The organism is Streptomyces sp. NPDC059009, from assembly GCF_042740175.1.
Classification (GTDB): Bacteria; Actinomycetota; Actinomycetes; order Streptomycetales; family Streptomycetaceae; genus Streptomyces.
Window position 1 is genome coordinate 18226 of sequence record NZ_JBHYJB010000003.1, and the last position, 55283, is coordinate 73508.

At 70.3% G+C, this 55283-nt stretch carries 53 protein-coding genes and 2 pseudogenes (1 of these 55 running past the window's edge); 34 read left to right on the forward strand and 21 right to left on the reverse strand.

Annotation, left to right across the window (positions count from 1 at the left end):
* The first annotated feature begins 156 nt into the window (after nt 1-156).
* Together hemB and ACFWYM_RS03595 are read left to right on the forward strand one after the other, a co-directional pair.
* The gene (gene hemB, locus ACFWYM_RS03590) at nt 157-1146 is read left to right on the forward strand and encodes a porphobilinogen synthase (RefSeq protein ID WP_384829464.1); all 990 of its coding nucleotides are present in this window, start codon (nt 157-159) and stop codon (nt 1144-1146) included.
* A gap of 172 nt (nt 1147-1318) precedes the next feature.
* Nucleotides 1319-2296, forward strand: a complete 978-nt coding sequence (locus ACFWYM_RS03595) for a zinc-binding dehydrogenase (RefSeq protein ID WP_384829466.1) — start codon at nt 1319-1321, stop codon at nt 2294-2296.
* A gap of 88 nt (nt 2297-2384) precedes the next feature.
* Here the strand turns inward: ACFWYM_RS03595 and ACFWYM_RS03600 are convergent, their stop codons facing one another.
* On the reverse strand, nt 2385-3305 hold the full coding sequence (locus tag ACFWYM_RS03600; protein ID WP_384829468.1) for an NAD(P)-dependent oxidoreductase: 921 nt from the start codon (nt 3303-3305) through the stop codon (nt 2385-2387).
* A gap of 394 nt (nt 3306-3699) precedes the next feature.
* Here ACFWYM_RS03600 and ACFWYM_RS03605 point away from each other — a divergent pair, with 394 nt between their 5' ends.
* A complete protein-coding gene (locus ACFWYM_RS03605; protein WP_384829470.1) occupies nt 3700-4419 on the forward strand; it encodes a DUF4232 domain-containing protein in 720 nt (239 codons plus the stop codon).
* 315 nt (nt 4420-4734) lie between these two features.
* Here ACFWYM_RS03605 and ACFWYM_RS03610 read toward each other — a convergent pair whose 3' ends face one another.
* Nucleotides 4735-5274, reverse strand: coding sequence for a DUF4232 domain-containing protein (locus ACFWYM_RS03610; protein WP_384829472.1), 540 nt, complete (start codon nt 5272-5274; stop codon nt 4735-4737).
* Nucleotides 5275-5466: 192 nt separating this feature from the next.
* Between ACFWYM_RS03610 and ACFWYM_RS03615 the strand changes: the two are divergent.
* From ACFWYM_RS03615 to ACFWYM_RS03625, 3 genes and pseudogenes are all read left to right on the forward strand, one after another.
* Nucleotides 5467-5616, forward strand: a pseudogene (locus ACFWYM_RS03615) (helix-turn-helix domain-containing protein); the annotation flags it as partial.
* Between the two features lie 384 nt (nt 5617-6000).
* Nucleotides 6001-7089, forward strand: a complete 1089-nt coding sequence (locus ACFWYM_RS03620) for a hypothetical protein (protein WP_384830168.1) — start codon at nt 6001-6003, stop codon at nt 7087-7089.
* Between the two features lie 134 nt (nt 7090-7223).
* Nucleotides 7224-8456, forward strand: coding sequence for a PLP-dependent aminotransferase family protein (locus tag ACFWYM_RS03625; RefSeq protein WP_384829474.1), 1233 nt, complete (start codon nt 7224-7226; stop codon nt 8454-8456).
* A 22-nt stretch (nt 8457-8478) separates the two neighbouring features.
* Here ACFWYM_RS03625 and argS read toward each other — a convergent pair whose 3' ends face one another.
* Nucleotides 8479-10239 (reverse strand): arginine--tRNA ligase, encoded by a 1761-nt coding sequence (gene argS / locus ACFWYM_RS03630; RefSeq protein WP_384829476.1) that lies wholly within the window; start codon nt 10237-10239, stop codon nt 8479-8481.
* Between the two features lie 188 nt (nt 10240-10427).
* On the opposite strand from argS, the gene lysS reads away from it, so the two are divergent.
* Nucleotides 10428-12176: a lysine--tRNA ligase gene (gene lysS / locus ACFWYM_RS03635; protein WP_384829478.1), complete on the forward strand. Its 1749-nt coding sequence runs from the start codon at nt 10428-10430 to the stop codon at nt 12174-12176.
* Nucleotides 12177-12346: 170 nt separating this feature from the next.
* Complete coding sequence (locus ACFWYM_RS03640) at nt 12347-12556, forward strand: hypothetical protein (RefSeq protein WP_384829480.1); 210 nt, start codon at nt 12347-12349, stop codon at nt 12554-12556.
* A 4-nt stretch (nt 12557-12560) separates the two neighbouring features.
* On the opposite strand, the gene ACFWYM_RS03645 is transcribed toward ACFWYM_RS03640, so the two are convergent.
* The 3 genes from ACFWYM_RS03645 to ACFWYM_RS03655 all read right to left on the reverse strand — a co-directional run bounded on the left by ACFWYM_RS03645 (nt 12561) and on the right by ACFWYM_RS03655 (nt 15910).
* Entirely contained in the window at nt 12561-13832 is a 1272-nt protein-coding gene (locus ACFWYM_RS03645; RefSeq protein WP_384829482.1) for a DUF2637 domain-containing protein, read from the reverse strand.
* Between the two features lie 125 nt (nt 13833-13957).
* Nucleotides 13958-14836: a DUF3558 domain-containing protein gene (locus ACFWYM_RS03650; RefSeq protein WP_384829484.1), complete on the reverse strand. Its 879-nt coding sequence runs from the start codon at nt 14834-14836 to the stop codon at nt 13958-13960.
* A gap of 147 nt (nt 14837-14983) precedes the next feature.
* Entirely contained in the window at nt 14984-15910 is a 927-nt protein-coding gene (locus ACFWYM_RS03655) for a DUF3558 domain-containing protein (protein WP_384829486.1), read from the reverse strand.
* A gap of 200 nt (nt 15911-16110) precedes the next feature.
* Here ACFWYM_RS03655 and ACFWYM_RS03660 point away from each other — a divergent pair, with 200 nt between their 5' ends.
* On the forward strand, nt 16111-17304 hold the full coding sequence (locus tag ACFWYM_RS03660) for an RtcB family protein (RefSeq protein WP_384829488.1): 1194 nt from the start codon (nt 16111-16113) through the stop codon (nt 17302-17304).
* A gap of 51 nt (nt 17305-17355) precedes the next feature.
* On the opposite strand, the gene ACFWYM_RS03665 is transcribed toward ACFWYM_RS03660, so the two are convergent.
* The 4 genes from ACFWYM_RS03665 to ACFWYM_RS03680 all read right to left on the reverse strand — a co-directional run bounded on the left by ACFWYM_RS03665 (nt 17356) and on the right by ACFWYM_RS03680 (nt 19793).
* Nucleotides 17356-18186 (reverse strand): hypothetical protein, encoded by an 831-nt coding sequence (locus tag ACFWYM_RS03665; protein WP_384829490.1) that lies wholly within the window; start codon nt 18184-18186, stop codon nt 17356-17358.
* Between the two features lie 180 nt (nt 18187-18366).
* The gene (locus ACFWYM_RS03670) at nt 18367-18576 is read right to left on the reverse strand and encodes a hypothetical protein (RefSeq protein ID WP_384829492.1); all 210 of its coding nucleotides are present in this window, start codon (nt 18574-18576) and stop codon (nt 18367-18369) included.
* A 10-nt stretch (nt 18577-18586) separates the two neighbouring features.
* On the reverse strand, nt 18587-19357 hold the full coding sequence (locus ACFWYM_RS03675) for an SDR family NAD(P)-dependent oxidoreductase (protein ID WP_384829494.1): 771 nt from the start codon (nt 19355-19357) through the stop codon (nt 18587-18589).
* A gap of 100 nt (nt 19358-19457) precedes the next feature.
* Nucleotides 19458-19793, reverse strand: coding sequence for a YnfA family protein (locus tag ACFWYM_RS03680; protein WP_384829496.1), 336 nt, complete (start codon nt 19791-19793; stop codon nt 19458-19460).
* A gap of 117 nt (nt 19794-19910) precedes the next feature.
* Between ACFWYM_RS03680 and ACFWYM_RS03685 the strand changes: the two genes are divergently transcribed.
* Together ACFWYM_RS03685 and ACFWYM_RS03690 are read left to right on the forward strand one after the other, a co-directional pair.
* A complete protein-coding gene (locus ACFWYM_RS03685) occupies nt 19911-20492 on the forward strand; it encodes a hypothetical protein (protein ID WP_384829498.1) in 582 nt (193 codons plus the stop codon).
* Nucleotides 20493-20749: 257 nt separating this feature from the next.
* Nucleotides 20750-21256: a MarR family winged helix-turn-helix transcriptional regulator gene (locus tag ACFWYM_RS03690; protein WP_384829500.1), complete on the forward strand. Its 507-nt coding sequence runs from the start codon at nt 20750-20752 to the stop codon at nt 21254-21256.
* Between the two features lie 13 nt (nt 21257-21269).
* Here the strand turns inward: ACFWYM_RS03690 and ACFWYM_RS03695 are convergent, their stop codons facing one another.
* The 3 genes from ACFWYM_RS03695 to ACFWYM_RS03705 form a co-directional block, all read right to left on the reverse strand.
* Nucleotides 21270-22751, reverse strand: coding sequence for an MFS transporter (locus ACFWYM_RS03695; protein ID WP_384829502.1), 1482 nt, complete (start codon nt 22749-22751; stop codon nt 21270-21272).
* A gap of 174 nt (nt 22752-22925) precedes the next feature.
* The gene (locus ACFWYM_RS03700; RefSeq protein WP_384829504.1) at nt 22926-23444 is read right to left on the reverse strand and encodes a GNAT family N-acetyltransferase; all 519 of its coding nucleotides are present in this window, start codon (nt 23442-23444) and stop codon (nt 22926-22928) included.
* Between the two features lie 81 nt (nt 23445-23525).
* The gene (locus tag ACFWYM_RS03705; RefSeq protein WP_384829506.1) at nt 23526-23966 is read right to left on the reverse strand and encodes a hypothetical protein; all 441 of its coding nucleotides are present in this window, start codon (nt 23964-23966) and stop codon (nt 23526-23528) included.
* Between the two features lie 386 nt (nt 23967-24352).
* Between ACFWYM_RS03705 and hemL the strand changes: the two genes are divergently transcribed.
* The 10 genes from hemL to ACFWYM_RS03755 all read left to right on the forward strand — a co-directional run bounded on the left by hemL (nt 24353) and on the right by ACFWYM_RS03755 (nt 34465).
* Complete coding sequence (gene hemL / locus ACFWYM_RS03710; protein WP_384829508.1) at nt 24353-25681, forward strand: glutamate-1-semialdehyde 2,1-aminomutase; 1329 nt, start codon at nt 24353-24355, stop codon at nt 25679-25681.
* Nucleotides 25678-26367, forward strand: coding sequence for a histidine phosphatase family protein (locus ACFWYM_RS03715; RefSeq protein WP_384829510.1), 690 nt, complete (start codon nt 25678-25680; stop codon nt 26365-26367). The genes hemL and ACFWYM_RS03715 overlap by 4 nt, the downstream gene beginning before the upstream one ends.
* 268 nt (nt 26368-26635) lie before the next feature.
* Nucleotides 26636-27859, forward strand: coding sequence for a hypothetical protein (locus ACFWYM_RS03720; protein ID WP_384829512.1), 1224 nt, complete (start codon nt 26636-26638; stop codon nt 27857-27859).
* Between the two features lie 92 nt (nt 27860-27951).
* The gene (locus ACFWYM_RS03725; RefSeq protein ID WP_384829514.1) at nt 27952-28599 is read left to right on the forward strand and encodes a TlpA family protein disulfide reductase; all 648 of its coding nucleotides are present in this window, start codon (nt 27952-27954) and stop codon (nt 28597-28599) included.
* Nucleotides 28596-29381, forward strand: a complete 786-nt coding sequence (locus tag ACFWYM_RS03730) for a cytochrome c biogenesis CcdA family protein (protein ID WP_384829516.1) — start codon at nt 28596-28598, stop codon at nt 29379-29381. The genes ACFWYM_RS03725 and ACFWYM_RS03730 overlap by 4 nt, the downstream gene beginning before the upstream one ends.
* 3 nt (nt 29382-29384) lie before the next feature.
* Complete coding sequence (locus tag ACFWYM_RS03735) at nt 29385-31169, forward strand: cytochrome c biogenesis protein ResB (RefSeq protein ID WP_384829518.1); 1785 nt, start codon at nt 29385-29387, stop codon at nt 31167-31169.
* The gene (ccsB, locus tag ACFWYM_RS03740; protein WP_384829520.1) at nt 31166-32260 is read left to right on the forward strand and encodes a c-type cytochrome biogenesis protein CcsB; all 1095 of its coding nucleotides are present in this window, start codon (nt 31166-31168) and stop codon (nt 32258-32260) included. The genes ACFWYM_RS03735 and ccsB overlap by 4 nt, the downstream gene beginning before the upstream one ends.
* 88 nt (nt 32261-32348) lie before the next feature.
* Nucleotides 32349-32999 (forward strand): RNA polymerase sigma factor, encoded by a 651-nt coding sequence (locus ACFWYM_RS03745; protein WP_384829523.1) that lies wholly within the window; start codon nt 32349-32351, stop codon nt 32997-32999.
* A complete protein-coding gene (locus ACFWYM_RS03750; RefSeq protein WP_384829525.1) occupies nt 32996-33916 on the forward strand; it encodes a CU044_5270 family protein in 921 nt (306 codons plus the stop codon). The genes ACFWYM_RS03745 and ACFWYM_RS03750 overlap by 4 nt, the downstream gene beginning before the upstream one ends.
* 30 nt (nt 33917-33946) lie before the next feature.
* Nucleotides 33947-34465 (forward strand): SRPBCC domain-containing protein, encoded by a 519-nt coding sequence (locus ACFWYM_RS03755; RefSeq protein ID WP_384829526.1) that lies wholly within the window; start codon nt 33947-33949, stop codon nt 34463-34465.
* Here the strand turns inward: ACFWYM_RS03755 and ACFWYM_RS03760 are convergent.
* On the reverse strand, nt 34462-35418 hold the full coding sequence (locus ACFWYM_RS03760; protein ID WP_384829528.1) for an isopenicillin N synthase family dioxygenase: 957 nt from the start codon (nt 35416-35418) through the stop codon (nt 34462-34464). The genes ACFWYM_RS03755 and ACFWYM_RS03760 overlap by 4 nt on opposite strands.
* Nucleotides 35419-35594: 176 nt before the next feature.
* On the opposite strand from ACFWYM_RS03760, the gene ACFWYM_RS03765 reads away from it, so the two are divergent.
* On the forward strand, nt 35595-36575 hold the full coding sequence (locus tag ACFWYM_RS03765; protein ID WP_384829530.1) for a DMT family transporter: 981 nt from the start codon (nt 35595-35597) through the stop codon (nt 36573-36575).
* Here the strand turns inward: ACFWYM_RS03765 and ACFWYM_RS03770 are convergent.
* From ACFWYM_RS03770 to ACFWYM_RS03780, 3 genes and pseudogenes are all read right to left on the reverse strand, one after another.
* A pseudogene (locus tag ACFWYM_RS03770) lies at nt 36475-37362 on the reverse strand (LysR family transcriptional regulator); the annotation flags it as partial. The gene ACFWYM_RS03765 and the pseudogene ACFWYM_RS03770 sit on opposite strands and share 101 nt — an antisense overlap.
* Nucleotides 37362-37661, reverse strand: coding sequence for a PLD nuclease N-terminal domain-containing protein (locus ACFWYM_RS03775; RefSeq protein ID WP_384829532.1), 300 nt, complete (start codon nt 37659-37661; stop codon nt 37362-37364). The pseudogene ACFWYM_RS03770 and the gene ACFWYM_RS03775, both read right to left, overlap by 1 nt.
* Before the next feature lie 99 nt (nt 37662-37760).
* A complete protein-coding gene (locus ACFWYM_RS03780; protein ID WP_384829534.1) occupies nt 37761-38393 on the reverse strand; it encodes an AAA family ATPase in 633 nt (210 codons plus the stop codon).
* Nucleotides 38394-38678: 285 nt separating this feature from the next.
* On the opposite strand from ACFWYM_RS03780, the gene ACFWYM_RS03785 reads away from it, so the two are divergent.
* The 3 genes from ACFWYM_RS03785 to ACFWYM_RS03795 all read left to right on the forward strand — a co-directional run bounded on the left by ACFWYM_RS03785 (nt 38679) and on the right by ACFWYM_RS03795 (nt 41820).
* Nucleotides 38679-40136, forward strand: coding sequence for a menaquinone biosynthesis decarboxylase (locus ACFWYM_RS03785; RefSeq protein ID WP_384829536.1), 1458 nt, complete (start codon nt 38679-38681; stop codon nt 40134-40136).
* Between the two features lie 85 nt (nt 40137-40221).
* Nucleotides 40222-41136 (forward strand): menaquinone biosynthesis prenyltransferase MqnP, encoded by a 915-nt coding sequence (gene mqnP / locus ACFWYM_RS03790; protein ID WP_384829538.1) that lies wholly within the window; start codon nt 40222-40224, stop codon nt 41134-41136.
* A 45-nt stretch (nt 41137-41181) separates the two neighbouring features.
* Complete coding sequence (locus ACFWYM_RS03795; protein WP_384829540.1) at nt 41182-41820, forward strand: UbiX family flavin prenyltransferase; 639 nt, start codon at nt 41182-41184, stop codon at nt 41818-41820.
* Nucleotides 41821-41858: 38 nt separating this feature from the next.
* Here ACFWYM_RS03795 and ACFWYM_RS03800 read toward each other — a convergent pair whose 3' ends face one another.
* Nucleotides 41859-42002: a hypothetical protein gene (locus ACFWYM_RS03800; protein ID WP_384829541.1), complete on the reverse strand. Its 144-nt coding sequence runs from the start codon at nt 42000-42002 to the stop codon at nt 41859-41861.
* Nucleotides 42003-42124: 122 nt separating this feature from the next.
* Here ACFWYM_RS03800 and ACFWYM_RS03805 point away from each other — a divergent pair, with 122 nt between their 5' ends.
* The 6 genes from ACFWYM_RS03805 (at nt 42125) to ACFWYM_RS03830 (ending at nt 47510) form a co-directional block, all read left to right on the forward strand.
* The gene (locus ACFWYM_RS03805) at nt 42125-42580 is read left to right on the forward strand and encodes an Lrp/AsnC family transcriptional regulator (RefSeq protein WP_384829543.1); all 456 of its coding nucleotides are present in this window, start codon (nt 42125-42127) and stop codon (nt 42578-42580) included.
* A gap of 70 nt (nt 42581-42650) precedes the next feature.
* The gene (mqnE, locus tag ACFWYM_RS03810; protein ID WP_384829545.1) at nt 42651-43814 is read left to right on the forward strand and encodes an aminofutalosine synthase MqnE; all 1164 of its coding nucleotides are present in this window, start codon (nt 42651-42653) and stop codon (nt 43812-43814) included.
* 97 nt (nt 43815-43911) lie between these two features.
* Nucleotides 43912-44436 (forward strand): GNAT family N-acetyltransferase, encoded by a 525-nt coding sequence (locus tag ACFWYM_RS03815; RefSeq protein WP_384829547.1) that lies wholly within the window; start codon nt 43912-43914, stop codon nt 44434-44436.
* Nucleotides 44437-44561: 125 nt separating this feature from the next.
* On the forward strand, nt 44562-44855 hold the full coding sequence (locus tag ACFWYM_RS03820; RefSeq protein WP_384829549.1) for a DUF4229 domain-containing protein: 294 nt from the start codon (nt 44562-44564) through the stop codon (nt 44853-44855).
* 398 nt (nt 44856-45253) lie between these two features.
* On the forward strand, nt 45254-46603 hold the full coding sequence (locus tag ACFWYM_RS03825) for a dicarboxylate/amino acid:cation symporter (RefSeq protein ID WP_384829551.1): 1350 nt from the start codon (nt 45254-45256) through the stop codon (nt 46601-46603).
* A gap of 265 nt (nt 46604-46868) precedes the next feature.
* On the forward strand, nt 46869-47510 hold the full coding sequence (locus tag ACFWYM_RS03830; RefSeq protein WP_384830131.1) for a TetR/AcrR family transcriptional regulator: 642 nt from the start codon (nt 46869-46871) through the stop codon (nt 47508-47510).
* Here ACFWYM_RS03830 and ACFWYM_RS03835 read toward each other — a convergent pair.
* Entirely contained in the window at nt 47472-48407 is a 936-nt protein-coding gene (locus ACFWYM_RS03835) for a MaoC family dehydratase (protein WP_384829553.1), read from the reverse strand. The genes ACFWYM_RS03830 and ACFWYM_RS03835 overlap by 39 nt on opposite strands.
* A 106-nt stretch (nt 48408-48513) precedes the next feature.
* Nucleotides 48514-49863: a 3-oxoacyl-ACP reductase gene (locus tag ACFWYM_RS03840; protein ID WP_384829555.1), complete on the reverse strand. Its 1350-nt coding sequence runs from the start codon at nt 49861-49863 to the stop codon at nt 48514-48516.
* 70 nt (nt 49864-49933) lie between these two features.
* Here ACFWYM_RS03840 and ACFWYM_RS03845 point away from each other — a divergent pair, with 70 nt between their 5' ends.
* Complete coding sequence (locus tag ACFWYM_RS03845; protein ID WP_384829557.1) at nt 49934-51220, forward strand: acetyl-CoA C-acetyltransferase; 1287 nt, start codon at nt 49934-49936, stop codon at nt 51218-51220.
* A gap of 131 nt (nt 51221-51351) precedes the next feature.
* A complete protein-coding gene (locus ACFWYM_RS03850; RefSeq protein ID WP_384829559.1) occupies nt 51352-53247 on the forward strand; it encodes an AMP-dependent synthetase/ligase in 1896 nt (631 codons plus the stop codon).
* 34 nt (nt 53248-53281) lie between these two features.
* Here ACFWYM_RS03850 and ACFWYM_RS03855 read toward each other — a convergent pair whose 3' ends face one another.
* Nucleotides 53282-54133, reverse strand: coding sequence for a helix-turn-helix transcriptional regulator (locus tag ACFWYM_RS03855; RefSeq protein ID WP_384829561.1), 852 nt, complete (start codon nt 54131-54133; stop codon nt 53282-53284).
* 286 nt (nt 54134-54419) lie between these two features.
* Between ACFWYM_RS03855 and ACFWYM_RS03860 the strand changes: the two genes are divergently transcribed.
* Nucleotides 54420-55283: the 5' portion of an MFS transporter gene (locus ACFWYM_RS03860; protein WP_384829563.1), read on the forward strand. It continues 591 nt past the right edge of the window; only the first 864 of its 1455 coding nucleotides appear in the window; it begins with the start codon at nt 54420-54422; its stop codon lies off the right edge, out of view.

Below are 55283 nucleotides of genomic sequence, written 5' to 3' on the forward strand. Positions count from 1 at the left end.
CCGCGGGCCCCGGGGGGCGGGGGGTGGTGGGGGGGGCGCGCGGGGCGCCGGGGGGCGTGTCGGCGCCCCGGTCCTTCGCGTGCGGGCGGCTCCACCACCCCCCCCCGGGCCCGGGGGCATGAAGTGCCGTACGAAGTGAGAGGGCAGGATCAGTCGATGACCAGCTACGGATCGTTCCCCGGCGCGCGCCCGCGCCGTCTGCGGACCAGCCCCGCCATGCGCCGCATGGTCGCCGAGAACCGGCTGCACCCGGCCGATCTGATCCTTCCCGCCTTTGTGCGGGAAGGGGCCAGTGAGCCCGTCGAGATCGGGTCCATGCCCGGGGTCTACCAGCACACCCGCGACAGCCTGAAGAAGGCCGCCGTCGAGGCGCTGGAGGCCGGGGTCGCCGGGATCATGCTCTTCGGGGTGCCGGAGGAGAGCAAGAAGGACGCCCAGGGGACGCCGGGCACCGACCCGGACGGGATTCTTCAGGTCGCCCTTCGCGATGTGCGGGCCGAGGTCGGGGACGACCTGCTCGTCATGTCCGACCTGTGTCTCGACGAAACCACCGACCACGGGCACTGCGGTGTGCTCGACGGGCAGGGGCGCGTCGACAATGACGCGACGCTCGAGCGGTACGCCGAGATGGCTCAGGTCCAGGCCGACGCCGGTGCCCACATCGTGGGGCCCAGCGGCATGATGGACGGTCAAGTCGGCGTCATCCGCGATGCGTTGGACCAGGTCGGGCACGAGGACGTCGCCATCCTCGCCTACACCGTGAAGTACTCCTCCGCCTTCTACGGGCCCTTCCGGGAGGCCGTCGGGTCGTCGCTGAAGGGGGATCGCAAGACCTATCAGCAGGACCCGGCCAACACCCGTGAGTCCATGCGGGAGTTGGCGCTCGACCTGGCGGAGGGGGCCGACATGGTGATGGTCAAGCCGGCCGGGCCCTACCTCGACGTCCTCGCGCGGGTCGCCGACTCGGTGGATGTTCCGGTCGCCGCGTACCAGATCAGCGGCGAGTACGCGATGATCACCGCTGCCGCCGAGCGCGGCTGGATCGACCGGGACAAGGCGATCATGGAGTCGCTGCTCGGCATCAAGCGGGCCGGGGCCAACATGATCCTGACCTATTGGGCGACCGAGGTTGCCCGGCAGCTCTGATTTCCCGGTAGCTCTGATTTCCCGGTAGCCCTGATCTCTGGCAGCTCTGATCCCGGGTAGCTCTGATCCCGGATAGGTCTGATCAGCTGGGCGGCTTGACCTCAAGTCCGGTTCAGGTCCGAGTGTGGTGTGTGGCGGCGGGCGGATGTTCCGCCGCCGGGAGGAGCACGCCATGCGCGCCGTTGTCCTGCACGAGTTCGGGCCCGCCGAGAATCTGCGGTACGAGTCCCTGCCCGACCCCGTTCCCGGGCCGGGGCAGGTGCGGATCGCTGTCCGTGCCGCCGGGGCCCACTTCGTGGAGACCGTCGTACGGGCCGGGGAGGCGGGTGACATGGCCCCGCCTCCGCCCGAACTGCCCGCCGTTTTCGGGGGAGAGGCCGCCGGAGTCGTCGATCTGGTCGGGGCCGGGGTCGATGCGGACTGGGTGGGGCGGAGGGTCGTCACCGCTCGCAGCACTCCCGGTGGGTACGCCGAGTTGACCGTGGCCGATGTGAGTGGGGTGCATCCGCTGCCGGAGGGGGTCTCGTTCGAGGACGCCGCCTCCATGGTGGTCACCGGGGCCACCACCATGGGGCTGCTGGACATCGCTCGACTCACGCCTGCCGACGTGGTGTTGGTGACGTCGGCGGCCGGGGGCGTCGGGCGTCTGGTGGTGCAGTACGCGAAGGCGCTGGGCGCGACCGTCGTGGGTGCGGCCGGTGGGCCGGAGAAGGTCCGCGCCGTGCGGGAGCTCGGGGCCGATCTCGCCGTCGACTACAACGACTCCGGCTGGGGCAGTGTCGTGCGTGAGCATCTTGGGGGACGGAAGGTCACCGCCGTACTCGATGGAGTGGGTGGGGAAAAGGCCGCCGCCGCCTTCGAGTTGATCGCCGACGGCGGGCGGTACGTCGTCATCGGGTGGGCCTCGCAGAAGGCGTTCGAGCCGGGCGATGACGTGTTGGCGGGGCGGGGGATCTCGTACGTCAATGCCCTGCTGGAGCTGCTCGGGCGGCCGGAGGACGGGCCCGGGCAGCAGAAGCAGGCCCTGGAGGCGCTGGCCCGGGGGGAGTTGACGCCCAGCCACCAGACCTTCCCGCTGGCGGAGGCCGCGCGGGCCCATGCGGCGATGGAGCGGCGGGAGACCACCGGGAAGGTGCTGCTGATCCCGTGATCCGTGATCCCGTGATGGCGTAATCCCGTGATGCCGTGATGCCGTAATTCCCTGATTCCGCAGGGTGCCCTGTCCCGGCTCGTGCCGCTCAGTCCTTCTTGAGCAGCGTGACCAGACGGGAGAAGCCGTCCGCGCCGTATCCCTGCTCGACCGCGCGGTCCAGGAGCTCCTGGAGGGACTCGAACAGGCCCGCCCGCAGGCCCTGTTCGGCGAAGGTGTCCGTGAAGTTGGGGAGCGCCTCCCTGTTCATGGCGAGGTTGGAGACGTCCGTGAGGTGCCGGTCGGTGTCGAGTGCCTCGGCGGTCCCGGGGACGACTCCGTGCGTCATCGCGACGATCCAGTCGGTGAGCAGCGGCGCGAGCTCGCGGGCCGGGATGCCCTCGCTGCCGGTCAGCGCGAACGCCTGGGCGACGCCCGCCGCCATGCCGTACATGCCGGTGAGCAGGGCCAGGTCGTAGAGCGCGGCCAGGCCCGGGTCGGTGCCGGCCCACTTGATGTCGGCGAGTGCGGCGAGCGTCGGGCGGTGGGTGGCGAAGGCCGCCTCGTCGCTGCCGCTGTAGAAGATGTACGCGCCGGGCGTCGCGATCATCTGCGGTACGGCCATGATGCCGCCGTCGAAGTACGTGATGCCGTGCGCCTCGGCCCAGGCCGCCAACTCCCTGGCCTGCGACGGCGTTCCGTTGGTGAGGTTCACGAGGGTGCGGCCCTTGAGGGCGTCGGCCTCCGGCTCCAGGAGGGAGCGGACGCTGTCGTTGGTCGTGAGGCAGACGATGGTCAGCGGGCTCGCCGTGATCGCCTCGGTGGCCGTGTCCGCGGGCTGTGCGCCCTGGGCGGCGAGCGGGCCGGTCTTGGCGGCCGTGCGGTTCCACACCGTGGTGGGGTGGCCCGCCTTGAGGAGTGCGGCGGCGAGCGCGCTGCCCATGAGGCCGAGGCCGAGGACGGTGACCGGCGCGGGGGAGGGGGTGGGCGAGGGGGAGAGGGACGGGGACAGGGGCTGCTGTGCGGGCATGGCTGGGTGGCTCCGATCGGAGGCGTTGTGGGGTGGGAACGCCTTCGATCCTTGACGGCCGGGGGGTGTCGGACAAGTACTGACTTTTTTGTGAGTGCTTACCGGGAGGTGGGTGTGAGGAGGGTGGGAGGCCGCTGCGGGGTGGGGGGAGGCAACGGTTCCGGTGTCCCAGGAAGGCGTTCCAGGGGGAACCGTCTGCGCAGGTCAGGTGGGTGAAATCGTTCCAGCGTGCCAGATCGGCCGAGATTTCTTGTGCCCGTCGGAGCGGGGCTGTTTCGCTCTTGGCCGTGCCACAGCGGCACGCCTTACGAAGCCCGGCCTTCCCTTACGAAGCCCGGTCTTCTCCTCTCCGGCTCACCTTCTCTCTTCCCTACTTCCTTACTCGGGGGCACTCATGAAGTTCACGCGCACCACAACCCGTACCGTCCTCGCCGGTATCTCCCTCGTCGCCGCGCTCACGCTCACCGCGTGCAACGGTGACGACGGCACGGGCGTCGACACGAGCGGTGACTCCTCCTCGTCGGCTTCGTCGTCCGGCGGGAACGGGTCCTCGGGCGGGAACGGGTCCTCGGGCGGCGGCTCGTCCGACAACGGCTCGTCCAGCGGGGGCTCTTCCGGGAGCGGGAAGGGGAACTCGGGCGGGGGCGGTCAGGGCACGTCCGGCGGGTCCGGTTCCGACGCGAGCGGCAAGGTCGAGAAGTGCCGCACGGACGACCTGGACATCACGGCGCACGACAACACGATCACGGGCGACCCCGAGGGCGTCGTCACGGTGCAGATGCAGAACGGCAGCGGCCGGGACTGCGCGATCTCCGGGTATGCGGGTGCCGACCTGAAGACCAACTCGGGGACGCTGTCCGCGAAGCGCTCGGGTGAGCAGATCCACCCGGACATCCTGAAGGACGGGGAGTCTGCGGCCTTCAACATCACCTTCCCGCTCAACAAGTCGGGCGGCTCCGGCGTCCGCATCACGGGACTTGTGGTGACCCCGCCGGACGAGACGAAGTCGTTCAGCACGGAGTGGCCGGCCGCCGACTCGCTGCCGGTCACGGAAGGCGGCGGCTCCCCGGTGAAGGTCGGCCCCGTCGGAAAGGTCAGCGGCAACCACAACTGAGCCGCCCCTGACCCTGACCCGACCCCCCTCCAGCTGCCCCTGGCCTCGTTGTGCCCCCACGCGAGGCCGGGGGCGTTTTTCGTGCGGCGGGCCGCCGCTCCCCGTGCGCTCGCGCCCCTCTCGCATACCGGCGCATCAATGACCACATGGACGACATCGTCCTCTGTGTCATCGAAACTGCAACCAACTCCCTCCTCCACGGCGTCCCTCCCGGACGTGGGTTCCAGCTCTTCCTCCGTTACGGCGAACTCGTGTGTCCTGACGGGGAGTCGGGGCGAGGTCACGTACGCGTGGCCTCGCCCGGCCCTCGCACCGTCACCACATCAGCGCGTCCGACGCCGACGTCTGCCAGTACGTGACGAACGCCGAACTGTCCACGTACACACCTCCCTTGGGGAGCCTGGCCGGTGCGGGGGCACCCACGCTGCCGTTCATCGTGCGGTTGGAGAAGTGGACCCCCAGCCTGTGGGCCCGGTAGCCCTCCACGCCCTCGGGCGACGACGTGCCGATCGCCGCGTACGCCGTCTCGCCCGGCTCGAGGGTGACCACCGCCTGGGGGATGTTCTCCTCCAGCCATGCCGTGGCCGCCTGGGCCTCGTCGAAGCGGAGGAACGGGGCGCCGTACGCGTAACACGTCTTCGTTCCCGTGTTCTTGGCGGAAAGAAGCAAGTGGTTGAGCGGGCGGCCGACCTCCTTCACGGTCATCTTCGTCGTGGCGGCGGTGCAGCTCTTGGCCGCCGCCGACGGGCCCGACGTGGCGGCGGGTGCCGCCGACGCGGCGCCGCCGAGTGCGGTGAGCGACAGGGCGGTGGTGAGGGCCGCTGCTGCGGTGGCGGCCTTGGTGATCAGTCGCATGGCTGGTCTCTTTCGGTGTGACGTGGCCTACGCGCGCCGCGCCGAGAGGCTTCCGGAGGCGGCGTGCTTGTATGGGTTGCAGCATGTACAGCGATGTAATTCGGGGCCAGCGTGACGGGGGAGTCGGGGACGCTGGGACACCCATAAGGGTGTGGCCTGGGGAAACGCTGTTCCATGGAACGAACGAATGGGATGGAGGGGAACGTGGGGGCGGGAGATCTCGCGGAGCTGCTGCGGGAGCTGAAAGAGAGGTCGGGGCTCAGTTACGGGGCGCTGGCCAAGCGATTGCATGTGTCGACCTCGACACTGCACCGGTATGTGAACGGGACTGCCGTGCCTACGGAGTTCGCTCCCCTGGAGCGGCTTGCCCGGGTGTGCGGGGCGTCTCGGGAGGAGATGGTCGAGGCGCATCGGCGGTGGATACTCGCCGATGCGAGTCGGGGGGAGCGGAGGGAGGGGGCGCCCTCTTCTTCTGCGGTGCCCGGCGAGTCGGTTGCTCCGGCTTCTACTGCGGTGCCCGGCGAGTCGGTTGCTCCGGCCTCCGGCTCTGCCGGGCCCGGCGAGTCCGTTGAACCGGCGCGCGCCGAGCGGGACTTCGAGGCAGGGGCGCCCGGCGACGGAGCCCGTGTCCACCCGTCCCGCCGTGCGGGACGGCTGTCCACGGAGGGGAGGCGCCGCCCGGCCTGGGCGGATGGTGACGAGGGGGCCGGGCAGGATGCGCCCGGCGTGGTGATCGGGCCCGTCAGTGACTCGGTGAAGCAGCGTGACGGTGGGCGGATGTCGCGGGTGCGGGTGCTTGTCGCCGCTGGTGTCGTGCTTGCGCTCGGGGCCACCGTCTTCGCCGTACAGGCCGCCTCCTCCGACGACGGTGGGCGCAACCACGACCGTGCCTCCGCCAACTCCCCCAGTGCTGACGGCGGGACGCGGCAGCGGAACCCGGACGTCAACGGTTCCGCTTCGCCCTCCGGAAAGGGGCCTGGGAAGGGCAAGGGCAAGGGCAAGGGCGACGGGGACGCTGCCGGGCCCGGGAAGTCCGAGGGGGACGGGGAAGGCGAGGAGGCCGGGGGCACGGACTCGGCGCCCGCAACCGGAGGCGGTGGCAAGGGCGGTGGCGGCGCGGGCACCGGCAAGGGGTCCGACCCCGTGACCGTTTCCGTCCAGCCCCAGTACTGGGACAACCCCTGTACCCCCGCCTACCTCGTCGACAAGAACCCCGGCGAGCTCTCGCCGCCCCCCGGCGAACAGGACGCCACCAGCTGGGTGTCGGCGAACCGAGGGGTCGCCTCGCGGAACCAGACCGTGAAGGTGACGGTCCAGGGGACGGGGAAGAACACCGTCGTCCTGGAGTCGATGAACGTCCGCGTGGTCAAGCGGGCCGCCCCGCTCGACTGGACCACCTACAAGATGGGGTACTTCGGCTACGGCTGTGGCGGCAATGTGCCCACGCACTCCTTCAACGTCGACCTGGATGCCGCGGCGCCACGGATGACTCCCGACCCCGACGCCGAGCCCAAGGAGAGCGGCTTCCCCTACAAGGTGAGCGAGAGCGACCCGGAGACGTTCTTCATCAACGGGACCGCCAACTCCAGTTATGTGGACTGGTACTTGGAGCTGGAGTGGTCGAGCGGGGGTGAGCACGGGACGATCCGCATCGACGACGAAAAGAACAAGCCGTTCGCCACGAGCGGTGACAAGAGCCGTCCCGTGTACGCGTATTCGCCCGAGAAGAAGAAGTGGCTGAGGACGAACCGCGACAACGATCAAGTGTCGGCGGACTCCGCGGACTCGGCGGAGACGGGGGAGGCGGGGGAGTAGAGGGAGGAGGGCGGTAAGGAGGGGAGCAGTAGGGAGGGGAGCAGTAGGGAGGGGCGTCCGCATCTCGGAATGGTGCTTGTGGGGGGCACGCGGGTCCTTACGCTGCGGGGAACACAGGAGCCAAGGAGCCGCAGATGACCGTGACCGACACCCCCGTCCCCACCGGCCAGGGCCGCGCCCCCGCCCCCGCCCTCGCGGCCCGGGCCACCGCCGTGGGCGGCTCGCCCATCCGGGACATCCTCGCGGTCACCGCCCGCCCTGAGGTCATCAACTTCGCGGGCGGGCTCCCGGCGCCCGAGTTCTTCGACGGCGCCGGGGTGGCCGCCGCCTTCCAGCAGGTGCTGACCGGGACGCCCGGGACGGCGCTGCAGTACTCGACGACGGAGGGCGAGCCCACCCTCCGTACCGCGATAGCCGGGCGGACGGCGGCGCGCGGACTCCCCACCGACGCCGACGACGTGCTCGTCACCACCGGTTCGCAGCAGGCGCTCTCACTGCTCGCCACCGCGCTCATCGAGCCCGGCGACACGGTCCTCGTCGAAGAGCCCTGTTATCTGGCGGCACTTCAGGTCTTCTCCTTCGCCGGGGCGAACATCGTCGCCGTGCCGGGCGACGACGAGGGCATCGACCCGGCCGCGCTCGACGCGCTCGTCGGCCTGCACCGGCCGAAGCTGCTCTACACCGTCCCCACCTTCCAGAACCCGACGGGCCGCACCCTGCCCGCCGAGCGCCGGGCCGCCGTCGCGGAGGTCGCCGGGCGGCACGGCCTGTGGATCGTCGAGGACGACCCGTACGGGGAGCTGCGGTTCGAGGGCGAGCGGGTGCCGTGGATCGCGACGTACCCCGGGGCCGAGGACCGGACCGTCCTGCTCGGCAGCTTCTCCAAGGTGATGGCGCCTGGGCTGCGGCTCGGCTGGCTGCGCGCCCCGGCGGCGCTGCGGCGGGCCTGCGCCGTCGCCAAGCAGGCCGCCGATCTGCACACCCCGACCGTCAACCAGCTCGCCGCCGCACGGTACTTGGCGGACAACGACCTGGACGCGCACGTCGCGCGGGTCGCGGGTGCCTACCGGGAGCGGCGGGACGCGCTGCTCGCGGGGCTCGGGGACGCGCTGCCCGCCGGGTCGCGCTGGATCCGGCCCGAGGGCGGCATGTTCGTGTGGGCGTCGCTGCCGGCGGGGCACGACACCACGGAGCTGCTGCGGAAGGTCATCACGTACGACGTCGCCTACGTGCCGGGCGCGCCGTTCTACGCGGGGGCGCCGGACTCCGCGACCCTGCGCCTGTGCTTCGTCACACAGACGCCCGAGGAGATCGGTGAAGGGCTGCGGAGGCTCGGCACCGCGTTCACCGGCGCCGTGCTGAGCTGACCGGCGGGGCCCCGGGCTACGGCTACAGGCGCTCCGGGGTGCGGATGCCCAGGAGCGCCATCCCCTGGTGCAGGGTGCGGGCCGTGAGGTCGCACAGGAACAGGCGGTTCTCCACCTGCGCCGGGGTGTCCGCCTTGAGGACCGGGCACTGGTCGTAGAACGTCGTGTACAGCGAGGCCAGTTGGTAGAGGTACGCGGCCAGCTTGTGCGGGGCGTACTCCGCCGTGGCCTCCGCGAGGAGCTCGCCGAAGGTGTCCAGGTGCAGGCCGAGCGCCCGCTCCGCCGGGGCCAGTTCGAGCTCGGGGTGGGCGGCGGGGGCCGCTCCCTCGGCCTTGCGGAGGATCGACTTGATACGGGCGTACGCGTACTGCAGGTACACGCTCGTGTCGCCGTTGAGCGAGACCATCTGGTCCAGGTCGAACTTGTAGTCGCGGTTCGCCGACGTCGACAGGTCCGCGTACTTCACGGCGCCGATGCCCACGTACCGGCCGTTCTCGACGATCTCCTCTTCCGTCAGGCCGATCTTCTCGGCCTTCTCGCGGACGACCGCGGTCGCGCGCTCGACGGCCTCGTCCAGGAGGTCCTCCAGCTTCACCGTCTCGCCCTCACGGGTCTTGAACGGCTTGCCGTCCGCGCCGAGCACCGTGCCGTAGCCCATGTTGTGGGCCGTGACCTCGTCGCTCAGCCAGCCCATCCGCCGGGCCGCCTCGAAGACCATCTTGAAGTGGAGGGACTGGCGCACGTCCACCACGTACAGGAGCGTCGTCGCGTCCAGGTCGACGACCCTGTCGCGGATCGCCGAGAGGTCGGAGGCCGCGTAGCCGAAGCCGCCGTCCGCCTTCTGCACGATCAGCGGCACGGGCTCGCCGTCCTTGCCGCGGATCTCGTCGAAGAAGACCACGAGCGCGCCGTCCGAGCGGACGGCGACGCCGGACTCCTCCAGGAGCCGCGCCGTCTCCGGCATCATCGCGTTGTACGCGGACTCGCCGACGATCTCGTCGTCCCGGATCTCCATGTCGAGCTTCTCGAAGACCGAGTAGAAGTAGACCTTCGACTCGTCCACGAACCGCTGCCACAGGTCCCGGGTCTCCTTGTCGCCGGACTGCAGGGCGACGACCCGCTTCCTGGCCCGCTCCTTGAAGCTCTCGTCCGCGTCGAAGACGGCGCGCGACGCCTTGTACACCCGGTTCAGGTTCGACATGGCCTGCTCGCCGTCGACGTTCTCGGCCGGGGCCAGCTCGCCGGGGTTCTCGATCAGGTACTGGATGAGCATGCCGAACTGGGTGCCCCAGTCGCCGATGTGGTGGCGGCCGATGGTCTTCTCGCCGGTGAAGTCGAGCATGCCGCGCAGGGCGTCGCCGATGACCGCCGAGCGCAGGTGGCCGACGTGCATCTCCTTCGCCACGTTCGGCTGGGCGTAGTCGATGACCGTGACGCCCGGCTGCTCCTTCAGCGGCACGCCGAGCCGGTCGTCGGCCGCGCGGGCGGCGAGGGTCTCGACGATCGCCTTGTCGGTGACCGTGATGTTCAGGAAGCCGGGGCCCGAGACCTCGACGTCCTGCAGCACGTCGGTGCCGTCGAGGGCGTCGGTGACCTTGGTCGCCAGCTCCCTCGGGTTGCCCTTCAGCTTCTTGGCGAGCGCCAGGATCCCGTTGGCCTGGAAGTCCGCCCGGTCGCTACGTCGCAGCAGCGGGTCGGCGGACCCGGCCTCCGGCAGGGCTGCCGAGAGGGCGTCCGCGAGGCGCTGCTGGACGGTAGAGGCGAGGGACGGGACCGAGGCCATGAGCTTCCGTTCTGGTAATGGGGATGCACCGTGCTGGGTGCCAAGTGTCCCATGAGGAGAGAGGCCGTCGCTTCTGGATAAGCGCAACCCCGGAGGGGCCGCTTCCGTCTGGGAGAATGGCAGTGGCACGGAGAGCGACCGTGCCCCCTGAAGACCTGAAGACCTGAAGCGAAAGGGACCGACTGACCGTGGCCCAGAGCACGAGCACGGAGCCCGCCGAGAATGCGGACTGGGTTTCCCGTTACGCGGACGACGTCATCGCCGAGTCGGAGCGTCGTGCCCCGGGCAAACCGGTCGTCGTCGCCTCCGGCCTGTCCCCCTCCGGCCCGATCCACCTCGGCAACCTCCGCGAGGTCATGACCCCGCACCTGGTCGCCGACGAGATCCGGCGGCGCGGGTACGAGGTCCGGCACCTGATCTCCTGGGACGACTACGACCGGTACCGCAAGGTCCCGGCGGGCGTCCCCGGCGTCGACGCGTCGTGGGCCGAGCACATCGGCAAGCCGCTGACGTCGGTGCCCGCCCCGGCCGGTTCCGCGCACCCGAGCTGGGCGGAGCACTTCAAGGCCGCGATGGTCGCCTCCCTCGGTGAGCTGGGCGTCGAGTTCGACGGCATCAGCCAGACCGAGCAGTACCAGGCGGGCGTCTACCGCGAGCAGGTCCTGCACGCGATGAAGCACCGCGGCGACATCGACGCGATCCTCGCGCAGTACCGCACGAAGAAGGCCCCGCCGAAGAAGCAGGGCCAGAAGCCGGTCGACGAGGCCGAGCTGGAGGCCGCCGAGGGCTCGGGCGCGGCGAACGAGGACGACGGCTCGGGCTCCGGCGCGGGCTACTTCCCGTACAAGCCGTACTGCGGCGGCTGCGGCAAGGACCTGACGACGGTCACGTCGTACGACGACGAGACCACCGAGCTCACGTATGTGTGCAGCGAGTGCGCCTTCACCGAGACGGTCCGGCTGAGCGAGTTCAACCGCGGCAAGCTGGTCTGGAAGGTCGACTGGCCGATGCGCTGGGCGTACGAGGGCGTGATCTTCGAGCCGAGCGGTGTGGACCACTCTTCGCCCGGCTCGTCCTTCCAGGTCGGCGGGCAGATCGTCGGGATCTTCGGCGGCAAGCAGCCGATCGGCCCGATGTACGCGTTCGTCGGCATCAGCGGCATGGCCAAGATGTCGTCGTCGCGGGGCGGTGTCCCGACCCCCGCCGACGCCCTCGCGATCATGGAGCCGCAGCTGCTGCGCTGGCTCTACGCCCGCCGCAGGCCGAACCAGTCGTTCAAGATCGCCTTCGACCAGGAGATCCAGCGGCTCTACGACGAGTGGGACAAGCTGGAGGCCAAGGTCGCCGACGGCTCGGTGCTGCCCGCCGACGCGGCCGCGCACTCCCGGGCCGCCCGTACCGCCGCCGGTGAACTGCCGCGCACCCCGCGCCCGTTGCCGTACCGCACGCTCGCGTCGGTCGCGGACATCACGGCCGGGGCGGAGGACCAGACGCTCCGCATCCTCAGCGAGCTCGACCCGTCGAGCCCGCTGGCCTCGCTGGACGAGGTGCGGCCGCGCCTCGACCGCGCCGAGAACTGGATCAGCACGCAGGTCCCGGCCGACGCCCGCACCATCGTGCGCGCCGAGCCGGACACCGAGCTGCTCTCGTCCCTGGACGACGAGGCCCGCGAGTCGCTCCGCCTCCTCCTGGAGGGCCTGGACTCGCACTGGTCCCTGGACGGCCTGACCCACCTGGTCTACGGCGTCCCGAAGGTCCGGGCGGGCTTCTCGGCGGACGCGACGGCGAAGGAGCTGCCGCCGGAGATCAAGGTGGCGCAGCGGACGTTCTTCGCGCTGATCTACCGGCTCCTGGTGACCCGTGAGACCGGGCCGCGGCTGCCTACGCTGCTGCTCGCGGTGGGGGCGGACCGGGTGCGGAAGCTGCTGTCGGTCTAGCTGTCGGCTTACGTGTGAGGGGGCGCCGTTCGCGAGGACGGCGCCCCCTCACCCGTACGTACCGCGTCTTTCCCACACGCACGTACTGCATCTTTCGGACTACCGGCGACGGCGGCGATCTCGCTCAGCCGCACGAGGCGTGCGGGCCGGGCGCCGCCGACCATGGACGCATGAAGGAAATCATCGCCGTCATCGGCTGGGTCGTCGGCATCCAGGGCGCCCTCGGCGTCCTCGGTCGCCTCTTCACCGGGGACTCCTGGGGCCTGCTCCAGAAGTGGTGGGACATCCCGACCCCCGGCTACATCGTCTTGTTCGTCCTCGGCGCCGCGCTGGCGGTCTGGGGCGAGACGTCCAAGCAGAAGGCCAGGAGCAGGGGCTGAGGTATCAGGCGATGTGGTCCTCCATCAGCTCGCTGTCCAGGCGAGCCGTGAACTGGTCCATGTAGTGGTTGAGTTCGCGGGACTGGAGGCGGAGCCCGAAGGCGGCCTCGACGTTCGCCGCGAACGCGCCGGGGGTCGGCATGCCCTCACCCTCTATCGAGTGCCGGAACACCTGGTAGAGGTCCTCGTCGGAGGGGACGGGGGCGGGTTCGGGCGCTGATTCGGGCGCCGATTCGGGGAGCGCCTCCGCCACCGCTTCGGGGAGCGGTTCGGGCTCGGGTTCGGTCTGGGGGGCGCCGTCGCCGAGGGGGCGGGTGCCGCCGGCGCCGTTGGGGACGGGGAACTCGGGCTGCCCCTGGGGCTGGGGCTGGCCCTGCTCCTGTTCCGCGTACCACTCGTCGTACGGAGCCACGGGGGCGTACGAGGCGCTGTGCGCGGCGAACCAGGGGCTCTCGTGCCGGCCGACCGGGAGGGTCTCCTCCGGGGGGTGGGGAGCGGGCTCCTCGGTGGTGGCGGGTGCGGGTGCGGGCGTGGCGGTGAGCTCGGGCTGCTGCTCCTTCGCGGTGACCACCGCGGGGGCGGGCGGCAGCAGCACCGGCTCGATGCCCGCGGCCGCGAGCCCCGCGGGGGCGGTCTCGGCGAGCGGGACGCCGTAGCGGGCGAGGCGCAGCGGCATCAGCGACTCGACGGGGGCCTTGCGGCGCCAGCCGCGGCCGAAGCGGGAGCGCAGCCGGGCCTGGTAGACGAGACGTTCCTGTTCGAGCTTGATGACCTGCTCGTAACTGCGCAGCTCCCACAGCTTCATGCGGCGCCAGAGGAGGAAGGTGGGGAGGGGGGAGAGCAGCCAGCGCATCATCCGCACCCCCTCCATGTGCTTGTCGGCGGTGATGTCCGCGATGCGCCCGATCGCGTGCCGGGCGGCCTCGACGGAGACGACGAAGAGGATCGGGATGACGGCGTGCATGCCCACGCCCAGCGGGTCGGGCCAGGCCGCCGCACCGTTGAAGGCGATGGTGGCGGCCGTCAGGAGCCAGGCCGTCTGGCGCAGCAGCGGGAAGGGGATGCGGATCCAGGTCAGCAGGAGGTCGAGCGCGAGCAGCACACAGATGCCCGCGTCGATGCCGATCGGGAAGACGTAACTGAAGTTGCCGAAGCCCTTCTTGAGGGCCAGTTCGCGTACGGCGGCGTACGAACCGGCGAAGCCGATCCCGGCGATGACCACCGCACCGGCGACGACCACCCCGATGAGTATCCGGTGTGTGCGTGTCAGCTGCATCGCGGCCACCCGCGAACCCCTCCCTGTTCGGTCTGTTGCGAGCGACAGCCTGGCACATGAGCCCGCCGGGAACGACAGGAGCCCGGCCCCCAGGGGGCCGGGCTCCGTCGACTGCCGTGCTGCGGCTACGACTTGGACTTGTCGTCGCTCTTCTCGTCGCTCTTTTTGTCGTCGCTGCTCTTCTTGTCGTCCTTGGACTTCTCCGAGGACTTGTCCGAGGGCTTCTCCGACGGCTTGTCGGACGACTTGTCGCCCGAGCCCGCCTTGTTCGCGTCGGTGACCGACGCCGCGGCCTCCTTCGCCGCCTTCTCCGCGGCCTTCGACAGGTCCTCCGCCTTCGGGGACTTGTCGCCCGCCAGGCCCGCGCCGTTGTAGTCGATCGTCACGACCGCGTTCTCCACGCGCGCCACGACCGTCTGCTGCTTGAAGGTGTCCTTGTCCTTCTTCAGGTCGTACGTCACGAGCGTCGCCTGGTCGCCCACGCCGGAGACCGGCTGGGTCTTCACGGACTTGGCGTCCTTGGTGGCCTGCGCGTCCGTGACCTGCTTGGTGAAGCTCTGCTGGGCGCGCTTCTCGCCGCTGCCCAGCGACGCCTCGGAGTCGAAGCGCAGCAGGGAGACCCGCAGCCAGCGGAACTGGGAGCCGTCGACGCCGTTGTTGTCGAGGCTGTCCCAGGAGCAGGTGCCGCGCGCCGAGGTGTCGTCGGACGTGCCGGCCTTGCCGGTCTTGTCCTTCGCCTTCGGCACCAGGTCGCCGAGCGTCTTCTTCGACAGGGCGTCGCACGGCTCGGGCAGCTTCGCGTACGCCGCCTTCTGCACCTCGGCGGCCTTGTCGCCGCCGCCCTTGGAGGCCGAGGCGGACGCCTTCGAGCCGGAGTCCTTCTTCGCGCCGTCCGAGTCGCCGGAGTCGGAGGAGCAGCCGGAGGCGACGAGGATCACCGGTACGGCGGCCGCGCAGGCGAGAAGGCGGCGGGTCAGTCGCTGTCGCTGTGCAGGTCGGTGCATGGTTCCTTCACTCATGTTCACTCATGTGTTCATTCATGACGTCGTCGGTCCGAGGGGCCACGGTACGCGCTGAGGAACCTGAGCGGTCCCGCTTCGGGTGAGCCGCACATCACCCCGGCCACCCGGCGGACCGCCTTCACAGGGCCCTTACGAGTCGAACTTCCCGGCGAGCGACTCGGCCAGTTCCTGTGCCTTGTCCTGCATTTCCTTGCTGTCGGGGATGTCGCTGCCGCGCCCCGGCTGCTCGTCGTACTCGACGGTCACCAGGACGTTGGACGTGCGGAACACCACAGTCACGGTCCGGTGCCGGGCCGCCGAACCGGAGGCCGCGAGGGCGTCGTCGAGGTACGCCTCGTCGCCGAGGTCGTCGAGGACGCGGGGCAGGAGGCTGGCGGGCGGCGCGGCGTTCCCGGAGGGCGACCCGGAGGGGCTCGCCTTGTCCCCCTTGCCTCCCTTGCCCCCCTTTTCTCCCTTGTCGCCCTGCTTGCCCTTGTCTCCCGACTTGTCCTTGTCCTTGCCAGAGGCGGAGCCGGAGCCGGAGCCGGGGTCGTCGGAGGCGCCGTCGCCGGACGTGCTCTCCTTCGAGGTGTTGTCCCCGCTCGACGCCGACGGCGCGGGCAGGTCCGCGGCCGTGACCCGCCGCTGGTAGAGCTCCTGGGCGCGGGCGTCGTCGCTGACGTCGCCGTCGTACGAGACGACCCGCTCGTAGTCGACGAGGAGGTGGTGCGTGGCGTCCGGGGAGTCGACCTTCCAGCGGCAGCCCACCCGGCGGTCGGTGTCGAAGGTGTTCGTCGCCGTGCCCGCGTACGCCTTCTCCTGCTGGTCCTCGTCCTCGATCTGCTGGATCCCGGGCAGCAGCTCGTCGAGGGTGCTGTGGTCGACCGCGCCACAGGGCTCGGGCAGCGTGCGGAACTTGCCGGGCTCGGCGGCGCGCGTGGTGGAGCCCGGGTCGCCGGGCTTGGAGTCGTCGGAGTCGTCCCCGAGGCCCGAGCCGCCCGAGCAGCCGGCGAGCACGACCGACAGGAGCGCGGCGACGCCTGACACGTAGACCCTGGACCTGGCCTTCCGCTGCACGCTGGGGCTCCTCTCGACGGATGCTCGACGGGTTAATCGGTTGCCGGTGATGGTCAGCCGGTGGACACAATGTCTATCGCACGCGCTGCTCCGGCTGCCGGTCCCTCATCCCTTTCGTAGACCTTGGCACCGGTATTTGCGCTTCAAGGCCATTTGTTGCGTTACCAGTTGTTTCAGTAGTACGGGGGAAAGAGGACGCCATGAGTTACGTAGAGGTTCCGGGGGCGAAGGTACCGATCCGGATGTGGACCGACCCGTCCACGGTCGAGGGCGCCGCCATGCAGCAGCTGCAGAACGTGTCGACGCTGCCCTGGATCAAGGGCCTCGCCGTCATGCCGGACGTCCACTTCGGCAAGGGTGCGACGGTCGGGTCCGTGATCGCCATGAAGGGCGCGGTGTGCCCGGCGGCGGTCGGGGTCGACATCGGATGCGGGATGAGCGCCGTCAAGACGTCGCTGACCGCCAACGACCTGCCGGGGGATCTGTCGCGGCTGCGGTCGAAGATCGAGGCGGCGATTCCTGTGGGGCGGGGGATGCATGAGGAGGCTGTGGATCCGGGGCGGCTGTATGGGTTCCCGACGGCGGGGTGGGGTGACTTCTGGTCGCGCTTTGACGGGGTTGCCGATGCGGTGAAGTTCCGGGAGGAGCGGGCCGGTAAGCAGATGGGAACGCTCGGGTCGGGCAACCACTTTGCGGAAGTTTGTGTTGACATGTCCGATTCGGTGTGGCTCATGCTGCACTCGGGTTCCCGCAACATCGGCAAGGAGCTGGCCGACCACCACATCGGTGTGGCTCAGAGCCTCCCGCACAACCAGGGCCTGGTCGACCGCGACTTGGCGGTCTTCGTCGCCGACACCCCGCAGATGGCGGCGTACCGGAACGACCTCTACTGGGCGCAGGAGTACGCGAAGTACAACCGCGCAATCATGATGGCGCTCTTCAAGGATGTGATCCGAAAGGAGTTCAAGAAGGCGAAGCCGACTTTCGAGCCGGAGATCAGCTGCCATCACAACTACGTGAGCGAAGAGCGCTACGAGGGCATGGATCTGCTGGTCACCCGTAAGGGCGCGATCCGCGCGGGCTCCGGTGACTACGGGATCATCCCGGGCTCGATGGGCACCGGCTCGTACATCGTGAAGGGCCTCGGCAACGCGAAGTCCTTCAACTCGGCGTCGCACGGCGCCGGCCGGAAGATGAGCCGGAACGCGGCGAAGAAGCGGTTCACGGCGCGCGACTTGGAGGAGCAGACGCGGGGCGTCGAGTGCCGCAAGGATTCGGGTGTCGTCGACGAGATTCCGGGCGCGTACAAGCCGATCGAGCAGGTGATGGAGAACCAGCGCGACCTCGTCGAAGTCGTGGCGAAGCTGAAGCAGGTTGTGTGCGTGAAGGGCTGAACTAGCCGTGGGGCCCAGGCTGTTGTCAGCCTGGGCCCCACATTCATTGCCTCAGTTGCTCGATGGCATGGGCACCTGACCAGTACGGAGCCGCCAGAGGCGAAGGTTGCAGCTCTGGATGGTTCGGCCCAGTGTCTCGGCGGCAGACGCGGGGTTGTCGCACCCCAGCAAGATTTCGTCCTCCCATAGTCTCCAACGACGCTTGGGTGAGACCTTCATGTCGGCTGGGCGGACCCAGGCGGCCAGCGAGTCGGCCTTTGTTTGCTTCCGCTCCAGAGACAGGCAGCCGGGGTAGTAGAGATCTGCGGCCAGCCGCGCCGCCTGTTCCTTGTCGTAGTTGATGTTATAGATCCCGTCGCGTGCGTTGCGTTTGATCAGCCGCTCCGCCCCCATGAGCATCCGCGCGTAACGGCAGAAGTAGATCCCGACAGCCGTGCTCGCGGTGGTGAGGGAGATGAAGGGGAGCTGTTGGCCGGTGTAGCCGATCGAGCCGTCTGCATCGACGAGGCCCCGCAGATAGTCACGACGAGAGAACTCCACCCTGGGCGGGGTGATCTTCTTGGACTTCCGGCCGTAGGGCAGGCCGAGTTGGTTGATCGTCGTCCTGGCTTCGAGGGACCACATGCTCCAGACAGCCGTGATGCTGCTCTCGGCGAAGTTCGTCGAGCGGGTCCGTCCGCTGATGGTGCTGTTGTACGGGGTCAGGCGCTGGAACTCGTGCAGGATCTCGATGTCCCGGGCGTTGATCTCGACGGTCAGCCGCCCTCGGTCTCGTGATTGTTGTGAGAGATGTCCGTCGGCCTGCAAGAACCCGAACATGTACGCATACTCGGGCACGCGAAGGTCCATGAACGGCCGGGCGCTAGGCTCGTGTTCAGCCATGAGGAAGCTGTTCCTTCCTGCGTGGTCAGGCCCTCGTCCGGGGTTGCAGCCCGGCCGGGGGCCGTCGCATCTGATGTTGTGGCCCCGAGCCTAGGCAGGCCGTACATCAACTCTCATGGCGATAGGACGCGTTCACCGATGTGGGTGACTCGCGTTCGGTGAACTCCCCGATGGATGCGCCTACTTCGCGTTCTTGATCGCGAAGATCATGACGAAGGCCACCAGATGGATCCCGAACAGGAAGTACGCGAGGTACCACCACACCAGCCGCTCGTTCTTCTTCTCCTGGGCGAGACGGCGGGACTCGACCTCGTGGGTGAGGCGTTCGGCCGGGTCGGCGGAGTCGGGTGACCCGGCCGGTGCGCCGGGGTCGTCGGAGGCGTAGGTCATCGGGGGCGGCTCACGCGTCCCGGTGGACCTTGGTGTTGGACGCCTGCGCGCGCGGGCGCACCACGAGCAGGTCGATGTTGACGTGCGGCGGGCGGGTCACCGCCCACGTGATGGTGTCCGCGACGTCGTCCGCCGTGAGCGGCTCGGCCACGCCCGCGTAGACCTTGGCGGCCTTCTCCTGGTCACCGCCGAAGCGGGTCAGGGCGAACTCGTCGGTCTTGACCATGCCGGGCGCGATCTCGATGACGCGCACCGGCGTACCGACGATCTCCAGGCGCAGCGTCTCGGCGAGCACGTGCTCGGCGTGCTTCGCGGCCACATAGCCGCCGCCTCCCTCGTACGTGCCGTGCCCGGCCGTGGAGGAGAGGACGACCACGGTGCCGTCGCCGCTCGCGGTGAGGGCGGGCAGCAGCGCCTGCGTGACGTTCAGGGTGCCGATGACGTTCGTCTCGTACATCTGGCGCCAGTCCTCGGGGGAGCTGCTGGCGACGGGGTCCGCGCCGAGCGCGCCGCCCGCGTTGTTGACCAGGACAGCGACCTCGCGGAAGGCGGTCGCGAAGGCGTCGACGGCCGCGCGGTCGGTGACGTCCAGGGCGTACGCGACGGCGTCGTGCCCGGCGTCGGCGAGCTCGGCGGCGAGGGCCTCGATGCGGTCCTTGCGGCGGGCGGTGAGGACGACCCGGTAGCCGGCCGCCGCGAGTCCGCGCGCGGTGGCGGCACCGATGCCGCTGCTCGCGCCGGTGACGATGGCGATGCGGCGGGCGGACGTGGCGGCGCTCATGGTGCTCCCTGGCCTGGAGTGCGGGTCCTGCGGGTTCTGAGGGTTCTGCAGCCAGGATAAGTGGCGCCCTGGCGCGGGCGGCGACCCCTCGGGGGATACGTCAGCGGCCCCTCGGCGCGTACATGATGACCGCCATCCCGGCGAGGCAGATCAGCGCCCCGGCGACGTCCCAGCGGTCCGGCCGGTAGCCGTCGGCGACCATGCCCCACGCGATCGAACCGGCCACGAAGATCCCGCCGTACGCGGCGAGGATCCGGCCGAACTCGGCGTCCGGCTGGAGCGTCGCGACGAAGCCGTAGACCCCGAGCGCGAGCACCCCGACGCCGATCCACGCCCACCCGCGGTGCTCCCGCACCCCCTGCCAGACGAGCCACGCACCGCCGATCTCGAAGAGCGCGGCGAGGACGAAGAGAGCGGCGGAGCGGGCGACGAGCATGGGCTCAGGGTGGCATGAGGGTGGCTTGAGGCGCGGGAGTGCTGTGCGCGGGGCGGGCGAGTGGCATGTATCGGGGCGACGTTCCGGGCCGAGTGCTGTGTGGAGGCTGTTGTGCGCATGCTGCTGCTTCGCTGGGGTGTGGTGGCGGGGATGGCTGTGGTGGGGGTGGTGGGCGTGATGGGGGTGGTGCTCGGCGGGGGTGGAGCCGCGGCGGCCGGTGCTGCGGGCGAGTCGAGTCCGGTGGCGGGTGCTGTGGGGGAGCCAAGTCCGGTGGCGGGTACTGCGGGCGAGCCCGTCCCGCTGCCCGCTGCCCCTCCGGAGGCCGACCTCGCCTACCACGGGGAGGTCTCCCTGTCCGGTGAGCGGGTCCGGGTGCGGTTCGCCCCGCAGAACCACGGCCCCGCCGACGTCTTTGACGCCACGGTCCGGCTGCGCTGGTCGGTGCCGCTCGCGGACGGCCAGCGGCTGCCGCGGGGATGTGTGCGCGGGGGCGAGCGGGAGGTGCTGTGCGACACGGGGGAGCTGGCGGCGGGGAGCAGGGGGGAGCCGGTGGAGCTGGGGGTGCGGCTCGCGGGGCGGGTGCCGGAGGTGCGGGTCCGCGTCGACACGGTCTGGAACGGCGGGGCCTCGGACGTGAACCCGGCGAACCAGGAGCATGAGGTGCTGGTCCTGGACTCCGGGGACGCGTACTACTTCTAGGACCTGTCCGGCGGATCTTGCCGCGGTCGCGGGCTGTGGCACGCCGATCTGCGGCGTTGTCGTCGGTTGCCAACGCTCCGCGTTGTCGCCCTCCTCCGCCTTGCATCTCGACGCACCACAGCCCGCTCACCAGCGACGGACGGCACAGCTCGGAATCATGCGGCCTGATCCGCCGGACAGGCCCTAGGGCACCCGGCTTCTCTGCGTCGTACGCTTTCTGTCTGACGCAGAGACCGGCTTCTCCGAAGGGGGCGTCCATGACCGGGAGCAAGAAGGCCGGGAGCAAGAAGGCCGAGCGCGAGCGGGCGACGCTGCTCGACGAGCTGTCCGTCGCCTCGCGCCGCTACATGGCCTCGTACGCCCTCTTCAACCAGGCCGTCGCCGACCACCTGCAGCTGCACCCGACCGACCTGCAGTGCCTCAACCTGCTCAGCCTGGAGGCGAAGCCGGTCACGACAGGGCGGATCGCGGAGCTGACCGGGCTCACGACGGGGTCGGCGACGCGGCTCGTGGACCGTCTGGAGCGGGCCGGTTATGTCGTACGGGAGCGGGACGCCGCCGACCGCAGGCGGGTCCTGGTGGCGACGGTGCCGGAGAAGATCGCGGAGTTCGGGCGGCTCTGGGACCGGATGGCGGCGGGCTGGAACGGGATCTTCGAGGAGCTCGGGAACGACGAGCTCGCCGTCCTGGTCGGCCATATGAGGCGCACCGTGGAGTTCAGCGCGCAGCAGGTGACGCGGCTGCGGGGCGGCGAGTTCGGCTAGTGGCCCGGGGAGCTCAGTGGTGGTCGTCCTGCGGGGCCTCGCGGGGCAGGAGCCGGACGAGGCTCAGGCAGACGAGCGTGACGGCACCGACAACGGCGAGGCTGACGGCGGTCGCGTGGGCGGACCCCGACGCGATGGTCTTGAAGTAGGCGGTGGTGACGGTGGCGGCGCCGATCGCGTTGGCGAGCTGCTGCACCGCGGTGAGTGATCCGCTGGCGCTGCCCGCCTCGGCGGGGGCGATGTCGCCGATGGTGACGTTGTAGATGGTGCCGAAGCACGTGCCCATGCCGAGTCCGATGATGACCAGGGGCGGGACGAGGGCCCAAGTCCCCGTGTCCGTACCGGTGTCGGTGACGAGGGCGAGGAGGTAGCCGGTGCCGGCGAGGGTGATGAGGAGACCGGCGACGACGAGGGTGCGGCCGAACCGGCCGATGAGGCGGTAGCAGGCGATGGACGCGACGACGATGCCCGCGGACAGCGGCATCAGGCCGAGCGCGGTGCCGGTCGGGGAGCGGCCGAGGCCCTGCTGGAGGAAGAGCGAGATCACGTAGAGCAGGCCGGAGACCGCGGCGGAGAAGAAGACGCCGAGGAGCAGGCCCGAGGTGAAGCCGCGGTTGTGCAGCAACGACGGCTGGATCAGCGGGTTCCGGGCGGTGCGCTGGCGGTGGCAGAAGGCCGCGAAGAGGGCGAGGCCCGCGGCGATGAGGAGGGCGGGGGCCGCGCTCCAGCCGTTGGACGTGCCTTCGATGAGGCCGCCGAGCAGGCCGAGCATGGCGCCGCCGAGGAGGGCGGAGCCGGGGCCGTCGATGGCGGTGGCGCGGTCACCGGTGTCGCGGGGGAGGAGCCGGGCGGCGGCGAGGACGGCGGCGGCGCCGAGCACGAGGTTGATCAGGAACATCGGGCGCCAGCCGAGTCCGCCGAGGTCGGCGTCGACGAGGAACCCGGCGAGGACGGGCCCACCGACGGCCGAGAGCCCCATGACGGGCCCGAAGAAGCTGAACGCCTTGCCGAGCTGGTCGCGGGGCCAGACCGCGCCGAGGATGCCGAAGCCCTGCGGGATGACGAGCGCGCCGAACGCGCCCTGCACGAGCCGGGCGCCGACGAGGAGTTCGGGGTTCGGCGCGAGCCCGCAGACCACGGAGGCGAGCGTGAATCCGCCAAGACCGGCGAGGAAGAGCCGCCGCCTGCCGTACTTGTCGCCGAGCCGCCCGCCGAGGACGAGCAGCACACCGAGGGCGAGGGCGTACGAGGCGCCGAGCCACTGCACGAGGGCGGGGCCGCCGCCGAGGTCCCTGGCGATGGTGGGGGCGGCGATGTTGGTGATGGTGGCGTCGACGAGGTCGAGCACGTCGGCGGCGAGGACGACGGCGAGGACGGCCCAGCGTTTTCGGGGGGTGAAGGGGGGTTCGGGGGCGGCCCTGGGTTCGGCGGGAGCGGGAGTGGGAGTGGGAGCGGGGGTGGAGGCGGGAGTGGAGGCGGGAGTGGACGTGCTCATGGGAGGTGCCTTTCGGGTGGGGCGCAGCCACAGCGGGAGGAATTATCTGGCGCTGTGCAGAAACTGCGTGACGCAGATAAATGTGCGGGAGAGGCCCCGGGACTGTCAAGGCGAATGACGGGAGTCGCGGCTCGGTGCGGGTCGGCATGGGCCGACGCGGGCCCGCGAACTCGGCTAGGCGGGCTCCGGCTCCAGCTCCAGCCGCCAGTCGTTGCACCGCATCCAGTGCCCCTTCGGATACTCGAAGGCGCACTCTCCCAGGAGCGTGAACCCGGCCTTCCTGCACACCCCGTTCGACGCGGGGTGGTCGACGGACGGGAACGCGTGCAGATGGCGGTGGCGGCCCGCTTCCCGGGCCCGCTCGACGACCAGGCGCGCGGCCGCCGCCGCGATGCCCCGCCCCTGGAACTCCGGCAGCACCCCCCACCCGGTCTCCCAGGCGGGCTGCCCCTGCCACGTCGTCTCCCAGTACCCGATCGACCCCACCGCGGGGGCGTCGGGCCCCGCCGAGATCCGGAACATCTGGCCGCGCCCCTCGCTCTCCCGCAGCGCGAGATAGCGGCGGTGCCGGTCGGCGAGCTTCCCGTCGCTCTCGGGGCCGCCGAGGTGGTCGGTCATCTCCGGTGCGTTGTTCCTGACCAGCAACTCGAAGTCGCCCTCGGACCAAGGCTCCAGACGCAGCTCGATGCTCATGCCCTCACGGTAGGCGGGGGGTCTGACATCGCGTACGAGCTCTGTCGTCACGTGCGCCCACGCGCGCGTAGGAGCGCCCGCTCACGGCCACACCAGGCAGTACGCCTGATGCCCCGCATCATGCAGGCGATGGCTGAAGTCCTGCCATTCATGCAGGAGTTGATACACGTTGAACGCGTCGCGCGGGCCGCCGCGGTCGGGGACCGTCGACCAGATGAAGGCCGCGGCGCCCACCGACTCCTCGCCGATGCCGCGCAGCGGGTCGACGACCGTCATGGGGAGCTTGACCACCGCGTAGTCGGGGTGGAGCACGACCAGCTCCAGTGGGGGGACCTTGTGCAGGGGTATGCCCTCGATGCCGGTGAGGACCATCGCGGCCATCGTCTCCGGCTTGATCTTCGTGAACATGCCGCCCATGCCGAGCTCGTCGCCGCCGAGCTCCTCGGGACGCATGGAGATGGGCACCCGGGCGGCGGTGGCGCCGTCCGGGGCTCCGAAGTACTTGTACGTCACCCCGCCCACCCGGCCACTCCCGCTGTCCGCACGGTGACGGCGTCCTCGCCGGTCCCGCTCCTGCTCGCGCTCCCCGTCCCGGGTCCGCCTGGTCTCGCCGCGATCCTGTGCCGACGGCTGGGCCGGCGGGGCCTGGGCCGCCTCGGCGTCGCGTCGGTGCTTTCCCCGCCGGGCACGCCGCGGTTCCAGGTCGTCGGTCCCCTCGCCCAGTCCGCCGCCACCGCGATGCATATCTCCACCCGACTGCTTTTCCAGGGCGCGCGGCCCCTGCATTTTCTAGGCCGCGAGGCCCCCGCCGTGCAACCCGATCATCGTGTCAGTGACCTCCCCCACCGTCACCCGCTAAAACGTGGGGTGAAACACCTGTCCGCAGGAAGCCCGGACCCTCTGAGACCATGGCTCGTGTGAGCTTCCCGTATAGCGCCCCAGTTTCGCAGACTCTTTTCGACCGTGCGGCGGCCGTGACGCCCGGCGGTGTGAACTCTCCCGTGCGCGCGTTCCGCGCGGTGGGCGGTACGCCCCGTTTCATGGTGTCCGGTACCGGTCCGTATCTGACGGATGCCGACGGCCGTGAGTACGTCGACCTCGTGTGTTCGTGGGGGCCGATGATTCTCGGCCATTCCCACCCCGAGGTCATCGCCGCCGTGCAGGAGGCCGTCGCGCGCGGCACCTCCTTCGGTACGCCTGGTGAGGGCGAGGTCGCGCTCGCCGAGGAGATCGTCGCGCGGATCGCGCCGGTCGAGCAGGTGCGGCTGGTTTCCAGCGGTACCGAGGCGACGATGTCGGCGATCCGGCTCGCCCGCGGCTTTACCGGCCGCGCCAAGGTCATCAAGTTCGCCGGCTGCTACCACGGCCACGTGGACGCGCTGCTCGCCGCGGCGGGGTCGGGCGTCGCCACCCTCGGCCTGCCCGACACCCCCGGTGTCACGGGCGCCCAGGCGGGCGACACGATCGTGCTTCCGTACAACGATCTGGAGGCCGTGCACGCCGCCTTCCACGCCAACCCCGGCGAGATCGCGTGCGTCATCACGGAGGCGTCGCCGGGCAACATGGGCGTCGTGCCGCCGGGGCCCGGTTTCAACGAGGGGCTCAAGCAGGCGTGCGCGAAGAACGGCGCGCTGTACATCTCGGACGAGGTGATGACCGGCTTCCGCACCTCGAAGGCCGGCTGGTTCGGTGTCGACGGGGTCACGCCCGACCTCATGACGTTCGGCAAGGTCATGGGCGGCGGCTTCCCGGCCGCGGCCTTCGGCGGTCGGGCCGACGTGATGGCGTACCTCGCGCCCGCGGGCCCCGTCTACCAGGCGGGCACGCTCTCCGGTAACCCCGTCGCGACCGCCGCCGGCCTCGCCCAGCTGCGGCTGCTCGACGACGCCGCGTACGAGAAGGTGGACGCGGTCAGCCTGCGGATCCGCACGCTCGTGACGGAGGCGCTCGCCAAGGAGGGCGTCGCGCACCGGCTGCAGAACGCCTCCAACATGTTCTCGGTCTTCTTCACCGACCAGGACGTGCGCAGCTACGAGGACGCCAAGAAGCAGGAGTCGTTCCGCTTCACCGCCTTCTTCCACTCGATGCTGTCGCAGGGCGTCTATCTGCCGCCGTCGTCCTTCGAGTCCTGGTTCGTGTCCACCGCCCATGACGAGCGGGCGATCGAGCGCATCGCCGCCGCCCTGCCCGCCGCCGCCCGCGCGGCAGCCGAAGCCACCGAGGAGGCCACCGCATGAGCGGGGCGAAGAGTGACGACCTGACCGTCGTCCATCTGATGCGCCACGGCGAGGTGCACAACCCGGAGGGGATCCTCTACGGGCGCCTGCCGGACTATCACCTCTCCGAGCTGGGGCGGCAGATGGCCGACCGGGTCGCCGAGCACCTCGCGCAGCGCGACGTCACGCACGTCGTGGCCTCGCCCCTGGACCGGGCGCAGGAGACGGCGACGCCGATCGCCAAGGTGCACGGGCTCGACCTCGCCACGGACGGGCGGCTCATCGAGGCCGCCAACGTCTTCGAGGGCAAGACCTTCGGGGTGGGCGACGGCGCCCTGAAGAACCCGGAGAACTGGAAGCACCTCGTCAACCCCTTCAAGCCCTCCTGGGGCGAGCCGTACATCGAGCAGGTCGTGCGGATGATGGGCGCCCTGGACGCGGCGAAGGACGCGGCGCGCGGCCACGAGGCGGTGTGCGTGAGCCATCAGCTGCCGATCTGGATCGTGCGCAGCTTCGTCGAGAAGCGGCGGCTGTGGCACGACCCGCGCAAGCGGCAGTGCACCCTGGCCTCGCTGACCACCTTCACGTACCGCGGCGACAAAATCGTCTCCGTCGGATACACGGAACCGGCACGTGATCTCGTGCCGTCTCATCTCCTGGCGGGTGCCAAGCCGGTGAAGGGGAAGAGCAAGGCGTTCGGCGCGTGACGGCCGTGGTGCGATCACGGTGAGATACGTGTGACACATGCCTAGCTGTGTGAACCCTGTGTAGCCAAAAGGCGACTCAACGTCCCATACCGCCAATTACCGCTAAATATGTGCGACTTGTCGGAACCCCCGTGTTCGTCGCGCCCTCTAACTGGTTGTCCGGCTTGCATGGCCTGAAAAGGCCGGTCGGCCAGGACCCAGGGGCGCGACGAATGGGGATGGAATGCGCGACAACCACGGGGACAACCACACGGCAAGGCGCGGGGTGATGAGCCGCCGGGGAGCGATCGGGCTCGGCGTGGGAGCGGCAGCCGCTCTCGGCCTCGCCGGCTGCGGCTCCGGCGGCGACTCGGCGTCCCCCGCGGGCAAGGCCAACGGCGGCAAGGAGGGCGCGGGCGGCCAGGAGCGCTCGGGCAAGCCCATCGGGGACGGCTCGACGTCGTACACCGGGAAGCAGCCGAATCAGCCCGACAAGCCGGAGCGCCTCGAACTCGGCCAGCAGCCGCCGCAGTTCGTGATCTTTTCCTGGGACGGTGCCGGCGAGGTCGGCAATGGCCTGTTCCCGCGCTTTCTGAAGCTCGCCGAGGATCACGGCGCGCGGATGACCTTCTTCCTTTCCGGGCTCTATCTGCTGCCCGAGTCCAAGAAGCGCCTCTACCGTCCGCCGAACAACGCGGTCGGCGCCTCCGACATCGGTTATCTCACCGACGGTCACATCAAGGAGACGCTGAAGTACGTGCGTCAGGCATGGCTCGAGGGCCATGAGATCGGCACGCATTTCAACGGGCACTTCTGCGCGGGCACCGGATCCGTCGCCAACTGGACGTCCGCGCAATGGCAGTCGGAGATCGACCAGGCGAAGTCCTTCGTCAAGAAGTGGCGCACGAACACGGGCTGGAGCGATCTGCCCTCGCTGCCCTTCGACTACGACAAGGAGCTCGTCGGCGGCCGCACCCCCTGTCTGCTCGGCCAGAACAACCTGCTGCCGACCGCCAAGAAGCTCGGCTGGCGCTACGACGCGTCCTCGCCGGGCGGCCGTCAGCGCTGGCCCGAGAAGAAGATGGGCGTCTGGGACCTGCCGCTGCAGGCGGTGCCCTTCCCGGGCCACTCCTTCGAGGTCCTGTCGATGGACTACAACATCCTCGCCAACCAGTCGAAGAACTCGACGAAGGCCCCGCCGGCCAACTACCCGGGCTGGCGCAAGCAGGCCACCGAGGCGTACCTCAAGGGATTCGAGCGGGCCTACACGACGAACCGCGCGCCCTTCTTCATCGGCAACCACTTCGAGGAGTGGAACGGCGGCATCTACATGGATGCGGTCGAGGAGGCGCTGAAGGGCATGGCCGGCAAGAAGGACGTCCGCATGGTCTCCTTCAAGCAGTTCGTGGACTGGCTCGACGCCCAGGACCCCGCGGTGCTCGCGGCCTGGCAGAAGCTCGAGGTCGGCACCGCTCCCACGGGTGGCTGGAACGGGCTGAAGAACGCGGCCTGAAAACGTGGCCTCAAAACACGGTCTGAAATGGGACTTTCCGCTAGTGCGGGGGGCGTCGAAGATCCCCGAAACGGGCATGCGAAACTTTTCACATGAGTGCCGCCTGCCGCGCCCCCCACAGCTCGCATCGCAGTAGCAGCCGCAGCAATAACAGTCGCCGCGGCCGCGCAGTCCTGCTGACCGCCGGGGCCGCGGTCGCCGCCCTGACCCTGTCCGCCTGCGGTTCGGGCGGCACGTCGGGCGGCTCCGGGAACACCAACTTCGTGACCGGCACGGACGGCCTGTCCACCGTCAAGAAGAGCGCGCGCACCCCGGGCCCGAAGATCGAGGGCACCACCCTCGAGGGCAAGCACCTCGACATCGCCGACTACAAGGGCAAGGTCGTCGTGCTGAACGTCTGGGGTTCGTGGTGCCCGCCCTGCAGGGCCGAGGCGCCGAACTTCGCGAAGGTGGCGAACGAGACCAAGGCCAAGGGCGTCGAGTTCGTCGGCATCAACACCCGCGACAACGACAAGGGCCCGGCGCTCGCCTTCGAGAAGGCGAAGGACATCCCGTACCCGAGCCTGCACGACCCCATGGGCAAGCTGATGCTGCGCTTCCCCCGGGGCACGCTCAACCCGAACTTCATCCCGTCGACGATCGTCCTCGACCGGGACGGCCGGGTCGCGGCGCGCTCGCAGCAGCCGCTCGACGCGGAGAAGCTGCACAAGATGATCGACCCGCTGATCGCGGAGAAGTGAGCGGCGTGGCCGGCGCACTGACGCTCGCCGCCGCGGTGGGCGAACCGAACCAGACCATCCTCAGCGGCGCACTGCTGCTCGCGATCCCGGTCGCCGTCCTCGGCGGCCTCGTCTCCTTCTTCTCGCCCTGCGTCCTCCCGCTGGTGCCCGGCTACCTGTCGTATGTGACGGGGGTCAGCGGCACCGACCTGGCGGAGGCCAAGCGGGGCCGGATGGCCGCAGGGGCCGGGCTCTTCGTGCTCGGCTTCACCGCGGTCTTCGTGCCGACGGGCGTCTTCTTCGGCGCCCTCGGGCAGTCCGTGAAGGAGAACCAGAGCACCATCATGCGGGTGCTCGGCGTCGTGATGATCCTGCTCGGCGTCTTCTTCATGGGGCTCATGCCCTGGCTGAGCCAGCGTGAGTTCCGCTTCCACAAGAAGCCCGCCGCGGGGCTCGCGGGCGCCCCCATACTGGGTGCGCTGTTCGCCGTCGGCTGGACGCCGTGCATCGGCCCGACGCTCGCCTCGGTCAACGTGCTCGCCCTGGACGGCGCCAACCCGACGCGCGGGGCCATCCTCGGCGTCGCGTACTGCCTGGGGCTCGGCATCCCGTTCGTGCTCGCGGCGGTCGCCTTCCGCAAGGCGCTCGGCGCGTTCGGCTGGATCAAGCGGCACTACGTCTGGGTGATGCGGATCGGCGGCATCATGATGATCGCGACCGGCCTGCTCCTCGTCACCGGGGTGTGGGACAGCATCGTGCAGCAGATGCAAGTCTGGTCCAACGGCTACACGGTGGGGATCTGATCCATGAGCAAGACCGACACCACGCCCCAGACGGACGCGGCAGGCGCCCCGAGCGAGAGCGCCGACGACCTCGGCGCCGCCGGTGCCCAGCTCTCCACCGCCCCCCAGGAAGAGGTCAAGCTGCCCTCGCTCGGGGTGGTCGGCTGGGTCCGCTGGTTCTGGCGGCAGCTCACCTCGATGCGGGTCGCCCTGATCCTGCTCTTCCTGCTCTCGCTCGGCGCGATCCCCGGCTCGCTGATCCCGCAGAACAGCGTCGACGAGCTCAAGGTCCAGGACTTCAAGGCCGCGCACTCCACGCTCGCGCCGCTCTACGACAAGCTGCAGCTCTTCGACGTCTACAGCTCGGTGTGGTTCTCGGCGATCTACATCCTGCTGTTCGTCTCGCTCATCGGCTGCATCGTGCCGCGCACCTGGCAGTTCGTCGGCCAGCTGCGCAGCCGCCCGCCGGGCGCCCCCAAGCGGCTCACGCGCCTGCCCGCGTACGCGACGTGGCGCACCGAGGCCGAGCCCGAGCAGGTCCGCGAGGCCGCCCTCACGATGCTCAAGGAGCGCCGCTTCCGCACCCACGCCGAGGGCGACGCCGTCGCCGCCGAGAAGGGCTATCTGCGCGAGGCCGGGAACCTGGCCTTCCACGTCGCCCTGATCGTGCTGCTGATCGCCTTCGCGGCCGGGCAGCTGTTCAAGTCCGAGGGCCAGAAGCTGGTCGTGGAGGGCGACGGGTTCTCCAACACCCTCACCCAGTACGACAACTTCAAGTCCGGCAGCCTCTTCGACACCCAGAACCTCGCGCCCTTCAGCTTCAAGCTCGACAAGTTCGAGGGCACGTACGAGGAGACGGGCCCCCAGCGCGGCACGCCCCGCACCTACCGGGCCAACGTCTCCTACAGCGAGGGCGCGGACGGCGCCGAGAAGAAGAAGGGCATCGAGTCCAACAAGCCCCTTGAGGTCGACGGCTCGAAGGTCTATCTCATCGGGCACGGTTACGCACCCACGGTCACCGTCCGGGACGGGCGCGGCAAGGTCGTCTACAAGGCGTCGGTGCCGCTGCTCCCGATCGACTCGAACGTGACGTCCACCGGCGCCATCAAGGTCCTCGACGGCTACAAGGACAAGAACGGCAAGGACGAGCAGCTCGGCTTCAACGCCTTCTTCGTGCCGACGTTCGCGGGTACGGGCAAGGGCCAGATGTTCTCGCAGTTCCCGGCCCTGAAGTACCCGGTGCTCGCCCTGTCCGCGTACCACGGCAGCCTGGGCGTGGACTCGGGCCTGCCGCAGAACGTGTACCAGCTGGACACGAAGAAGATGGAGAAGTTCAAGGACTCCAAGGGCCAGCTGCTCAAGGATCGGCTGCGGCCCGGGGAGACCCTGAAGCTCCCGAACGGCGCCGGCTCGATCACCTTCGAGAAGGACATCAAGCAGTGGGCGACCTTCCAGATCTCCCAGCAGCCCGGCACCGGCTGGGCGCTGTCCGGCGCGGTCGCCGCGATCCTGGGCCTTGCCGGGTCGCTCTTCATCCAGCGCCGCCGCGTCTGGGTGCGGGCCCGTACCGGCGATGACGGCGTGACCGTCGTCGAGATGGCCGGGCTCGGCCGCAGCGAGTCGGCGAAGCTCCCCGAGGAGCTGTCCGAGCTCGCCGCACACCTCCACGAGCGGGCGCCGAGCGCACCCGAGCCGGAGCCCGAAGCCAAGGACTCCAAGGACTCCGAGGGTTCCGAGAACTCCACGGACTCCAAGGACTCCACCCCCGACAACCCTCCAGTTGTTCCTGCCGAAGGGGCTGAGAAGTGAATCTCGCCGCCGAAACCAACGAGAACCTCGCGCACATCAGCAACGTGCTGATCTACTCCGCGATGGCCGTCTACCTCCTGGCCTTCTTCGCGCACATGGCGGAGTGGCTCTTCGGCAGCCGCAGCAAGGTCGCCCGCACCGCGGCCGCGCTGACCCCCGCCACGGCGGAGGAGGGGGCGGCCGCAGGCCCCGCCGTGACCGTGAAGTCCGCCAAGGGCGGCACCGCCGTCCTGGAGCGGCCCAAGGTCGTGACGCGGACGGCCGCGGGCAGCCGGGGCGACGTCCCGGACGGGCCCGGTGCGTCGGGCGGCGACGAGCAGGGCGACCTGTACGGCCGGATCGCCGTCTCGCTCACGGTGCTCGCGTTCCTCGTCGAGTTCGGCGGGGTCCTCACCCGCGCCCTGTCGGTGCAGCGCGCGCCGTGGGGCAACATGTACGAGTTCAACATCACCTTCTCCACGGTGGCCGTCGGCGTCTACCTCGGCCTGATGCTCCTGAAGAAGAACGTCCGCTGGCTCGGCCTTCCCCTGGTCACCACGGTCCTGCTCGACCTCGGCCTCGCGGTCACCGTCCTCTACACGGCCAGCGACCAGCTGGTGCCGGCCCTGCACTCGTACTGGCTGTGGATCCACGTCTCGACGGCCATCTTCTGCGGCGCGGTCTTCTACGTGGGCGGCGTCGCGGCCCTGCTCTACCTCTTCAAGGACAGCTACGAGACGAAGCTGATGAAGGGCGGCAAGCCCGGCACCTTCGCCACCTCCGTCATGGAGCGGCTGCCCTCCTCGGCCTCCCTCGACAAGTTCTCCTACCGCGTGAACGCGGCGGTCTTCCCGCTGTGGACGTTCACGATCGTCGCGGGCGCGATCTGGGCGGGCGACGCCTGGGGCCGCTACTGGGGCTGGGACCCCAAGGAGGTCTGGTCGTTCATCACGTGGGTGGCCTTCGCCTGCTACCTGCACGCCCGCGCCACCGCCGGGTGGAAGGGCCGCAAGGCCGCCTACCTGGCCCTGATCGCCTTCGGCTGCTGGCTGTTCAACTACTACGGCGTCAACATCTTCGTGACGGGCAAGCACTCGTACGCGGGGGTGTAGCCCCAACTGCCGTGCCGGACAGGCCGGTTCCTGTGACCCAGGTCACGGGAACCGGCCTGTGTCGTACGGACAGCAAGGGGGTGTGGAGATGAATCAGGGGGATCCAGGAGGTCCAGGAGATCCGGCGCACCAGGTCCTGCGCGCCCGGATCAGGGACGGGGACGCCGACGCCTTCGGTGAGCTCTTCGACGCGTACGCGCGCTCCGTCTACAACCATGCCTACCGGCTCACGGGGGAGTGGTCGGCGGCCGAGGACATCGTGTCGCTGACCTTCCTGGAGGCGTGGCGGATGCGCGGCCGGGTGGAGACGGAAGGCGGCTCGCTGCGGCCGTGGCTGCTCGGGGTCGCGACGAACGTGACCCGCAACAGCCGCAGGGCCGCCCGCAGACACGCGGCCGCCGTCGCCCGGCTGCCGCGCGAGGAGTCCGTCGACGACTTCGCCGACGAGGTCGCGGGGCGCCTCGACGACAAGGAGCAACTGGCGCTCGTACGGGCGGCGTTGGCTGCCCTGCGCCGCCCCGAGCGGGAGGTGCTCGCGCTGTGCGTCTGGTCGGGGCTCGACTACGCGGCGGCCGCCGAGGCGCTCGGGGTGCCGGTCGGGACGGTCAGATCCCGGCTCTCCCGGGCGCGGAAGAAGCTGGCGAAAGCTACAAAAGAGCTGGAACCGCCCGTCGGGCGCGGACAGATGAGAGAGGACCGCAGAGGAGCGGTCAGGCCCATCAGGGAGGGAAGCCGATGAACGACGTACCCGAGAGGGAGCTTCCGCCGGGCCGTCATCGCGCGCTCAGGGAGCACCTGTTGACCGAGATCCGGCAGAGCGAGGCCATCGCACCCGAGGCTTCGCCGAAGAAGTTCATGTCGCCGAAGAAGAACAAGAAGGTCTGGCTGCGGTCGGGCATCGCGGCGACCGCGCTGGCCGCCGCGGCCGTGGCGGGCGTCCTCGTCGCCTCGCCGTTCGGCGACCAGTCCGCGCAGGCGGCGCCGTCGAAGGAGACCGTGAAGATGCTGGAGGAGATCGCGGAGGCGGCGAAGCGCAGCCCCGAACCCAAGCTCCGCGACGACCAGTTCGTCTACATCAAGAGCAAGGTGAGCTACTCGTCGGACGGGGCGCGCGAGCCCCTGCACGTGAGGGAGTTCTGGGAGTCGGTCGACGGCAGGCACACGGGAATGCTGCACGAACCCGTGAGCGGCCACCGTCATGACCGCATGGAGCCGGAGCTGCCGCTGCTGGAGGACGACGACTACTACCGCAACCTGCAGAAGCTGCCGACCGACCCGGTCAACATGCGGGACTGGCTGAACAGGATCGCTGACGAGAACTCGAACGGGAAGCCGTTCGTCGTCGTGGGCGACCTCATCCGCGAGTCCCTGATGCCGTCGAAGCAGGCCGCGGCCCTGTACCTCGCCGCCACGGAGATCCCCGGCGTCGAACTGGTCGAGGACGCGGTGGACGCCTCGGGGCGGCACGGGATCGCCATCGCGTGGGAGGACGACGGGAGCCGCCAGGAGCTGATTTTCGACAAGGAGACGAAGAAGTACCTCGGCGAACGTGAGGTCCTGACCGAGGACAAGCCCTTCGGCAAGAAGGGGAAGGTCCTCGCCTCGACCGCGGTGCTGGAGCGCATCGTCGTCGACAAGGCGGGTCAGCGGCCCTGACAGGGCGCCCCTTTGGGGCACCCTTGGCCTATGACCGAAACCATCGAAAAGGGCACAAGCCGCACGCAGGGAAGTGCACAGGGAAGCACGCGGACCCAGACCCTGCACTTCACGCTGAACCTTCCCCAGCCTGTGGAGAAGGTCTGGGCGGCGGTGGCCACTCCGGGCGGGCTCCCGGAGTGGCTGGCCGCCGCCGACGTGCTGGAGCCTCGGCTCGGCGGCGCCGTCACACTGCGCTGGCTCAACGGGGACGAGGCCGCGAGCCACAGCGGACAGGTCACGGCCTGGGACGTGGAGCGCGTCGCCGAGTACACGATCGACCTGCACGGCCGCTGCCGCTTCCACCTGGAGCCGTCGGCCGCCGGGGGCACCACGGTCCGCTTCACCAACGAGTTCGAGGGCGACGACGCCCTGCGCCTCGACTGCCTGGCCGGGTGGCACAACCACTTCGAGTTCCTGGCGGACGCGCTGGCGGGCCGCCCGAAGGACTGGTCGGGGTGGAGCCTGGACAGGTGGCGGGAGCTGCGGGCCGGGTACGAGGCGGACTAACCCTCCGGCGCCACGGCGATCGCGTCCAGCTGGGCCCGCAGATACGTGTGCGAGTCCACGCCCCGTACGTCCGTCCCCGGGTCGCACTCGTAGAAGTAGACCAGTGACATCAGCTCCTCCGCGGGCAGCTCCGCCGGGGGCGGCAGGACGCGGTGGCGGCCCGACTGCCAGCGGCCGCCCGTCCAACGGGCCATCAGATCACCGATGTTGACCGTGAACGCCTCGGGGTCGTACGGGGCATCCTCCCAGCCGCCCTCGTCCGTGAACACCTGGAGCCCGCCCCGGCCCGCCTGCCGGTCCAGGACCGTGACCGTGCCGAAGTCGGTGTGCGGGCCGATCCGGAACTGGCCCGGCTCGGGCTCGCCGACCCGCTCCCGGCCCGGATACCAGTTGATGTTGAAGCCCCAGGTGGGGTGGCCCGTGTGCCGGGTGAAGAAGTCCTCGGGCTCGCCGAGCGCGGCGGCGAGCAGTTCGAGGAGGTGGTCGGAGAGCTCGCGCATCTGGGCGAGGTAGGTCTCCAACAGGCCCTGGAGCTCCGGGACTTCACGCGGCCAGGTGTTGGGCGCGAACCACTCCGCGTCCACCGCTGGGTCGCCCGTGGGCTGGTCCGCCGCGAAGGACAGGGACTCCTTCAGGTCGGGCGGCGCGGGCGTGCCCTCCGCGTAGCTGTTGGCCTCGGCGCCGGGGCCGAGCCAGCCGCGGGCGCCGACCTGCACGGCGTACGGGCGCTTCGCCGCCTCCGGGAGACGGAAGAAGGAGCGGGCGCAGGCGCGGATGCGGGCCCGCAGGTCCGGGTCGACGCCGTGCCCGGTGACGAGGAGGAACCCGGCGGTGCGCAGGGCGTCGTCGACGGTCCGCGCGGTCGTGCGGCGGTCGCCTGCGGCACCGGAGAGCCAGGGCCGCAGGTCGATGGTGGGGACGCGGGGCGGGCGCGGGGCGGGGCTGCTGCTCATGCCTGACATGCTGCCCGCGCGGGCAGCATGTCAGGCCCCGCCGCCACCACGGTCACCCTGACCGAGGTCGCGCCCACGCCGGTGACCAGCCCTCATCGACGGCGCCGATCGCCCCATCGGCAGAACGCCCCACTGGCGCGTGGACCAGGCACGATGCCCGCTCGTACGTTCCTGCCATGACCTCGACTTCGGCTTCGACGAACCCCAGCGGTGAGCGCACGGGCACCCTCCAACTCACCGCCGCCATGGCCCTGTCCGGCACCCTCGGCATCTTCGTCGTCGAGTCCGGGGCCGCCGCCTTCAACGTCGTCTTCTTCCGCGTCCTGTTCGGCGCCCTCGCCCTCGGCGCGTACGCGTTCGCCCGCGGCTACTTCCGCGACCACGGCCTCACCCTCAAGAAGGCCGGACTCGCCGCGCTCGGCGGCGTGTTCATCGTCTTCAACTGGGTGTTCCTCTTCAAGGCGTACGAGGCGACGTCGATCTCCCTGGCCACCGTCGTCTACCACACACAGCCCTTCTTCCTGGTCCTGCTGAGCGCCCTGGTCTTCCGCGAGCGCCTCAGCCGCTTCCAACTCGGCTGGCTGGCGGTCGCGTTCGCGGGGCTCGTCCTGGTCTCCGGGGTGCGCCCAGGAGACACGGCGTCGCTCGCGGGCATCGGCCTGGCCCTGCTCGCCGCCGTCCTCTACGCCCTGTCGACGCTCGTCACCAAGCGCGTCACGGGGGTCCGCCCGCACCTGGTCGCCCTCGTCCAAGTCCTCGTCGGCATACCGCTGTTGCTGCCCTTCACCGACTTCGACGCGATGGGCGGGACGGGCACGGGCTGGGCGTGGCTGGCCGGGCTCGGCGTGATCCACACCGGCCTCATGTACGTCCTGATGTACGCCGCGTACGTGAAGCTGCCGACCTCGAAGATCGCCGTGCTCGCCTTCACCTACCCGGCGGTCGCGATGGTCGCCGACTGGGCGGTGTACGGGCACCACATCGGCCTCGTCCAGGCGCTCGGCGTCCCGCTGATCATCGCGGCGAGCCTCAAGGTGACCCTGGCGCGGGGGGCGAACCCTGCTCCCGCACGAGCCGCACGGCCTGCTCCACGAACAGTCGCGCATGGGCCGGAAGACGCTTCCCGGACCGCCACGCGAGCTGCGTCCACAGCGTGAACGGCGGCTCCCAGCCGAGCCGGACGAGTGTCCCGTCCGCCAGCTCACGGGCGACCGTCACGGCGGGCAGCAGCGCCACACCCAGCCCGCCCGCCGCCCCCTGCTTCGTCGCCTCGATCGTGCCGAACTCCATGAAGGAGACCCCGTGCGGGACAAGGGAGTTGAGCTCCTGCTCGAAGAGGTCGCGGTACGCGCAGCCCGGCTCGGTGGCAAGGAGCGCGACCCGCGTCAGCTCCCGCGCCGTCACCGTCTCGCGCCCCGCCAGCGGGTGCGTGGGGGCGGCGACCAGGGCGAGCGGCTCCTCGGCGAGCACCTCGGTCGCGAGGCCGGGGTGCTCGCGCTCCCGCTCCATCAGGAAGCCCACGTCGTACGTGCCCCGGCGCAGCGCCTCCTTCGTCGCGTCGCCGATGGTCGTGCGCAGCGCGAGCCGCACGCCGGGGTAGCGGTGGTGGAAGAGCTCGAGCAGCGGCGGCAGCCGGTAGGAGGTCAGGGACTCCATCGTGCCCACCGCGAGGGTGCCGGACGGCTCCTCGGCGCCGACGGCCGCGGCCCGTGCCTCGTCGGCGAGTTCGATGAGCTGTCGCGCGTACGGGAGGAGGCGCTCGCCCGCCTCGGTCAGCCGGATGCGGCTGCCGAGCCGGTCGAAGAGCTCGGTCCCGAGGTCCGACTCCAGGGCCCGGATCTGGCTGGTCACGCTGGACTGGGCGTACTTCAGGTCGGCGGCGGCCTGCGTGAAGCTGAGGACGGTGGCGACCTTCTCGAAGGTGACGAGAAGCCGCAGCTCCACTAGGACTCCTCGGGCTTGGGCTTGTCGTCCCGCAGCGACTTGAGGAACTCGGGGTTGTCGTCGGGCGCGACCCAGCGGCGGCCGCGGGCGCCGCTGCCGCCCCCGGTGGCGGTGGCCCGCTTCTTGCCCGCCACGAGCCAGGCGACGGGCCCCACGAGCACTTCGCCGAAGAGCAGCACGATGAAGACCCAGGCCACCTTCGGCAGGCCCTTGACCTCTTCCTCAGGGGTGTTCAGACAGTCGATGAAGGCATAGATCCACAGCGCCAGGACCAGCAGGAACGGCAGGTAGCGGAGCATGTGGCGCGATCCCCCAGAGATCCGGTGACGTGAACGGCGACAAGGACGGTGACAAGGACGGCGACGGTGTGTGCCTCCCGGCCAGGGTAGCTCTCGCCGTCAGAGGAACCGGATGTGCTTGACCCCGGTCCAGGCCCGCCGGACGCGGGCGCGCAGCGGGCCGTCCGTGTTCGGGGTGAGCGTGAGGCCGGAGGCGGTGGCGATGTGCTCGGCGACGCGGGGCACGGAGCGGTGGTCGGTCCACACCTGCTCGGCGAACTCGGCGCCGCGCAGCCGCTCCAGGCACAGGTCGAGCTTGGCGACGGCGAAGCTCTCGCGGCGCAGGGGCGCGTCCTTGCCGCCCAGGACGCGGGCGACGTGCCCGAAGCCGCGTTCGCGGAGCCGGCGCAGGACGGTCTCGCGTTCGGCGAGGAGGGCGAAGTGGCGTACGTCGTGGCCGCGTTCGCGCAGCCGGCCGACGGTCTCCTGGAAGTAGCCGGGCTCCACGACGGTCATCGGGGCGATGACGGGGCCCGGGTGCTTGGTGAGGGCGAGGTCGAGGACCTCGTAGACGCTCTGGCGCCAGGCGGGGAGGTCCTGGAAGTCGGCGCGGAGGGGGCGGGGGGTCATGCGGTGGAGCCCGAAGCCGACCTCTTCGGGGTCGCAGATGACGCTGCCGGGCAGGCGCCGCCGGATCTCGTGCGCTGTCTGGGTCTTGCCGCCGCCAAAGGGTCCGTTGAGCCACAGAAGCATGCGGCCGACCCTACGGGGTTCCTTTTTCCCCAGTCCCGCCCCTTCCCGAAACGGCGACTCCGTCGCCCTGGGGCGCCCTTCCTGGGGCTTTGCCCCTAGACCCCCCTTTTCGGCCTGGACGGCCTCGTCCTCAAGCGCCGGACGGGCTATCCCTATGGGCGGGTGGGCCGGCGCTTGAGGACGAGCCGCGTCAGCGGCGATAACGGGTGCCCCAGGGCCGACGGAGTCGGCGGATTCGGGAAGGGGTGGGATTGGGGAAAAGCGCGCCCCGGCATACTGGAACGCATGGCTTACGACGATCTTCGCTCTCTGCTCCGCGCACTGGAGCGCGAGGGCGATCTCAAGCGCATCAAGGCCGAGGTCGACCCCTACCTGGAGGTCGGTGAGATCGTCGACCGGGTGCAGAAGGCGGGCGGCCCCGCCCTGCTCTTCGAGAACGTCAAGGGCTCCGCGATGCCCCTGGCGATGAACGTCTTCGGCACCGACCGCCGCCTGCTCAAGGCCCTCGGCCTGAAGTCGTACGGAGAGATCAGCGACAAGATCGGCGGCCTGCTCAGGCCCGAGCTCCCGCACGGCTTCGTCGGCGTCCGCGAGGCGTTCGGAAAGCTCGGCGCCATGACCCACGTACCGCCGAAGAAGGTGAAGTCCGACAACGCCCCCGTCCAGGAAGTCGTCCTGCACGGCGACGACGTCGACCTGGACCGGCTGCCCGCGCTCTTCACGTGGCCGGACGACGGCGGCTCCTTCTTCAACCTGGGGCTCACCCACACCAAGGACCCCGACACGGGCATCCGCAACCTCGGGCTCTACCGCCTCCAGCGCCACGACAAGCGCACCATCGGCATGCACTGGCAGATCCACAAGGACAGCCGCAACCACTACCAGGTGGCCGCGCGGCGCGGGGAGAAGCTGCCCGTCGCCATCGCCTTCGGGTGTCCGCCCGCCGTCACGTACGCGTCCACGGCGCCGCTGCCCGGCGACATCGACGAGTACTTCCTCGCGGGCTTCCTCCAGGGCAAGCGCATCGAGATGGTCGACTGCAAGACGGTCCCGCTCCAGGTGCCCGCCAACGCCGAGGTCGTCATCGAGGGGTGGCTGGAGCCGGGCGAGATGCTTCCCGAAGGGCCCTTCGGGGACCACACCGGGTTCTACACCCCGCAGGAGCCCTTCCCCGCCCTGAAGATCGACTGCGTGACGATGCGGAAGCGGCCGCTGCTGCAGTCGATCGTGGTCGGCCGGCCGCCGACGGAGGACGGTCCGCTCGGGCGGGCCACGGAGCGGTTCTTCCTGCCGCTCCTCAAGATCATCGTCCCGGACATCGTGGACTACCACCTGCCCGAGTCCGGCGGCTTCCACAACTGCGCGATCGTCTCGATCGACAAGAAGTACCCCAAGCACGCCCAGAAGGTGATGCACGCGATCTGGGGCGCGCACATGATGTCCCTGACGAAGCTGATCGTGGTCGTGGACAAGGACTGTGACGTGCATGATCTGCACGAGGTGTCGTGGCGTGCGCTCGGGAACACCGACTACGCCCGTGACCTCACCGTCGTCGAAGGCCCGGTCGACCACCTCGACCACGCCTCGTACCAGCAGTTCTGGGGCGGCAAGGCGGGCATCGACGCGACGAAGAAGTGGCCCGAGGAGGGCTACACCCGGGACGGCGGCTGGCCCGAGATGGTCCTGTCCGACCCGGAGACACACGAATTGGTGACGAAGCGGTGGAAGGAATACGGGCTGTGAGCCGTACTGACACGATGAGGGACGACTGCGCGGTGCCGGGGTTTCCCCGCCACTGCGGAGGTGATCCTGAGTACGGGCTCTCGTGATGAGTGCCGCAGAAGTCCTCGGCCCCGGCCCCGCGCAGCCGGACAGCAAGGTTCGCGCCTTCCTGCGCCTCGTCATGATCGAGCACTCGGTCTTCGCGCTGCCCTTCGCCTACATCGCCTCGCTCACCGCGATGTTCCAGGGGGACAGGAACATCCACTGGGGGCGGCTGCTGCTCGTCACGGTCTGCATGGTCGGGCTGCGCACCTTCGCCATGGCCGCGAACCGCATCATCGACCGCGAGATCGACGCCCGTAACCCGCGGACCGCCCACCGCGAACTCGTCACGGGCGCGGTGTCGGTGAAGTCCGCGTGGACGGGGGCGCTCATCGCGCTCGTCGTCTTCCTCGGCGCGGCCGCTCTCCTCAACCCGCTCTGCCTGGCGCTCGCGCCGCTCGCGGTGATCCCGATGGTGGTCTATCCGTACGGCAAGCGGTTCACCAACTTCCCGCAGGCGATCCTCGGCCTCGCCCAGGCGATCGGCCCGGTCGGCGCCTGGATCGCGATCACCGGTTCGTGGTCGTGGGACGCGGTGATCCTCGGGCTCGCGGTCGGCGTGTGGATCGGCGGCTTCGACCTGATCTACGCCTGCCAGGACGTGGAGACGGACCGCGAGATCGGCGTCATGTCGGTGCCCGCGCGCTTCGGCATTCCGGCCGCCATCCGCGGTGCGCGCGGCTGCCACCTCGTGACCACGGCGCTGTTCGTCTGGTACGCGGTCGCCACGGACGCGGGCGCCTTCTTCTGGCTGGGCCTGGTGATCGTCGCCGGTGCCTTCCTCTACGAGCACACGATCGTGAAGCCCCATGACCTGTCCCGCCTCAACCGGGCGTTCTTCCAGGTCAACGGCTTCATCGGCATCGCACTCTTCGTCTGCGCGCTGCTCGATCTGCTCGTGCGCGGCCTGACCGTCTAGGCTCACAGCGTGAACGCAGGAGATACAGAGCGTAAGCCTTGGATCGTGGGGGTGTCGGGCGCCTCCGGGACCCCGTATGCCGCGGCGGTTCTGCGGGCGCTGCTCGCGGCGGGGGAGAGCGTCGACCTCGTCGTCTCGCGCGCCTCGCGCCTGACGCTGCTGGACGAGACGGGGATCTCCTTCCGCGACGCCCACTGGCAGGACGATCTCGTCCAGTGGCTGGAACACGGCGCGGACGGGAAGCCGGGCACGTTCGACGTCGACGTGAGCGGCGTGCGGTACTGGGCGGCCGGTGACCTGGCCGCGGGACCCTCGTCGGGCTCGTATCCGGCGAAAGGGATGCTGATCGTGCCCGCGTCCACGGCCTGTGTGGCGGGGGTGGCGCTCGGGCTCTCGAAGGACTTGCTCCAGCGGGCGGCGAGCGTGACGCTCAAGGAGGGGCGGAAGCTGGTCGTCGCCGTGCGGGAGACTCCGCTGAACGGCCAGACGCTGAAGCACTTGGTGAGCCTGGACGAGGCGGGCGCGATCGTGCTGCCCGCCTCTCCGGCGTTCTACGCGGGGGCGACGCACATCCAGGATCTGGTGGACTTCGTCGCCGGGCGGGTGCTGGATGCGGCAGGGGTGCCGCATCGGCTGTACCGCCGGTGGGAGGGAGAGCTGGGGGGAGGCCCGCGCAGCTCGTAAGGAGGGTCGGCCCGGAAGGGCGTCCCGCCCGTAAGGGGTTACCGCTTCTTCGCGGTGCGCTTGCGGCCGAGGCCCTTGCGCGCGGCGGTGGCGGTCTGGTGGGCACGCGAGCGGTTGGCCAGGTCCTGCAGCTCGCGCATACGGGCGTAGGCCATCTCGATCGAGTACACGGTGTGGCTCACTCCTGAAGGATCGTTGTTGATCGGTTGAAAATTCGAGAGATTCGCAGGGTTTAAACCCTGTCGCGCCTTAGATTCTACACATAGACTCGCGGTATCGCTGAATAATGAAAGGCATCGCACCTATGGACGCCGTGGACAGGCAGCTCATCCAGGCCCTGCGGGAGAACGGCCGGGCCTCGTACGCCGAACTCGGCCGGCTCGTCGGCCTCTCCGGGCCCAGCGTCACGGACCGGATCAACCGCCTCGAAGCCGCCGGCGTCATCACCGGCTACCGCGCCACCGTGGACTCGGTCTCGCTCGGCCTCGGCGTCATCGCCCTCATCGGCATCTCGCTCTCCGACGCCGCCGACCACGAGGACGTCGCGCGCCGCCTCAAGGACCTGCACGAGATCGAGGACTGCTGGTTCATCGCGGGCGACGACTCGTACATGCTCAAGGTCCGCGCCACCGACGTGGACGGCCTGGAGAAGACGATCCGCCGCCTCAGCGGCACCAAGGGCGTCTCCCGCACCCGCACCACCATCGTCCTCTCCACGAAGTGGGAGAACCGCGTCGGAGAGCTGCCCGAAGAGGTGTAGCGGCCAAGGCGTACGGTGGGCGCAGTTGTGTCGGTAGCAGTAGGCAGCGGAGAAGTAGGGGCGTAAGGGCATGGACGCAGGGCTCAAGCGTGAGCTGGAGGAGAAGGTCCGGGCCGGGGAGCGGCTGTCCCGCGAGGACGGCATCGCCCTGTACGAGTCCGACGACCTGGCCTGGCTCGGCGGCCTGGCGCACGAGGTGCGGACGCGGAAGAACGGCGATGTCGTCCACTTCAACGTCAACCGTCACCTCAACATGACGAACGTCTGCACCGCCTCCTGCGCCTACTGCTCCTTCCAGCGCAAGCCCGGCGAGAAGGACGCGTACACGATGCGCATCGAGGAGGCCGTCCGCCTCGCCAAGGCGATGGAGGGCGAGAACCTCACCGAGCTGCACATCGTCAACGGCCTGCACCCGAACCTGCCGTGGCGCTACTACCCGCGTTCGCTGAGCGAGCTCAAGAAGGCGCTCCCGAACGTGTCGTTGAAGGCATTCACCGCCACCGAGATCCACCACTTCGAGACCATCTCGGGGCTGAGCGCGAGCGAGATCCTCGACGAGCTCATCGAGGCCGGCCTCGAATCCCTCACCGGCGGCGGCGCGGAGATCTTCGACTGGGAGGTCCGCCAGCACATCGTGGACCACCGCACCCACTGGGAGGACTGGTCGCGCATCCACCGCCTCGCGCACGAGAAGGGTCTCAAGACCCCGTGCACGATGCTGTACGGCCACATCGAGGAGCCCCGCCACCGCGTCGACCACGTGCTGCGCCTGCGTGAACTGCAGGACGAGACGAACGGGTTCCAGGTCTTCATCCCGCTGCGCTACCAGCACGACTTCGTCGACATGCAGGACGGCAAGGTCCGCAACAAGCTCCAGGCGCGTACGACGATGGCGTCGGGCGCGGAGGCGTTGAAGACCTTCGCGGTGTCGCGTCTGTTGTTCGACAACGTCCCGCACGTCAAGGTCTTCTGGGTCATGCACGGACTGCACACCACGCAGCTCGCGCTCCAGCACGGCGCCGACGACATGGACGGCTCGGTCGTCGAGTACAAGATCACGCACGACGCGGACAACTTCGGCACCCCGAACAAGCTGACCCGCGAGGACCTGCTCGACCTGATCCGCGAGGCGGGCTTCCGCCCCGTCGAGCGCAACACCCGCTACGAGGCGATCCGGGAGTACGAGGGCCCGGACCCGCTCCTTCGCGAGACCCCGCAGGCCATGCGCGTCTGAGGACCTGCAGGCCCTGCGCGCCTGAGGACCCGCAGGGCAAGAGCGTCCGAGGACCCGCAGGCCGAGCGCGGCTGAGCGCCGTGCGAGCCTGGACCGCATGGCTCTGACGTTCCAGCTCGACCCACCCGTCGGCCCCGACCTGCGCGACGGCGTCCTCGCCCTGTGGGCGGACGTCACGAACGCGGGCGGGGCCGTCGGCTTCGTACCGCCCGCGACGCCCGACGAGATACGGCCCGAGTTCGTGAAGCACCTGGCCGCGATGGCCGAGGGCCGCACCCGGCTCCTGGTCGGCTATGACGAGGACGGCGCCGTCGCCGCGACCGCCTTCCTCACCCACAACACGCACCGCCTGATGCGCCACTGGATCTGGCTCTACACGGTGATGGTCCACCCCAGGCACCAGGGCAAGGGGTACGGGCGGGACCTGATGGCGGCCGTCGAGGACTCCGCCCGCGGGCTCGACGGGATCGAGGCGATCCGGCTCACCTGCCGGGGCGGCATCGGCGTCGACCGCTTCTACGCCTCGTGCGGCTACAAGGAGGTCGGGCGGGCGCCCGGCATGATCCGGGTGGCGCCGGGCGACGACCGCGACGACATCACGTTCCTGCTGCCGCTGGCGTGAGAGCCCCGTCGTGCTGCCGCACGCGGTGAGAGCCCCCACCCCCTTCCCTCGCGCGGTGGCCCGCGTGCTTCACTGGAGAGGCTCGTCCAACTCGGGCCCAATTCGGAACGGAAGAGTGGATTGACATGCTCCGCTACACGCTGATGCGCCTCGGGATCTTCGCGGGTTGCTTCCTGGTCGTCTGGGGCCTTGTCTACGCCGAGATCCTGCCGCGCGGCCTCGGCGACTCCAACCTCCTGTGGGTCCTGCTGCTCGCCATGGTGATCTCCGCGCCCATCAGCTACGTCGCCCTGCGCAAGGAGCGCGACCGCGCCTCCGAGACCGTCGTCGCGAAGGTGGACCGGGCCAAGGCGAACCTCGAGGCCAACCGCAGCCAGGAGGACGTCGCGGACGACGCGGCGCGCGCCGCCCGGTCGTAGCGGCCGCCGACGAGAGCCACCGGCCGACGGCGAGGGCCGCCTCGCCGTAACCTTCCTCACACTCACACGGTGCCCCGGCACCGGAGCTGATGCTCCGGCGCCGGGGCACCGCGCGTTTCCAGCCGTCCTGCCGTGTGGCTGGCGCATCTCTTGCCTCAAACAAGACCTTTGATGTTCTCAAAGTTCAAGTGTTAACGTGTTCGACATGAAGACAGCAGCAGCGCACCGCTACGCCATGAGCCCCCCGCTCGTGGCGCGCCTGCATGTCGACCTCTGCCGCTGCATGTCCGCGGCGTGTCGCGTCATCTGAACGACTTCGACATCTGCACTGCAGCGGCGCCCGTGACCCTTCGCGGTCGCCGCTCCTCACGTCCCCCGTCTTTACCCGGAGTGTTTCCGTGTCCGCGAATTCCGCGTCTCCTGCCGACGAGCCCAAGACCTCCGGGTCCGGCGGCTCCGGCTTCCAGATACCCAAGTTTCTGAAGCTCCCCTTCTGGGCCCAGATCCTCGGCGGTCTGGTCCTGGGTGTCCTGCTCGGCTGGATCGCCCGCAGCCAGGACGTCTCCTGGCTCGTCACCACCCTCTCCAAGGTCGGCGACACCTTCATCGGCCTGCTGAAGCTCGCGGTCGCCCCGCTGGTCTTCTTCGCCATCCTCATCTCGATCACGAACCTGCGTAAGGTCAACAACGCCGCCCGGCTCGCGACCCGCACGCTCCTCTGGTTCATGATCACCTCGCTGATCGCCGTGGTCATCGGCCTCGTCATCGGCCTGGTCACCAACCCCGGCGCCGGCACCGGCCTGACCCCCAAGGACGGCTCGAAGCCGGCGCACACCGGCTCCTGGATCGACTTCCTCACCGGGATCATCCCGACCGACGTCATCACGCCGTTCACCCAGCTCAACGTCCTGCAGATCGTCTTCATGGCGGCCGTCGCCGGCATCGCGATCCTCAAGATCGGCGACGAGAAGGCCAAGCCGATCCTCGACCTCAGCGAGTCGATCCTGGCGCTGCTGCAGAAGGCCCTGTGGTGGGTCATCAAGCTCTCGCCGATCGGCACCGTCGGCCTCATCGGCTTCGCCATCGCCGACTACGGCTGGAACCTGATCAGCAAGTACGCGACGTTCACCGCCGACATCTACATCGGCTGCGCCCTGGTGATGTTCGGCGTCTACCCGCTGCTGCTCGCGACGGTCGCCAAGGTCAACCCGCTGCAGTTCTTCAAGGGCGCCTGGCCCGCGATCCAGCTGGCCTTCGTCTCCCGCTCCTCGGTCGGCACCATGCCGCTGACCCAGAAGGTCACCGAGCGCCTCGGCGTGCCGAAGGAGTACACGTCCTTCGCGGTGCCGTTCGGCGCCACGACCAAGATGGACGGCTGCGCCGCGATCTACCCGGCGATCGCCGCGATCTTCGTCGCGCAGATCTTCGACGTGCAGATGGGCATCAAGGAGTACCTGCTCATCGCCTTCGTCTCGGTGGTCGGCTCGGCCGCCACGGCCGGTCTGACGGGCGCCACGGTCATGCTGACCCTGACCCTGTCCACCCTCGGCCTGCCGATGGAGGGCGTCGGCCTGCTCCTCGCGATCGACCCGGTCCTGGACATGATGCGGACGGCCACGAACGTCGCCGGTCAGGCCCTCGTCCCGGTGATCGTCGCGGCCCGCGAGAACATCCTCGACAAGGAGGCGTACGAGCACGCCTCGTCTTCGCCGGTGGATGAGCCCGGGGTGGCGCCCGCCGCCGCCTGACGTTCTTCCCGATTCGATTCGACGATTCGTTTCGATTCATTTCGTGAGCGTGCCCCGCACCCGGATTCGTTCCGGGTGCGGGGCATGTTTGCTGCCAGCCCACTTTTGTGCCCCGGGGGGGGGCCCCCCCCCGGGACTCCCGTCGTGCGGGGTGCGGCCATGCCCGGACGGCGTGGCGATGACCGTACGCTTGCTGGTGACCGGGACGTACAGGAGCAAGGGGGCGGTCGGGGTGGCTCGGGAGCAGGTGGTGCGGCAGAAGCGGATGCCGCGGGCCGTGCGGGAGCGGCAGATGCTCGACGCCGCCGTGACGACCTTCGGGCAGCGCGGCTACCGGGCCGCTTCCATGGACGAGATCGCCGAACTCGCGGGCGTCTCCAAGCCGTTGGTCTATCTGTATCTGAACTCGAAGGAAGACCTCTTCACCGCCTGCATCCGGCGGGAGGCCGCGGCTCTCGTGGCCGCCGTGCGCGCCGGGGTGACGGGCGACGGCTCCGCCGACCGGCAGCTGTGGGGCGGGCTCACCGCCTTCTTCGCGCACACCGCCGAGCACCCCGACGCCTGGGCGGTGCTGCACAGCCAGGCGCGCACGCACGGCGAGCCGTTCGCCGCCGAGGTCGCCGTGATGCGCGAGGAGATCGTGGTGTTCGTGACCTCGCTGATCGCGGCGGCGGCCCGGGAGGCGCACGACGACCCCTCGCTCGGGGAGCGGGAGGTCGCCGGTCTCGCCCAGGCCCTCATCGGCGCCGCGGAGTCCCTCGCCGGGTGGGCCAACACGGATCCCTCGGTGTCGGCCAAGGAGGCGGCAGCGACGCTCATGAACTTCGCGTGGGCGGGGCTGGGGAACTTGATGGAGGGGCGGCGGTGGTCACCGGCCGCCGCCGGGGCGGCGGCCGTCGAGGGGTAGGACTTCCCCTCGTACGTGGACGCGGGCCTTGCCGTTCTTGTCGGGCTCGGCACCGCGGAGTTCGAAGGCGGGGCCCTCCGACGCGTACGTCACCGTGGCCGGCAGCAGCACGGGTGCCTTGAACTCGGCGCGTACGTGCACCGGGCCCGGGCCCGTCGTCCCGTACTCGGCCAGGCAGCGGGCGACGGTCCACATGCCGTGGGCGATGGCGCGCGGGAAGCCGAAGAGGCGGGCGGTCAGCGGGTGCAGGTGGATGGGGTTGTGGTCCCCGGAGGCGGCGGCGTAGCGGCGGCCGAGGTCACCCGCCAGGCGCCACTCTGCGCGAGCGGGGAGCGCTTCTGCTGCGGGGGCTTCTTCCTTTACGGGTGTCTCTTCTTCTTTTACGGGTTCCTGTGCCGGGCCTGTTGTCTTGTGCCGGGCCAGGTATGTGGAGCGGGACTCCCATGTCAGAGTGCCGCCGGTCCGTACCTCCGTCACGAGCGTGGCCTCGGTGCCGCGTCGGTGCGGCCGCAAGGGCTCGGCGTATGAGGTGAGTTCGAGATCGTCGGTGGGGAGGAGGGGGCGGTGCCGGCTGATCTCGATGGAGGTGTGCACGAGGCCGAGGAGGGGGAGCGGGAACGCGCGGGCGGCCATGAGGCGCATGGCGAGCGGGAAGCCGAGGATGTGGGGGTAGGTGACGGGGAGTTCGTCCTGGCCGGGGGAGCGGTCGGTGGGGTAGCCGCAGACGCGTTCGTAGGCGGACAGATCCTTTTCCCGGACCCGGACCCCGGGCAACACGAGCCGGGTGAGGGGGACTTGGGCGTCGGGGCGGGGGTGCTTGAGGGGGGAGAGGAGGGCGCCGCGGAGGAGGAGGGGTGGGAGAGAAGGAGGGGTGCTGAGGGAGACGGTGCCGGGCATGGGTCTTTCCTCGCGTGAGAGGGATGAGGTGGGCGGGTGGGGGCCGGCGCGGAGCGGCGGGGAAGGCCGGCTCCGAGTAAGGGTGCGACGAAGACGGCCCGAAGGGTCACGCGCCCAGGAGCGACTGCCCGCACACCCGGACCACTTGCCCGTTCACGCCGCCCGACCCGGGAAGGGACAGCCATGCCGTCGTCTCCGCGACGTCCACCGGAAGCCCGCCCTGCGCAAGGGAGTTCATACGGCGCCCCGCTTCCCGTATGAAGAGAGGGACCGCCGCCGTCATCTTCGTCTCGATGAAGCCGGGGGCGACCGCGTTGACGGTCACGCCGTGCTCCGCGGCCGCGCGCGGTGCGAGTGAGCGGACGAGGCCGATGATCCCCGCCTTGCTGGCCGCGTAGTTGGTCTGGCCGACGTTCCCCGCGATGCCCGCGATCGACGCCGTCGCCACGATCCGCCCGCCCCGCCGCAGCGTCCCCGACGCGAGCAGTGCGTCCGTCGTCCGCAGCACGCTCGCCAGGTTGACGTCGAGGACCGGACTCCATCGATCCGCGGCCATGTTGGCGAGCTTGCGGTCCTGGGTGATGCCCGCGTTGTGGACGAGGACGTCCAGGCCGTCGGGGAGCGCCGCCGCGATCCGCTCGCCCGCGTCGTCGGCGGTGATGTCGAGGGGGAGCGCGGTGCCGCCGAGCCGGTCCGCGACCCGTACCAAGTCGCCCTGCGCGGAGGGGATGTCGAGCACGACGACATGCGCCCCGTCCCGGGCGAGCACCTCCGCGACGGCCTCGCCGATGCCGCGCGCCGCCCCGGTGACGAGCGCGGTCCGGCCGGAGAGGGGACGGGTCGTGTCGTTCGGGATCGTGTCGTTCGAGGTCGTGTCGTTCGGGGCCTCGGTCTCCGCCGTCGCGCCTACCTCGATGACCTGTCCGCTCACGTACGCGGACTTGGGGGAGAGGAGGAAGCGCAGCGTCGACTCGGCGGCCGCCGCCCCGGCCCCGGCCCCGTCCGCGACCCGGACCAGCGTGGCCGTACGGCCCCGGCCGAGCTCCTTGCCGAGGGAGCGGACGAAGCCCTCCAGCGCCTGCTGGGCCGCCGCCTGATGGTGGTCCTGCGCCGAAAGGGGTGCCCCGAGGACGACCACGCGCCCGGACTCCGCCACCGAGCGCACCACGGGGTGCAGGGCCGCGTGCACTTCGGCGAGGCCCGCGACGTCGTCGACCCCGGTCGCGTCGAGCACGACCGCCGCGGGATTCTCGGCGCCCGGCGTGAGGCCGGTGCGGACCAGGACCTCGTCCAGGCCCGGCAGGCCCTTGCCCACGGTGAGATGCAGCAACGGCCCTTCCAGGGAAGGACGTTCGACCGACCAGCGGCGCAGCGCGGACGGCTGCGGGAGGCCCAGGCGCCGGGTCAGGAACCGGCCGGGGCCGGTACCGGTGAAGTTCAGATAGCGGTCGGCCATTGTCCAACTCCCTGCTCGGTCGTAAATTTACTTCTGAGTAAGGTTACTCAAGGGTCAGGAGCCGGTCGAGATGGCAGAGACGAAACTTCCCACCACCCGCAGGGTCGCGGTCATCGGCGGAAGCCGCATCCCGTTCGCGCGCTCGGACGGTCCCTACGCGACCGCGTCGAACCAGGAGATGCTGACCGTCGCGCTCGACGGGCTCGTCAGCCGGTACGGGCTCCAGGGGCCGGGCGCCGTCGGCGAGTTCGTGGCCGGTGCCGTGCTCAAGCACAGCCGCGACTTCAACCTCGCCCGCGAGACCGTCCTCGGCTCGCAGCTCGACGCGCGCACCCCCGCGTACGACATCCAGCAGGCGTGCGGGACGGGCCTCCAGGCCGTCGTCTCCGTCGCCAACAAGATCATGCTGGGGCAGGTCGAATCGGCGGTCGCGGGCGGCTCCGACACCGCGAGCGACGCGCCCCTCGGCGTCAACGACGACCTGCGCAAGATCCTGCTCGCCGCCCGCCGCGCCCGCTCGACGGGCGCCCGGCTCAAGGCACTTGCCCGGATACGTCCCGGACATCTCGTCCCCGACATCCCGCGCAACGCCGAGCCCCGCACCGGGCTCTCGATGGGCGAGCACGCGGCGGTCACGGCCCGTGCGTGGGGGGTGAGCCGGGAGGCGCAGGACGAGCTGGCCGCGCGCAGCCACCAGCGGCTCGCCGCCGCGTACGAACGGGGGTTCATGACCGACCTCGTCGTGCCGTTCCGCGGGGTCGCGCGGGACCAGAACCTGCGGCCGGGCTCGACCGTGGAGAAGCTGGCCGCGCTGAAGCCGGTGTTCGGGGTCGACGGCCCAGGGCCGACCATGACGGCCGGGAACTCGACGCCGCTGACGGACGGGGCGGCGACCGTTCTTCTTGCCAGTGAGGAGTGGGCGGGGGAGCGGGGGCTTGAGCCGCTGGCCTATCTGACCGCGTACGAGACGGCTGCCGTTGATTTTGTGGGCGGGGATGTCGTGGGGGGTGAGGACGGGCTGTTGATGGCGCCCGGGTATGCGGTGCCGAGGATGCTGGAGCGGGTCGGGCTCGGGATCGAGGACTTCGACTTTGTCGAGGTGCATGAGGCTTTTGCCTCGCAGGTGCTGGCGACGACGGCTGCCTGGGAGAAGGCGGGGCTCGGGCCTGTTGATCCCTCCCGGCTCAATGTCGCCGGGTCGTCTCTTGCTACGGGGCATCCGTTTGCTGCGACCGGGGCTCGCATTGTCGCCACGCTGGCCAAGCTGCTTGCTGAGCGGGGTCGTTCGGGGCGGGGTCTCATTTCCATCTGCGCTGCGGGTGGCCTGGGGGTGACCGCCGTTCTGGAGCGGCCCTAGTGGGTGGGGTTGTGCCCACCCTTCCCCAAGCTCTCGACTCCGCTCGAGCAGGGGAGACCCCATTCGCCGTGCGGAACGCCTGCCCACAACCGTGGTGACCGACCTTTTCCCCAGCCCCGGAGCCGCTGCCCATGTCTGCCCCACCGCCCCTCATCCCGCCGGAGCTGAAGCGCGAGCACGGCACCGTCCGCGAAGCCTCCGTGCTGCCGATCGTGCCGCCCGCACGACGCGGATCCCTCGCCGACATCCCCTTCGACAACGCCCGCGAAGCCCCCGCTGACGCCGTCCTCAGCCGGAAGGACCCCGCCAGTGGGCGGTGGGTCGACGTCAGTGCCGGTGAGTTCGCCGGGGAAGTGCTCGCCGTCGCCAAGGGGCTGATCGCCGAGGGGCTCAGGCCCGGGGACCGGCTCGCCATCATGGCGCGGACCACCTACGAGTGGACGCTGCTCGACTTCGCCGCCTGGGCCGCGGGCCTGGTGACCGTGCCCGTGTACCCGACCTCGTCGGCCTTCCAGACCCGTTGGATCCTGCAGGACTCCGGCGCCGTCGCCCTCGCCGTCGAGACCGCCGAGCAGGCGTCCGCCCTCGGGCCCGAGCGGGACCGGATCCCGGACCTGGCGCTGCTGTGGACCTTCGAGAAGGGGGACGTGCGGCGGCTCGCCGAGCTCGGGCGGGAGCGGGGCATCAGTGACGAGGAAGTCACGGTGCGGCGGCGCGAGTTGGGGCCCGACACCATCGCCACCTTCATCTATACGTCCGGGACCACGGGGCGGCCGAAGGGGTGCGTGCTCACCCACGGGAACTTCTTCGCCGAGGTCGACAACGCCATCGAGCTGCTCCACCCCGTCTTCAAGTCCGTCAGCAAGGAGCCCGCCTCCACGCTGCTCTTCCTGCCCCTCTCGCACGTCTTCGGGCGCATGGTCGCCATCGGCTGTCTGCGCGCGCGGGTGCGGCTCGGGCACGCGCCGTCGATCAGGACCGACGACCTGCTCGGCGATCTCGCCGGGTTCCGGCCGACGTTCCTGCTCGCCATCCCGTACGTACTGGAGAAGGTCTTCAACACGGGGCGGGCGACGGCCGAACGGATGCGGCGCGCCGCGTCGTTCGACCGTGCCGCGCGCATCGCCCGCAAGTACGGGGAGGCGGTGGAGGCCGCGCAGCACGGGAGCGGGCCGGGGCCCGGGGTGGGGCTCCGGCTCGCCCGCGCGCTCTACGATCCGCTCGTCTACCGGCGCATCCGCGCGGCCCTCGGCGGCAAGGTGCGGTACGCGATCTGCGGGGGCTCCCCGCTCGGGCGGCGGCTCGCCGCCTTCTACTCGGGCGCGGGCATCGAGATCTTCGAGGGGTACGGGCTCACCGAGACCACCGCGGCCGCGACCGTCACACCGCCCCTCAAACCCCGGATGGGGACGGTGGGCTGGCCGCTGCCCGGTACGCGGGTGCGGATCGCCGACGACGGTGAGGTGCTGCTCGGCGGGGGGCAGGTCTTCAGCGGGTACTGGGACGGGCAGGCCGGGCGGGTCGCGGGCGGGCCCGCGGCCGGTGAATGGTTCGCCACCGGGGACATCGGAGCCCTGGACGAGGACGGGTACCTCGCCATCACCGGGCGCAAGAAGGACATCCTGATCACGACCGGCGGCAAGAACGTCGCGCCCGCGCCCCTGGAGGACTGGCTGCGCGCCCACCCGCTGATCGGCCAGTGCATGGTCGTCGGGGACGACCGCCCGTACATCACCGCCCTGATCACCCTCGAAGAGGACGGGATCGCGCACTGGCGGCAGATGAAGAAGAAGCAGGATCTGCCGGCCGAACAGCTGGTGACGGACGCGGAGTTGCTCGACACCCTGCAGCGGGCCGTCGACGACGCCAACAAGCTCGTCTCGCGCGCCGAGTCGATCCGCCGCTTCGTGGTGCTGCCGCACGACTTCACGGAGGACAGCGGGCATCTCACGCCCTCGCTGAAGGTCAGGCGGTCCGCCATCGAACGGGACTTCGCCGAGGTCATCGAGGAGCTGTACGCCGGCTAGTCCGGTCCTGGGTCCTTCTGTCCGATCGGTCCCCTCAGCCCGTACGCGATGCGGCCGCGCCGTCCAGCTTCAGCATCGCCTCCTCGTCCGCGCCGCCGGTCGGTGCCTGGTAGACCACCAAGCGCTGTCCGGCGGTGCGGGCCAGCTTCATCACCTCGTACGTGAGGGTCATCTCGCCGACCTTCGGGTGCTGGAAGCACTTGACGCCGCCGCCGCGCTCGCACACGTCGTACTGGTCCCAGATGCTGGCGAACTCCGGGGACTTGAGGAGGAGTTCGCCGACGAGGGAGGTCAGCTCGGGGGAGTCCAGGTCGGTGCCGCCGACCGCCCGCAGATGCGCCACCGACTTGGCGACGGTCTCCTCCCACGGGTCGTACAGGACGCGGCCCACCGGGTGCAGGAACAGATACCGGACGACGTTGCGCTTCTCCGGGGGCCAGTCCCAGATGCCGGGCAGCAGGCGGCGGCCCGCCGGGTTCGCGGCCAGCAGATAGCTGTGCGCGTTCACCACGTACGCGGGCAGCGGGCGCAGCGCCTCCAGCATCTGCAGGACCGACTCGCGCACCGTGTGGTCGTCGGTCGGGCGGGGCTCCGTGAACCGGCCCGAGGCCAGCTCGGCCAGGTCGTGCAGGCGCTCGTGGCTGTCCCCGGACAGGCGCAGGGCGCGGCTGAGGGCGTCGATGACGGCGGTGGAGGGGTTGGTCTCGCGGCCCCGCTCCAGGCGCGTGTAGTAGTCGACGCTCACCCCCGCGAGGATCGCCAGCTCCTCGCGGCGCAGGCCGGGCGTGCGGCGCAGCCCCGCCCCGGCGGGCAGGCCCGCCTCCTCCGGGGTCACGCGGGCGCGTCTCGCCCTCAGATACCGGCCCAGCTCCGTGCCTTCGCTCATGGACTCGATTCTTCCAGCCGGGCCCCGGCGGTGGGGGGCCCTGTCAGGGCCAGGAACACAGCGGCCTGCCACTGCGTGGGGCCTGGGCGGAGTCTGTTCCTTGCCGTCGTGGTGGGTGGGCCTCTTCCTCTCCGCCGCTCCGCGGCGCTTGTTGCGCACCGCTCCGCGGTGGGGTGCTTCGGCGCTCCGCGCCGGGACTCCAGGCCGCTCCGCGGCCCCGAACCCGCCGCTCCGCGGCGGTCTCCCACCCGCCCACCCGTCCTCTCTCACGCAGGAGTCAACCCCCATGTCCTCGGTGCTCACCTCCCGCGAACAGGCCGCCCCCGTAACCGTGCGGCATCCCACTGCCCGCAGAGCCCGCCCCTACGCCCTCCTCGCCGCCCTCCTCGGCTTCACCGTCATCAGCATCGACGTCTCCGCCGTCAACATCGCGCTGCCCGCGATCCGTTCGTCCCTCCACGGGGGCATGGCGGGCCTCCAGTGGGTCGTCGACGCGTACACGCTGATGTTCGCCGCCCTGATGCTCTCCGCCGGCGCGCTCGCCGACCGGGCGGGAGCGCGCCGGGCGTACGCGTGGGGCATCGGTCTCTTCACGGCCGCCTCGCTCGCCTGCGCCCTCGCCCCCGGCATCGGCTCGCTCATCGCGGCCCGGGTCGCGCAGGGCGGGGCCGCCGCCGTCGTGATGCCCGCCTCGCTCGCGCTGATCCGGCAGGCGTACGACGAGCCGGGGCGCCGGGCCCGGGCCGTCGCCCTGTGGACCGTGGGCGGCTCCGTCGCCATGGCCGCCGGGCCCGTGCTCGGCGGGGTGCTCACCGAAGTCGCCTCCTGGCGCGCCGTGTTCCTGCTCAACCTGCCCGTCGGCGCCGTCATCCTCGCCCTCCTCACCCGCACCGCGCGCTCCCCGCGCCGGGCCGCCCCGCTCGACCTCGCCGGTCAGGTCACCGCCGTCGCCGCGCTCGCCGGACTGGCGTACGGAGTGATCGAGGGCGGGCACTCGGGGTGGACCCGGGGACCCGTACTGCTGGCCCTCGCCGTGGCCGTCGCCGCCGGGTTCGGCTTCTACGCCGTCGAGAAGCGCCACCACGCGCCCATGGTTCCGCTGAGCATGCTGCGCAACCGCGAGGTCAGCGTCTCGCTCGCGGCGGGCTTC

Bases quoted from the DNA above. Each gene is read 5' to 3' on its own strand.
- hemB (WP_384829464.1), top strand. From the start codon at position 157: ATGACCAGCTACGGATCGTTCCCCGGCGCGCGCCCGCGCCGTCTGCGG.
- ACFWYM_RS03595 (WP_384829466.1), top strand. From the start codon at position 1,319: ATGCGCGCCGTTGTCCTGCACGAGTTCGGGCCCGCCGAGAATCTGCGG.
- ACFWYM_RS03600 (WP_384829468.1), bottom strand. From the start codon at position 3,305: ATGCCCGCACAGCAGCCCCTGTCCCCGTCCCTCTCCCCCTCGCCCACC.
- ACFWYM_RS03605 (WP_384829470.1), top strand. From the start codon at position 3,700: ATGAAGTTCACGCGCACCACAACCCGTACCGTCCTCGCCGGTATCTCC.
- ACFWYM_RS03610 (WP_384829472.1), bottom strand. From the start codon at position 5,274: ATGCGACTGATCACCAAGGCCGCCACCGCAGCAGCGGCCCTCACCACC.
- ACFWYM_RS03625 (WP_384829474.1), top strand. From the start codon at position 7,224: ATGACCGTGACCGACACCCCCGTCCCCACCGGCCAGGGCCGCGCCCCC.
- argS (WP_384829476.1), bottom strand. From the start codon at position 10,239: ATGGCCTCGGTCCCGTCCCTCGCCTCTACCGTCCAGCAGCGCCTCGCG.
- ACFWYM_RS03640 (WP_384829480.1), top strand. From the start codon at position 12,347: ATGAAGGAAATCATCGCCGTCATCGGCTGGGTCGTCGGCATCCAGGGC.
- ACFWYM_RS03645 (WP_384829482.1), bottom strand. From the start codon at position 13,832: ATGCAGCTGACACGCACACACCGGATACTCATCGGGGTGGTCGTCGCC.
- ACFWYM_RS03650 (WP_384829484.1), bottom strand. From the start codon at position 14,836: ATGCACCGACCTGCACAGCGACAGCGACTGACCCGCCGCCTTCTCGCC.
- ACFWYM_RS03660 (WP_384829488.1), top strand. From the start codon at position 16,111: ATGAGTTACGTAGAGGTTCCGGGGGCGAAGGTACCGATCCGGATGTGG.
- ACFWYM_RS03665 (WP_384829490.1), bottom strand. From the start codon at position 18,186: ATGGCTGAACACGAGCCTAGCGCCCGGCCGTTCATGGACCTTCGCGTG.
- ACFWYM_RS03670 (WP_384829492.1), bottom strand. From the start codon at position 18,576: ATGACCTACGCCTCCGACGACCCCGGCGCACCGGCCGGGTCACCCGAC.
- ACFWYM_RS03675 (WP_384829494.1), bottom strand. From the start codon at position 19,357: ATGAGCGCCGCCACGTCCGCCCGCCGCATCGCCATCGTCACCGGCGCG.
- ACFWYM_RS03680 (WP_384829496.1), bottom strand. From the start codon at position 19,793: ATGCTCGTCGCCCGCTCCGCCGCTCTCTTCGTCCTCGCCGCGCTCTTC.
- ACFWYM_RS03685 (WP_384829498.1), top strand. From the start codon at position 19,911: ATGCTGCTGCTTCGCTGGGGTGTGGTGGCGGGGATGGCTGTGGTGGGG.
- ACFWYM_RS03690 (WP_384829500.1), top strand. From the start codon at position 20,750: ATGACCGGGAGCAAGAAGGCCGGGAGCAAGAAGGCCGAGCGCGAGCGG.
- ACFWYM_RS03695 (WP_384829502.1), bottom strand. From the start codon at position 22,751: ATGAGCACGTCCACTCCCGCCTCCACTCCCGCCTCCACCCCCGCTCCC.
- ACFWYM_RS03700 (WP_384829504.1), bottom strand. From the start codon at position 23,444: ATGAGCATCGAGCTGCGTCTGGAGCCTTGGTCCGAGGGCGACTTCGAG.
- hemL (WP_384829508.1), top strand. From the start codon at position 24,353: ATGGCTCGTGTGAGCTTCCCGTATAGCGCCCCAGTTTCGCAGACTCTT.
- ACFWYM_RS03715 (WP_384829510.1), top strand. From the start codon at position 25,678: ATGAGCGGGGCGAAGAGTGACGACCTGACCGTCGTCCATCTGATGCGC.
- ACFWYM_RS03720 (WP_384829512.1), top strand. From the start codon at position 26,636: ATGAGCCGCCGGGGAGCGATCGGGCTCGGCGTGGGAGCGGCAGCCGCT.
- ACFWYM_RS03725 (WP_384829514.1), top strand. From the start codon at position 27,952: ATGAGTGCCGCCTGCCGCGCCCCCCACAGCTCGCATCGCAGTAGCAGC.
- ACFWYM_RS03735 (WP_384829518.1), top strand. From the start codon at position 29,385: ATGAGCAAGACCGACACCACGCCCCAGACGGACGCGGCAGGCGCCCCG.
- ACFWYM_RS03745 (WP_384829523.1), top strand. From the start codon at position 32,349: ATGAATCAGGGGGATCCAGGAGGTCCAGGAGATCCGGCGCACCAGGTC.
- ACFWYM_RS03750 (WP_384829525.1), top strand. From the start codon at position 32,996: ATGAACGACGTACCCGAGAGGGAGCTTCCGCCGGGCCGTCATCGCGCG.
- ACFWYM_RS03755 (WP_384829526.1), top strand. From the start codon at position 33,947: ATGACCGAAACCATCGAAAAGGGCACAAGCCGCACGCAGGGAAGTGCA.
- ACFWYM_RS03760 (WP_384829528.1), bottom strand. From the start codon at position 35,418: ATGAGCAGCAGCCCCGCCCCGCGCCCGCCCCGCGTCCCCACCATCGAC.
- ACFWYM_RS03765 (WP_384829530.1), top strand. From the start codon at position 35,595: ATGACCTCGACTTCGGCTTCGACGAACCCCAGCGGTGAGCGCACGGGC.
- ACFWYM_RS03775 (WP_384829532.1), bottom strand. From the start codon at position 37,661: ATGCTCCGCTACCTGCCGTTCCTGCTGGTCCTGGCGCTGTGGATCTAT.
- ACFWYM_RS03780 (WP_384829534.1), bottom strand. From the start codon at position 38,393: ATGCTTCTGTGGCTCAACGGACCCTTTGGCGGCGGCAAGACCCAGACA.
- ACFWYM_RS03785 (WP_384829536.1), top strand. From the start codon at position 38,679: ATGGCTTACGACGATCTTCGCTCTCTGCTCCGCGCACTGGAGCGCGAG.
- mqnP (WP_384829538.1), top strand. From the start codon at position 40,222: ATGAGTGCCGCAGAAGTCCTCGGCCCCGGCCCCGCGCAGCCGGACAGC.
- ACFWYM_RS03805 (WP_384829543.1), top strand. From the start codon at position 42,125: ATGGACGCCGTGGACAGGCAGCTCATCCAGGCCCTGCGGGAGAACGGC.
- mqnE (WP_384829545.1), top strand. From the start codon at position 42,651: ATGGACGCAGGGCTCAAGCGTGAGCTGGAGGAGAAGGTCCGGGCCGGG.
- ACFWYM_RS03815 (WP_384829547.1), top strand. From the start codon at position 43,912: ATGGCTCTGACGTTCCAGCTCGACCCACCCGTCGGCCCCGACCTGCGC.
- ACFWYM_RS03820 (WP_384829549.1), top strand. From the start codon at position 44,562: ATGCTCCGCTACACGCTGATGCGCCTCGGGATCTTCGCGGGTTGCTTC.
- ACFWYM_RS03830 (WP_384830131.1), top strand. From the start codon at position 46,869: ATGCCGCGGGCCGTGCGGGAGCGGCAGATGCTCGACGCCGCCGTGACG.
- ACFWYM_RS03835 (WP_384829553.1), bottom strand. From the start codon at position 48,407: ATGCCCGGCACCGTCTCCCTCAGCACCCCTCCTTCTCTCCCACCCCTC.
- ACFWYM_RS03840 (WP_384829555.1), bottom strand. From the start codon at position 49,863: ATGGCCGACCGCTATCTGAACTTCACCGGTACCGGCCCCGGCCGGTTC.
- ACFWYM_RS03845 (WP_384829557.1), top strand. From the start codon at position 49,934: ATGGCAGAGACGAAACTTCCCACCACCCGCAGGGTCGCGGTCATCGGC.
- ACFWYM_RS03850 (WP_384829559.1), top strand. From the start codon at position 51,352: ATGTCTGCCCCACCGCCCCTCATCCCGCCGGAGCTGAAGCGCGAGCAC.
- ACFWYM_RS03855 (WP_384829561.1), bottom strand. From the start codon at position 54,133: ATGAGCGAAGGCACGGAGCTGGGCCGGTATCTGAGGGCGAGACGCGCC.